Here is a 56,637-nt window from a genome sequence, read left to right as displayed (position 1 = left end):
ATCACCAGATCGGCCACCGGCAGTTCGATGGTGTGCTCCTTGAAGCGGTCGATGCGCGGAAAGTTCGTCGTGGGCAGGAACTCGCCGTCCACGCGCAGGTGGGTGTGGCCGCGCGGACGCGCCCAGTCGGCCAGCTCGGTGTAGACGCCCTTGCGGTTGACGACCAGCGGCGCGAGCAGGCCCACGTGCTGGCCGGCGTACTGGCGCAGCAGCGCCGCGGCGATGCTGTCGGCGCTCTGCGGCTTCACCGCCGCGCCGTCGTGCACGCAGTGCTGCAAGCCCAGCTTCACAAACAGCAGCCGCAGGAAATGCCAGACCTCGGTGGTGGTGCCGACCGTGCTCTTGCGGCCACCGCGCGACAGGCGCTGCTCGATGGCCACCGTGGGCGGGATGCCGTAGACCGCATCCACCTCGGGCCGGCCAGCGGGCTGCACGATGCTGCGCGCGTAGGCGTTCAGGCTTTCGAGGTAACGGCGCTGGCCTTCGTTGAACAGGATGTCGAAGGCCAGCGTGCTCTTGCCCGACCCGCTCACGCCCGAGATGACGTTGAACTTGCCGCGCGGGATGTCCACGCTGAGCTGCTTGAGGTTGTGCTCCCGGGCGTTGACGATGCGGATGGCGTCGCCCCCGGCACGCCGGCGCACGAGGCTGCCCAGGTACGGTGCGGGTGCGGTTTCGGCCACGGCCACCACGCGGTCCATGGCCTGCGCGTACTCGCGCAGCGCCAGCGCGGTGTGGCTGCTGGGGTGGTCGCGCACCACCTCGGGCGGCCCCTCGGCCACCACCAGGCCGCCGCCCGTGCCACCCTCGGGGCCGAGGTCGATCAGCCAGTCGGCGGCGCGGATCACGTCGAGGTTGTGCTCGATCACGATGAGCGAGTGGCCGGCGTCGATCAGCTTGCGCAGCGAGCGCATCAGCTTGGCGATGTCGTCGAAATGCAGGCCGGTGGTGGGCTCGTCGAACAGGAACAGCGTGCCCTTGCGCGACAGGGGCTGGCGGCTCGCGCTCGCGGCCTTGGCAGCCTCGGCCAGAAAGCCCGCGAGCTTCAGACGCTGCGCCTCGCCGCCCGAGAGCGTGGGCACAGGCTGGCCCAGCTTCACGTACTCCAGGCCGACGTCGACGATGGGTTGCAGGGCGCGGATCACCTCGCGGTCGTGGGCGAACAGCTGCGCCGCTTCGTTCACGGTGAGATCCAGCACGTCGGCCACGCTGAGCGGGCGGCCGCCGCGCTCGATGGTCACCTCCAGGATCTCGGGGCGGTAGCGCTTGCCGTCGCAATCGGGGCAGCGCAGGTACACGTCCGAGAGAAACTGCATCTCCACGTGCTCAAACCCCGAGCCGCCACAGGTGGGGCAGCGCCCGTCGCCGCTGTTGAAGCTGAACTTGGCCGGCGTGTAGCTGCGCTCGCGCGCCAGCGGCGCGTCGGCGAACAGCGCGCGGATCGCGTCCCAGGCGCCCACGTAGCTCACGGGGTTGGAGCGTGCGGTCTTGCCGATCGGCGACTGGTCGACGAACACCACATCGGCCAGCTGCTCGGCGCCGAGCAGGCGGTCGTGGGCGCCGGGTGCCTCGGTGCTCTGGCCGAAGTGGCGCATCAGCGCGGGCGCGAGCACGTCCTGGATCAGCGTGGACTTGCCCGAGCCGGACACGCCCGTGACCGCGACCAGGCGCTGCAGCGGGAACTCCACCGACACGTTCTGCAGGTTGTGCTCGCGCGCACCTTCGAGGATGAGCCGCGGCGTGCTGTCGGTCACCGCGCGCTTGAAGCCCATGCCGATGGTCTTGCGCGCGCCGAGGTAGGCGCCGGTGAGCGTGTCGGCGGCGCGGATTTGCTCGGGCGTGCCGTCGAACACGATCTGCCCACCGCGCTCGCCCGGGCCCGGACCCATGTCGATCAGGCGGTCGGCCGCGAGCATCACCGCCGGGTCGTGCTCCACCACCACCAGGGTGTTGCCGGCGTCGCGCAAGCGCTTCATCGCGTCCACGATGCGCGCCATGTCGCGCGGGTGCAGGCCGATGCTGGGCTCGTCAAGCACGAACAGGGTGTTGACCAGCGAGGTGCCGAGCGCGGTGGTGAGGTTGATGCGCTGCACCTCGCCGCCGCTGAGCGTGCGGCTCTGACGGTCCAGCGTGAGGTAGCCGATGCCGACCTCGCACAGGTAGCGGATGCGGGTGTTGATTTCTTCGAGCAGCAGCTTGAGCGCCTGCTGCTCACCGGCGCTACCGGCCTGTGCGGGTGCGATCGAATCGAAGAAGCGCCGCAGGCTGGTGAGCGGCATCAACATCAGGTCGTGCAGGCACAGGCCGGGCAGCGCTTCGAGCTGCGCGCGCGACCAGCGCACGCCCGCGGGCAGGTAGCGCTTGCCGGGTTCGAGCACCGCGTCGGCCTGCGCCTTCGACCCGAGGCGCCAGAGCAGGCTGTCGGTCTTCAGGCGCGCGCCGCGGCAGCTCGGGCATTCGGTGTAGCTGCGGTACTTGGACAAGAGCACGCGGATGTGCATCTTGTAGGCCTTGCTCTCCAGGTACTCGAAGAAGCGGTCCACGCCGTACCACTGCTGGTTCCACTTGCCGTTCCACTGCGGCGAGCCGTGCTTGACCCAGGCCTGCTGCTCGGGCGTGAGCTTGGCCCACGGGGTGTCGCGCGGGATGCCCGCGGCCTCGGCGTGGCGCATCAGGTCGTCCTGGCACTCCTTCCAGGCGGGCGTCTGGAACACCTTGATCGCGCCGCTGCGCAGCGTGAGCTTGTCGTTCGGGATCACCAGACCGTAATCGACACCGATCACGCGGCCAAACCCGCGGCACGCCTCGCAGGCGCCCACCGGCGAGTTGAACGAGAACATCGAGGGCGTGGGCTCGGTGTAGCGGATGTCGCTTTCCGGGCAGTGGAGACCTGTCGAGAACTTCCAGATGTCAGACGCCCCCACGCTCCCCGCTGCGCGTGGTTCGCTGCCCCCCGAGGGGGCTGACCCGCCTTGGGACGGCCCGGCGGCGGGTCGTCCGGCTTCGCCCTCGTCCTTCAACGCGTACACGGTGAGCCGACCACCGCCGCGCTTGAGTCCGACCTCGATCGCCTCCATCACGCGCGCCGTCTCCGCGGTGGACAGGCGGAAGCGGTCGGCCACCACGTCGAGCACCTTCACCGCCTCGATCACCGGCTTGGCTTTTTTGCCCTTCGCGGGCGCTTCGTCCTTCAACTCGCGCTGCACCGTGCGCTCGGCCTGCACCCGGGTGTAACCGCTGGCCGAAAGCCACTGCGCCACCTCGTCGGCGGTGGTGTTGGCCGGCAGCTCGACCGGGAAGGTGAGCACCAGGCGCGGATCGCCCTGCGCCTGGCTGCGCCGCTGCAATTCGCCAAAGATGGTCTCGGGCGAGTCGTGGCGCACCGCCAGCCCGGTTTCGCGGTCAAACAGCGCGGCGCCGCGGGCGAACAGCAGCTTGAGGTGGTCGTTGAGCTCGGTCATCGTGCCCACCGTGGACCGCGACGAACGCACCGGGTTGGTCTGGTCGATCGCAATCGCCGGCGGCACGCCATCCACCCGATCGACGGCGGGCTTGTCCATGCGGTCGAGGAACTGCCGGGCGTAGGCGCTGAAGGTCTCCACGTAGCGCCGCTGGCCTTCGGCAAACAGGGTGTCGAACACCAGGCTCGACTTGCCCGAGCCACTCGGGCCGGTGACCACCGTGAGCTCGCCGGTGCGGATGTCGAGATCCAGGCCCTTGAGGTTGTGCTGGCGGGCGCCGCGGATGCGGATCAGGCCCTCGTCGCTGCCCGGATCGCCCCGCTGTTCGTCGGGCTCGGCCTGGGCGGCGGCGGCGGGGCGGTGGTCATCTGACATGCGGGGCTCCGGAGGGACAAGCGGAAGATTCTAGGGAGCGCGATGCCAGGCCGCGATGGCCTACGTCATTTCCACACTGGTTCCCGGGGGGCATCTGCACAGAATCACCCCCGGAAGCCCTTGCTGCCGCCCCCGGAACCGGAGACCGACCGATGCCCAAACGATGGATTGCCCTGCTCACCCTCAGCCTGACAGCCACCTGGGCCCAGGCGCAGCTGCGCATCGGTCAGCCGTCGGGCTTCACCGGCTCGGTGGCCGCTGGCGTCAAAGAGAACACCGACGGCGCCCGTTTGTACTTCGACGCGGTGAATGCCCGCGGCGGCGTGAACGGCCAGCCGATCGAACTGATCTCCGTCGATGACAAGTTCGACCCCAAACTGACGGTGGACCTCGCCCGCGACCTGATTACCCAGAAAAAGGTGCTGGCCCTCTTCCTCAACCGTGGCACCCCGCATTCGCAGGCGCTGCTGCCGCTGTTGGCGGAGTTCAAGGTGCCGCTGGTGGCGCCCAGCACCGGCGCCATGGTGTTGCACGAGCCGGTCAACCCGTGGGTGTTCAACGTGCGCGCGACCTACCAGCGGGAAGCCGCACGCGCCATCGAACACCTTGCCGCCATCGGCCAGACCCGCATCGCCGTGCTGGAGACCGACGACAGCTTTGGCGCCGATGGCGCCGCCGGCGCCATGCAGGGGTTTGCGAAGGTGAAGCTCGAACCCGTGCTGCGTCAGAAGACGCCCCGCGACAAGCCCGATTTCGGCGCTGTGGCGGCGGAGATCACCAGGCTGCAGGCACACGCGGTGATGGTCATCGCTTCGGCCGGCAACACCGCCAGCGCGGTGAAGGCCTTGCGCGCCGCCGGCTCGCGGGCCCAGGTGGTCACGCTCTCCAACAACGCGTCCGATGGATTCATCAAGCTGCTCGGCGAACACGCGCGCGGCGTGATCGTGACCCAGGTGTTCCCCAACGAGCGCTCCGTCAGCTACGGACTGATCAAGGAAGCGCAGGACCTGGCCAAGGCCAAAGGCCTGGACGGCGTCTCGCCCGCGATGATGGAAGGCTTTGCCGGCGCCAAGGTGCTGACCGAAGGCCTGCGCCGCGCCGGACCCAATCCCACCCCGCAGAAGCTGCGCGATGCCCTCGAGGGCATGTCGCGCTACGACCTCGGGGGACTGACGGTGAGCTACAGCGCCACCAGCCACACGGGTCTGGATTTCGCCGACCTGTCGATCATCGACGCAGGCGGGCGCTTCCGTCGCTGAGCCTGCCCCGCGGCGGCGCGGTTCGGCCGCGCTGCCGACACCGCGGCCGGGACCGTCTCAGCCCACCCGGCTCACGCCCACCGGCAGCGCGGCGGCCTGCTCCCAGGCGCCGCCCTGGAACCAGGCGTCACCCGCCAGCCACGCCGCGAGCATCGGCAGCGCGTCAAAGCCCCAGAACACGCGGCCCTGCACCACCATCGCCGGCACGCCGAACAGCCCCAGCCGCAGCGCGGCCTCGCCGTTCTCGCGCAAGCCGGCTTTCACGGCGTCGGCCGCCGGCCAGTCGCGACCCGCCTCACGCACGTGATCGCGCAGCCGCGCCTCCAGCGCCGCCAGACGGCCCGGATCGGCCGCGTCGGCGCCGCCGTGCCACACGTGCTCAAACAGCTGGGCCGTGACCCAGCGGCTGGTGGCCAGGGGCTCGTCGGGGTGGGCCGTGGCCAGCCCCAGGCGCAACAGCGGCAGCGGATTGAACGGATGGGCGGCCGGCAGGTCGAGGCGGATGCCGTGGGCGTGGCCCAGCCACTGCACCTGCCGGTAGGTCCAGTCGCGCTTGGGCGCAATCTCGGCCGGCCCGAGCTGCCCGTGGGCCTTGAGCAGGCCGGCGAACAGCACCGGCCGGTACCGCACCGTCACCGCGTGACCGCGCAGCGCCTCGGGCAGCGCCTGGAACGCCAGGTGCGCGTAGGGAGAGATCGGGTCGTAGAAGAAATCGATGTCGATCACGGCGCGCTCCCGGCGGGCGTCAGGCCCTGGCGGGCCTCGATGTCGCGCCACACGGCCAGCTTGGTGGCGTCGTCCAGCCGCGCCCAGGCGCCGATCTCGGCCAGGGTGCGGTGGCAGCCCACGCAGCGCTGCTGACTCGTGTCGTCGAGGCGGCAGACCGAGATGCAGGGCGACGGCGCCACCACGCCGGGCTGGCGTGCGCGGGCGGCGGCGAGCGTGACGGGCGGCGATGCACTCACGACCGGACCTCCGCGGGCGCCTGCGTGACGTCGGCCACCGGCGCGCCGGTGTAGGCCTGCAACTGCGCCGGGGTGAGGGGAAAGACGGCGTGCGGGTGACCGGCGGCGGCCCACACGGTGTCAAAGCGGAACAGCTCGGCGTCGATCAAAGCCACCGGCCGCCTGGCGTGTGCCAGCGGCGATACGCCGCCGATGGAAAAGCCGGTCTGCGCCTTCACGAAGTCGGCGTCAGCCCGCCCCAGGCGACTGCCCTGATCGCACACCAGCGCCTCGACCTTGGCTTCGTCCACCCGGCGGTCGCCGGAGGTGACCACCAGCACCGCGCGCTCGCCATCGGGGTGGTTCTTGCGGCGGAACACCACGCTCTTGGCGATCTGGCCCAGCGACACACCCAGCGCGTCGGCGGCCTGCTGGGCGGTGCGCGCGGCGTCGTCGAGCCAGCGCGGCGGGTGCGGGTGGTTGAGGGCGAGCAGGCGGTCGGTGACGCGCTGCACAGCGTCGGTGGACGAGGTCGGGTCGGTGGCCATCGCGAGATGGTACCGGGGTGCCAGAAGCCTCGGGCGAGCGGGGCGAGCGGGGCGAGCGGGGCAACTGGCGACGCCATCGGGCGCCGGGCGGATGGCATGCAGGCGGCCATGTCCCCACAGTGGCCCCATTCCCAACGCCGCCGCCCGACCGATGTACGCCTACCTCACGTTTGTCACGTCGCCCAAGATTCAATGGTTGGTCGACTTCTACAGCGAGTTCCTGGATGTGGCGCCGGTGGCCAAGCTGCCGCAAGACCATGTGGAATATCGAACTCACCTGGTCGATGTCGTCATCAAGCAGACCACCGCGGGTCTGGACGCGTCGGCGCAGCGGGAACACCGGAGCTGCCTGCTGTCTTTCGCCCTGGCGATTGAACACATGCACAAGAACGAAAACCCCCTGACGCGGGAGGCGGGCCCCCGACCGGGGCGCCAGGACAGCATCCTTCCCTACCTGTACCTGGCCATGGCCCACCGGCTGGCCGACCCCGCCCACCGGAGCCAGCGCGAGGCCCGGATCAACCAGATCATCAGCAGCCACCACATCACCGAGGCCGCCCGGACGCCGACCGCAGCGCAGCTCAACCACCTGCGCGACCTCGCCACCATGGTCCCCGACGCGTCCCTGGACCTGTGCGTGCAAGGCTTGGTGTCTGGCCTGGAGATGTGGCTCGACAGCGAGCCGCCCGGCAAACCCGTGGTGGACGTCAGCAAGATAGCACCGGACTCCAAGCTCGGCCGCGTGATGCGCGACCTCGCCCGGGAACTGGACTCCACCGGAAATCGGTCCCGGGAGGGCAGCTTCCGGCTGTCGGTGGTCTTGTGGGAGCACTATTTCTTCGTTCCGGTGGCGGCCCGCGCCCAGTGGATGGCCATGCTGCGCGATCTGGTGGCCCGGCGTGCCGGCCAGGCCTTGACCCCCACGGTGGACCAGATCACGAAACTGGGCATGGAGGCCTGCGCACTGCAGGCGTCGATCGCCGCGGTGCTGGACCGCGCGCTGTCCACCCCCGCATCGGGCCCCGCGTTGATCGAACTCATCGAGGCCGAAACGGACGCCGAGTGTCACAGCGCGCGGGCGGCCTACGCCGCGCGACAGGACGCCATCTGGCGCGCCAGCCTCGACGCCACACGGCGCGGCGTGGCCTTTGGCCCGGTCGGTGATGACCTCAACGCCCTGGCGCTGAAGACCATGGACCAGCTGGTGGCTTCGCAGGACTACCGCATCCCGCCGCCCAAACCCACCCCGACCACCCCAGCCACCACCACCCAGCCCCTCGCCCTCGCGGCCAGCACCGACGACCCCATGCCCCACGCCTGGTCGGTGGCACGGCTGGTCCGGTGGATCGAAGGACCCGTGGTCGAGAAAGCGCCTCGGCGGCTGGACCGCGCCGCACTCGCCCGCGGCGTCACCGTGGGCAAGGCGACCAGGACGCCCCAAACGCCGCGAGCAGCCGGCCAGGAGGTCGCCGCCGCGGGTGAGGAAGCCATGTCAGACGGTGAAGTCACCTCGCTGGTGAGCGACGCCCTGGCCGACACCGCGCGCTTTTTTCTGGGCGACCTCGACGACATGGTCACGCGCATTCGCGTGCAAGGCTTGATCGTGCCGCCCGGCGCTGACATCCACACGATGCACGACCGGCTGGAAGCCGTGTGTCAAGGACGGCTCGCGGACGATGACGCCCGGCACGCGCTGTTCGAGGCGGAGGCCTTCACCCAAACACTGCGGCGGTCCGTGCAAACGGCACACGCCGAGCAGCAACTGCGCCAACGCTTCGATGCCGCCCTGCGACAGGCCCTGGCCACCGAGGCCATGGCGCTCGGCCGGCGCCAGGGTGGACGCATCGCCTGCCCGCTCCAGCAGCGCGACTGGTCCTGGGTCGCCGACGCCTACCACGGCGCCTGGTGGCCCACCACGCGACAACTGGACGCCGACGGCACACCGTATCCCCTGCGCCCCGACCAGGCCCTCGCGCTGTACGTCACCGGCTCCAGCCAAAGCGGCGCCCTGTTTGATGTGTCGGTGCATCTCTGGCAACGCCGCCCCGGCCGCCTCAGCGGCCCAGGGCAAGCGAGCGTCCCCTGGACCGCCATGAACACCGACGACTGGTTCGACACCTACATCACCTGCGCGGTGCTGCACGTGCAAAGCGCTGGTTGAAGCCGGATCGGTCACCCCGCTGGGCGGTCGAGCGGATCGACGGCGACCGCCAGGCCCCAGACACTGAAACACCCTGACGTCACGGAGCTTCACATGATTGGCTGGTTTGAATGGGACGAGGCATCGCAAAAGCTGGTGGTGGTGATTCCACCTTGGGACTGCGTGGATGCGCCAGCGATTGAGCCGTCGATCGTGAATCGTCGGACCGGCGCATGGAGCGCCAAAATCAAGGCCATGGATTTGCCCCGCGGTTTGGGTGCGTTGTTCGGCACGGCATTCACACCTGCAGCATCCTGGGTACCCGACGATCTGTTGGATCACGCTGCTGACGTGCTTTTGACCATGCATTCCCCGCCAGAGCTGGGATTAGTGCGAGCGGCCAAGGTCAGAGCGGACATTGAAGAGTATTTCGCTGAACTGACACAGGCCGGGGTAAACACCAAGGCGGCTGTAGACAAGCTGTTCAGCGCCGCGATGCTGATGTCCCCCAGCACGCGCCCGCTTTACAACGTCGATCTGATCGCGCGGATGCGCGAAGGGTTCCACGACAACGCCAAGACCGTCGAGCCCCACAAGACAATCAATGCCCAACTGAAGCGGTTGCAGCAGATCTTCTTTGGCGCACCGGCACCTAAAGCCCTGGCGCTGCCTCAAACCGAGACCATTGAGGCGCTGATGCTGAGCCTGATCCGCCGAACTGTCTTCTCGCTCAGTCCTGTCAACCGGCGGATGTTCGTCGACAGCGCGGAGAAAGTTAACCAGTCGGGCCATGCCGGATTTCTGCGTTTGCTGGCCATGCGACTGGTCAGTCAACCTCGGGGAGACATCCCTCTGTACGCGGTTTGCCAACCGATGAGCAAGGTCATCAAGACGATCGCCGAGCAAGGAAGCAGTCAACCGGTGCCAGACGCCAACGAGCTCGCCAACTGGATTCTCGACATGGTCGACAGCTTGATCCAGGCCAGCGTCGCCTCAACATACCGATTCACGCGAACCTACTTGGTCACCGTACAAGCGCAGCCCTGGTCAGCGCAACTGCGGCGATCCAGAGACATTTTGGAGCGCCACAACAAGCAAGGTGCCGATGAGCGTCTCGCCCTGCGGTCCCGCTGGTTGGCCGGCAAGGCGGCCGACACTGCGCCGTCCATTACTTTGAGCGCCAACCCTTCTGCGGCATCCGCCGACACCCCGGCACACACGTGGCCGGTGGATCGACTCGTCCGCTGGATCAACGGACCGGTGACCGACAAACAGATGGCCGGCAAGCTCCTGAAGGACACCAAACAAGCCCTGGTTTTGGACACAGAACTGCTCGCGCAGGACAGAAACCGGGCTGGCATCAAGGCGCCGAAGGGACGCGACAGTCTCCAGCTCACCCAACCCCAGGTCGACGCCATCATCTGGACTGGCATTGCTCAATCGGCCGAGTACCTGCGCGACGACCTAAACGCCCTCCTCGCGCTGGTCAAAACGCTGACCAGCGGTGGCGGTCACCCTCCGGCCGAACTCAACACCCCCACCCAGCAGGCCACCGAAGCGCTCTCCTCCGTCACCACCACACTGACTGCCATCAACGCCCCCAAGCGGACCATCAGTCTCAGCCTGGCGCAAGTCACACTCAGCGCCGTCAATGAAAAATTGGAAGGCCTGCGCACCGCCATCAAACCGGTCCAGGCCGCAGCCGAACGCCTTTCCCGGTTCGAACGCTGCCTGAGCGATCTCCTACTGCAAGAGGCGTTGACGCCCGGGCGAAAGCTGGGCGGCGTGATCGCCTGTCCGATGCCGATGTCCCAATGGGCGGCCGTCCGGGATCGATTCCACCAGCGCTATTGCACACCTGTGCAAGCCTTGACCACTAACGACCGACGCACCCTGCTGCGATCAGATCAGGCCTTGGCCCTACATGTCACCGGCTCCAGCCAGAGCGGCTACGCGTTTGATGTGTCGGTCCATTTGTGGCAACGCCGTAACGACTCGCGCGTGGACCCATTCGATCAGAACAATGGGGAGGCCTTTCCGGCGATGACAACACCGGACTGGTTCGACACCCTCATCACCTGCGCGGTGCTGCACGTTCCGGAAAAGCAGTGAGGCGCCGGTCAGGCCCCCTCACCCCGCCCGCTTGGCCAGCAGCGCCCGGCCCACGCGCGAGCCGGTCGGGCGGCCCAGGGCTTCGCTGATGAAGGCCCCGGCGTCCACCAGGGCGTCGAGGTCGATCCCGGTCTCGATGCCCAGGCCCTGCAGCAGGTACACCACGTCTTCGGTGGCCACGTTGCCGGTGGCGCCCCGGGCGTAGGGGCAGCCCCCCAGACCGGCCACCGAGGACTGGAAGTTCCACACCCCCAGCTGCAGCGCTGCCAGGGTGTTGGACAGGGCCTGGCCATAGGTGTCGTGGAAGTGGCCGCTGAGGTCGTCGAGCGCGTAGTGGGCCAGCGTGGCCTCGATGGCGCGCTGCACCTTCAGCGGCGTGCCCACGCCGATGGTGTCGGCCACGTCGACGCGCTGCACGCCGATGGACTTCATCAGCCCGGCCAGGCGCCCCACCCGCTCGGGCGCGATGTCACCCTCGTAGGGGCAACCCACCGTGCAGCTCATGGCGCCGCGCACGCGGATGCCGGCCGCAAGCGCGGCCTCGACCACCGGTGCGAAGCGCTCGATGCTCTCGGCGATGGAGCAGTTGATGTTCTTCTGGCTGAACGCTTCGCTGGCGGCCCCGAACACGACGATCTCGTCCGGCCGGTCGGCCAGCGCTGCCTCAAAGCCCTTGAGGTTGGGCGTGAGCACGGCGTAGCGCACGCCGGGCTGGCGCTGCAGGCCCGCCATCACCTCGTGGTTGTCGGCCATCTGCGGCACCCACTTCGGGCTGACGTAGCTGGTGACTTCAATCTCCCGCAGACCCGCGGCCTGCAGGCGGTGGACCAGCTCGATCTTCACCGCCGCGGGCACGGGCTGTTTCTCGTTCTGCAGGCCATCGCGGGGGCCGACGTCAACCAGCTGGACGTGGGAAGGCAGGGACATGAACAACTCCAGGGGCAAGGCGGGGTGATGGGGCGGGGAGGGGCAAGGTCGGTGGCCCGGTTCAGTAACCGCGCGCGGGATCGACCACGCCGGCGATGGGATCGCCGCGCTCCAGCGCCGCGATCTTGTGCGCGATCTGCGCGATGCTCTCGGCGCGCAGGGTGCGGGCAGCGGTGTGGGGCGTGACGGTGATGCGCGGGTGATGCCAGAACGGGTGGTCGGCGGGCAGGGGTTCGGTGCGAAAGACATCGAGCGTGGCGCCGGCGAGGTGACCGCTGTCCAGCAGAGCCAGCAGGTCCTCGTCCACCACATGCCCGCCGCGGGCCACGTTGATCAGCACCGCGCCGGGCTGCAGACGGCCGAGGGTGTGGCGGTCGAGCAGGTTCTCGGTCTCGGGCGTGAGCGGCAGCAGGTTCACCAGCACGCGGCACTGCGCCAGAAAGCCGTCCAGCCCATCGGCGCCGTGGTGGCAGACCACGCCCTCGATGCGTTTGGGCGTGCGGCTCCAGCCGTGCACCGGAAACTCGAACGCCCCCACCGCGCGCGCCACCCGCTCGCCCAGCACGCCCAGGCCCATGATCCCGACCGGCCAGTCGGCCCGCTCGCGGGGCTTGCGGTACGACCATCGCCCGGCGCGCGCGTCGGCCTCGTAGCCGTCGAACTCGCGGAAGTGGCGGATCAGGGCGTGGCACACGTATTCGGCCATCTGCACCGACATGCCGGCGTCGTCCAGCCGCACCACGCGCAGGGACGGCGGCAGGCGCAGCGGGAGCAGCGCGTCCACGCCGGCCCCGATGTTGAACAGGGCGCGCAGGCCCGGTTGCGCGTCGATGAAGGCCTGCGGCGGCGCCCAGACGACGGCATAGTCGGCGGGCGCGGCGGGCGCGCCGGGCTGCCAGATGTCGACGTCGGCCTGGGGCAGCGCGGCGCGCAGACCGGCCTGCCAGGGCTCGGGCTTGTTGGCGGTGAGGCAGAGGGTGATTCGCATGGGCGGCAGCCTAGCGCGGCGCGGCGGGCGTGTCAGTCGCCGCCGCGCGCGCTCGGACGCGGCGGGAATCAGGCGGTGGTCAGGCGCAGCAGTTCGGCGCCGTCGCCAACCTGATCGCCCGGCGCAAACAGCAGCTCGGCCACGGTCCCGTCGGCCGGCGCGGTGATGGTGTGCTCCATCTTCATGGCTTCCATCACGGCCAGGGCCTGGCCCTTTTTGACCGCGTCGCCCGCCTGGACGGCGAAGGACACCACCTTGCCCGGCATGGGCGCGGTGAGTCGGCCGCCCTCGGCCTCGGTCTCGCCGGCGTGGGCCAGCTCGTCTATCTCGACCAGCGTGACCGCGCCGGCGGGCGTGAAGACATGCAGGGTTTCGCCCTGCGCCCAGACCTCCGCCACCACGCGGTGACCCGCCCAGCGCAGATCGATGCGACCGCCCTCGAGCGGCTCGAAGGCCAGCGCGTGTTCATGGCTACCATCGCGCAGGGTGAGGCGGCCCTCGCGGCCGTAGGTCAGCAGCGCTTCGCGGCGCTCCTCCCCCCATGCGAACACGAAACGCCGCGTGGCCAGACCGTGGGAGCGGAAACCGTCGCGGCGCGACAGCGGGTCGGCGCCGGCCTGGGCTCGCTCGGCGAGCAGTGTGTGGGCCACGGCGGCGGCCATCGCGGTGCCGGCGTCCACGCGGGTCTGGTGGAACAGGCGGTCGGCCTCGCGCGGGATGAGCGCGGTGTCGAGCCGCGCCTGGGCAAACGACGGCGTGGCCAGGATGTGGCGCAGGAACTGCACGTTGGTGGCCAGGCCCACGATGCGGGTGTCGGCGAGCGCCGCGTCGAGCCGGGCGAGCGCCTGCTCGCGCGTGTCGCCGTGGACGATGAGCTTGGCGATCATCGAGTCGTAGTACGGGCTGATCGCGTCGCCCTCGCGCACACCGTCGTCGAAGCGAACACCGGCCGTAGGGCCGCCGCTGCCGTTGTCGCGCTGAAACGCGGCGTGGGCCGGCTTCCGGTAGACCTGCAGCGTGCCCGTGGCCGGCAGGAACTGGTTGTCGGGGTTTTCGGCGCACAGGCGCGCTTCGATGGCGTGGCCGTGCATGCGCAGTTCGTGCTGCTGCCGCGGCAGCGGCTCGCCGCTGGCCACGCGCAGCTGCCATTCCACGAGGTCCAGGCCGGTGATGGCTTCGGTCACCGGGTGTTCCACCTGCAGCCGCGTGTTCATCTCCATGAAATAGAAGCGCATGGCCTCGGGGTGGTCGTAGCCCTCGGGCTGCTCCACGATGAATTCCACCGTACCGGCGCCCACGTAGTTCACCGCCTTCGCGGCGGCCACCGCGGCCTCGCCCATGCGCTGGCGCAGCGCGGGCGTCATGCCGGGCGCGGGTGCCTCTTCCAGCACCTTCTGGTGGCGGCGCTGCACCGAACAGTCGCGCTCGAACAGGTAGACGCAGTTGCCGTGGGCGTCGCCAAACACCTGGATCTCGATGTGGCGCGGGCGCTGCACGTATTTCTCGATCAGCACGGCGTCGCTGCCAAAGCTGTTGCGGGCCTCGCGCTGGCAGCTCGCCAGCGCGGCGGCGAAGTCTTCGCTCTTCTCGACCACCCGCATGCCTTTGCCACCGCCGCCCGCGCTGGCCTTGATGAGCGCGGGGTAGCCGATGCGGTCAGCCTCGCGCTGCAGCAGGGCCGGGTCCTGGTCGGCCCCGTGGTAACCGGGCACGAGCGGTACCCCGGCCTTTTCCATCAGGCGCTTGGACTCGGCCTTCAGACCCATGGCCTCGATCGCCGACGAGGGCGGGCCGATGAAGACCAGACCGGCCTTCGCGCAGGCGTCGGCGAAGGCCTCGTTCTCGCTCAGGAAGCCGTAGCCCGGGTGGATGGCCTGCGCGCCGGTGGCCTGGGCGGCGGCGATGATGCGCTCCCACTGCAGGTAGCTGTCCTTCGGCGCCGACCCGCCGATGTGCACCGCCTCGTCGCACGCGGTCACGTGCTTGGCGCGGGCGTCGGCGTCGGAATACACCGCCACGGTCTTCACGCCGAGGCGGCGCGCGGTGGCGGCCACGCGGCAGGCGATTTCGCCCCGGTTGGCAATCAGGATCTTGTGGAACATGGGGTTCTCCGTCGTTCAGCGCCACGCGGGCGCGTGGTCCAGGGTCAGGTGGGCCGCCACCGCGGGCGGGGCGGGATCGGGCAGTCGCGGCACCACGCCCCAGCACGGCGCGGGGAGTGCGGCGCGCAGGGCGGCGAGGTTGTCGGCGAGGTGGGGCATGGCGGGGTCCACCGCGTTGGCGACCCAGCCGGCCAGCGGCATGCCGCGGGCGCGCACCGCCTCGGCGGTGAGCGCGGCGTGGTTGAGGCAGCCCAGGCGCAGGCCGACGACCAGCAGCACCGGCAGGCCCAGATCCACCGCGAGGTCGGCCGTGTCCCAGCCGGGCGCCAGCGGCACCCGGAAGCCGCCGACACCCTCAACCAGCACGAGGTCGGCCCGGGCCGCCGTGGCACGCACCGCACCGAGGATCGCCGCGCGGTCGATGGCCGCGCCTTCCAGCGCTGCCGCGATGTGGGGGGCGCAGGCCGTGCGCCACTGGAACGGACCGACCTCGGCCTCGCTCAGGCCGAGGGTCTGGGCGCGGTGCAGGTGGCGCACGTCGTCGTTGAACCAGCGTCCGTGCGCGTCGAGCGCCTGCCCGGCCGCCAGCGGCTTGACGGGGGCCACGCGGCGCCCGGCGGCCTGCAGCGCGTGGACCAGCCCGCCGGTGACGGTGGTCTTGCCGATCTCGGTGTCGGTGCCGGTGATGAACAGGCCGCGCATCACAGCAGGGTCTCCACCACGCGCCGGCTGCGCGCGGCGATGGGTTCGAGCGCGTCGAGCAGGCGCTGCACGTCGCCCTCGGTGTGGGTGGCGCAGAGCGTCACGCGCAGGCGCGCGGTGCCGGGCGGCACGGTCGGCGGGCGGATGCCCGGCACACGCAGGCCCTGCGCTTCGAGCGCGGCCGACACCGCCATCGCGGTGGCGTTGTCACCCACCACCAGCGCCTGCACCGCCGTGGCCGACGGCAGCAGCCGCCAGCCGCTGCGCGGGTGGCGGTCGATCAGCGCCTGCGCGCCGACACGCCATTGCACCACCCGCTCGCCCAGGGCCTGTCGGCGCGCGGCGCCCTCGTCCGACACGATCAGGCGCAGCGCCGCGAGAACCGCGTGTTCCACGGCCGGCGGCGCGGCGGTCGAGAAGATGTAGTTGCGGGCCGTCTGCAGCAGGAACTCGGCGATCGTGGCGTGGGCCACGACGAAGGCGCCGGCCACGCCGGCCGCCTTGCCCAGGGTACCCACGAGCACCAGCCGTTCGCTGCGCAGGCCGGCGTGTTGCAGCGCGCCGAGGCCGTCGTGGCCCAGCACGCCGAAGCCGTGGGCGTCGTCAACCAGCAGCAGCGCGTCGTGGGCCTCGGCGAGGGCCAGGAGCGCGCGCAGCGGGGCGATGTCGCCGTCCATGCTGAACACGCTGTCGGTGACGATGAGCTTGCGCGGCGCGTGGCTCCTCGACAGCCGGTCGGCCAGGGCCACCGCATCGCCGTGCGGGTAGCGGACCACGGTGGCGCGCGCGAGGCGCGCGCCGTCGATGAGGGAGGCGTGGTTCAGGTCGTCGCAGAACAGCTCGGCGTCGGCGTCGCCCAGCGCGGTGAGCACGCCGAGGTTGGCCATGTAGCCGGTGCAGAAACCCAGCGCCCGGGCCTGGGGGATGTGCGCCTCGAAGCGGTCGGCCAGCCACGCGCTGACGGCGGCGTGGGCGGCCGTGTGGCCGCTGACCAGCGGCGAGGCACCGGCCCCCGCGCCCCAGCGCAGCGCACCCTCGGCCAGCGCGGCGGTGAGCGCCGGGTGGGCGGCCAGCCCGAGGTAGTCGTTGCTGCAGAACATGAGCAGCTCGCGCGCGCCGCCCCCGTCGCGCCAGCGCTGGCGCGGCGCGGTGCCACTGTCGGCCACGCGCAGGCGGCGCGTGAGGCTCTGGGTGTCGAGGGCGCGCAGGCGCGTCTGGCAATGGTCAAACCACATCGTGAAGGGTGTCCCGGACGGCGGCGGCCAGCCAGTTGGCCCGCGCGGCGTCGATCAAATAAGGCGGCATGACGTACACGCTGCGGCCGATCGGGCGGATCAGCAGTTCGCGCGCGCGGCCCGCGAGGTGGAAGCGTTCGGCGAACCCGGCGGGCGCGGCGGGAACGTCGAAGGCGAGGATGGTGCCGCGCTGGCGCAGGTGGGCCACGCGGGGGTCGCGGCTCAGCGGCGCGAAGGCCTCGGCCAGCCACGCGGCCTGCCGCGCGTTGGCCGCCAGCTGGCCGGCGTCGAAGCGGTCAAGCACCGCGTTGGCCGCGGCGCAGGCCAGCGGATTGCCGGTGTAGGAGTGCGAATGCAGGAAGCCGCGGGCGGTGTCGTCGGACCAGAAGGCCTGGAACACCGCGTCGGTGGTCAGCACGAGCGACAGCGGCAGGGTGCCGCCGGTGATGCCTTTGGACAGCAGGACGAAGTCGGGCCAGTCGGCGGGCCCGGCGGGCTCGGTGTGCTCCCAGGCGAAGAAGCGGCCGGTGCGGCCGCAGCCGACGGCGATTTCGTCGGCAATCAGGTGGACGTCGTGCGCGCGGCACAGGGCGCGCGCGGCACGCAGGTAGTCCGGGGAATGCATCACCATGCCGGCGGCGCCCTGCACCAGGGGTTCCACGATGAGCGCGGCGAGCTCGTGGTGGTGGCGCTCCAGCGTCTCGCGCAGGGCCGCCAGCGCCGCGGTTTCGTCGCCGGTGCGGCTGTCGGGCGCGTCGATGATGAGCGCGTGGCGCAGGAGCGGGTCGTAGGCGTCGCGGAAGACGGCCACGTCGGTCACGGCCAGCGCGCCGATGGTTTCACCGTGGTAGCTGTGGCGCAGGCAGGCAAAGCGCTGCTTGGCGGTGCGGCCGCGGTTGCGCCAGCTGTGAAAGCTCTGCTTGAGCGCGATCTCCACGGCGCTGGCGCCGTCACTGGCGAACGACGCGTGGCCCAGCGCGCCGCCGGTGCGCGCGGCCAGCCGCTCGGCCAGTCGCACGGCCGGCTCGTGGGTGCAGCCGGCGAGCATGACGTGCGGCAGCGTGCGCAGTTGCGCCTCGATGGCGGCGATCAGGCCGGGATCGCTGTGGCCGAACAGGTTGACCCACCACGAACTGATGGCGTCGAAATAGCGTCGGCCGGCGGTGTCGATCAGCCAGGGGCCGTCGCCGCGGGCGACCGCCAGCGGCGGCACCTGCGCGGCGCGCGCCATCTGGGTGCAGGGATGCCACACGGCCGCGAGGCTGCGGCGCTGCAGGTCGTGGGGCAGGTCGCTGGCGTGCATGGGTGTCAGGCGCGAGCCCATCCGCCGGTCAGGCGCCGCCACGCGGCGCGCAGGAAACGCCACAGCCAGGCGGTCAGCAACCACATCAGCACGACCACCACCGCCAGCGCGACGCCAAAGGCCAGCGGATGCTGGATGGCCAGCCACAAGGCGCCCACCACCAGACCGTCTTCCAGCAAGCTGGCCAGCACGTTGCTGACCGGTTCGGGCGAGGCGTTGATGGCGGCGCGGCTGCTGGTCTTGGCGGCCTGGCTGGTGGCGGCCAGCGTGCCGCCCAGCAGCGCCGCGACCACGGCCATGGTCGGGCCATCGGCGCCCAGCGCCGCGGCCGCCAGCGCCGCCCCGGCCGGCACGCGGATCACGCTGTGCACCAGGTCCCACATGGAGTCGATCAAGGGCAGCTTGTCGGCCAAGAACTCGACCATGAGCATGAAGCCGCTGGCGACCAGCACCGCGGGGTGCTGCAGCACCGTCAGCCCTGGCGGCAGCGCGAACCAGTCCATCGCGCCGGCCACGCCGGTGAGGAACACGGCGGCATAGAGGCGCAGGCCGCTGGCCCAGCCGAGCGCGGCGGCCAGGGCCAGCAGCTCCGGGGTGCCCAGGGTGGCGAGCGCGTCGGTCATGGCGGTGCCGTGCGGCGGGGCGTCGGGGGCGGCGCGTCAGGCGGCGGGCAGCCAGCCGGGCGCGCGTTTGTTCAGGAAGGACGACAGGCCCTCGCGGCCCTCGTCGCTGGCGCGGATGTCGGCGATGCGGCGGGCGGTGTCCGCGCGCAGTTCGGCGGTGACCGGCGCGCCGGCCACGTCGCGCACCAGCGCCTTGCAGGCGCGCGCGGCGGCGGGACCATTGCCCACGATGGCGTTGACCACGCCCTGCACGGTGGCATCCAGCGCCTCGGCGCCGACCACCTCGTGCACCAGGCCCAGCGCCTGCGCGCGGGCGGCGTCAAAGCGCTCGGCGGTGACCATGTAGCGGCGCGCGGCCTGCGCGCCCATGGCACGCACCACATAGGGGCTGATCGTGGCCGGCAGCAGGCCGAGGCGGGCCTCGCTCAGGCAGAAGGTCACGCCCTCGACCGCCACCAGCACGTCGCACACGGCAGCCAGCCCCATGCCGCCGGCGTAGCAGTCACCCTGGATGCGACCCACGATCGGGACCGGGCATTGGTCCAGGGTCCAGAGCATGTCGGCCAGCCGCTGGGCGTCGGCGCGGTTGTCTTCCCACGAGTAGCCGGCCATGGCCTTCATCCAGTTCAGGTCGGCCCCGGCGCAGAAGGCCTTGCCGTGGGCGCCAAGGACGATGACCCGCAGGTCGGGCTCGCGCGAGAGGGTGGCGAAGGTGTCGGTGAGCGCGGCGATGACGGCGTCGTTGAACGCGTTGCGCACGTCGGGGCGGTTGAGCCAGACGTGGGCCACGTGGGGCCGCGGGCGGCTGACGTCGAGCACGGTGTCGGTCATGAAAGTCTCCGGGGCCCGCGCGTCACCGCGCCGGCATGCCTTGCAGGAAATACACGAGGTCCAGCTCCGGGCCGGGCTGCCCGAGCTGGGTGAGCGCGGCGGTGATCTGGCCGCGGTGGTGGGTGGCGTGGTTGAAGACGTGGGCGAGCGTGGCGCCGAAGGGCAGGCGCACCGCCTGGCCACGCATCGAGGTGTAGGCGAGGTGGCCGCCGAAATGACCCAGGGGCCAGTCGGCGATCAGGCGCTCCCAGGCGCGCGCGCCGCCGAGCAGCGCCTGCGCCAGCCGGGCGCGGTCGGGTTCGGCCTCCAGGTCCAGCGCCACCACCGGCGAGAGGCCGCGCGCAAAGCGCGGCTGCCACAGCAGCGCCTCGGTCACGAGCAGGTGGTTGAGGGTGCCGTGCAGGCTGCGGAAGAACAGGCCGAGGTCGCGGCGGTAGTCGGCCTCGTCGACGTGGGCCACCGCGGCCAGCAGGCGCTCGGTGGCCCACGCGTGGTAACGCGCGAGGCTGAGGAAATGGTCGCGGACGTCCATGGCGGGCGGTCCGGTCACATGCGGAACACGCCGAACTTCGGCTCGGGGATCGGGGCGTTCATCGCGGCCGACATGGCCAGCGCGAGGATGCGTCGCGTGTCGGCCGGGTCGATCACGCCGTCGTCCCACAGGCGGGCGGTGGCGTAGTACGGGTGGGACTGCTCGGCGAACTGGTCCAGCAGGGGCTTCTTGAACGCGGCTTCTTCCTCGGCGCTCCACTGGCCGCCGCGCGCCTCGATGCCGTCGCGCTTGACGGTGGCCAGCACGCCGGCGGCCTGCTCGCCGCCCATGACGCTGATGCGCGCGTTCGGCCACATCCACAGGAAGCGCGGGCTGTAGGCGCGGCCGCACATGCCGTAGTTGCCCGCGCCATAGCTGCCGCCGATGATCACGGTGAACTTGGGCACATTGACCGTGGCCACCGCGGTGACCATCTTGGCGCCATGGCGCGCGATGCCTTCGTTCTCGACTTTGCGCCCTACCATGAAGCCGGTGATGTTCTGCAGGAACAGCAGCGGCACCTTGCGCTGCCCGCACAGCTCGATGAAGTGCGCGCCCTTTTGCGCGCTCTCGGAAAACAGCACGCCGTTGTTGGCGACGATGCCGATCGGCATGCCTTCGATGTGCGCAAAGCCGCAGACCAGGGTGCTGCCGAAGCGGGCCTTGAACTCGTGGAACTCCGAGTCATCGACGAGCCGGGCGATGATCTCGCGCACGTCAAAGGGCTTGCGCGTGTCGGTCGGGATCACGCCATACAACTCCTCGGCCGCGAAGCGCGGCGCGCGCGGCTCGCGCAGGGCCGCGGTGACTTCCTTGCGGTGGTTGAGCGCGGCCACGGCCTGCCGCGCCAGGGCGATGGCGTGGGCGTCGTTCTGCGCCAGGTGATCGGCCACGCCGGACAGGCGCGTGTGCACGTCGCCACCGCCCAGGTCTTCAGCGCTCACCACCTCGCCGGTCGCCGCCTTCACCAAGGGCGGGCCGCCCAGGAAGATCGTGCCCTGGTTCTTCACGATGATGGTCTCGTCGCTCATCGCCGGCACGTAGGCACCACCGGCGGTGCAAGAACCCATGACCACCGCGATCTGCGCGATGCCCTGCGCGCTCATGTTGGCCTGGTTGTAGAAGATGCGGCCGAAGTGGTCGCGGTCGGGGAACACCTCGTCCTGGTTGGGCAGGTTGGCGCCGCCCGAGTCGACCAGGTAGATGCAGGGCAGGTGGTTCTGCATCGCCACCTCCTGCGCGCGCAGGTGTTTCTTCACCGTCATGGGGTAGTAGGTGCCGCCCTTGACGGTGGCGTCGTTGCAGACGATGAGGCAGTCGACACCGCTGACGCGGCCGATGCCGGCGATCACGCCGGCGCAGGGCGCGTCGCCCTGGTACATGCCGTGCGCGGCCAGCGGCGCCAGCTCCAGGAACGGCGTGCCGGGGTCAAGCAGCATCGCCACACGGTCGCGCGGCAGCAGCTTGCCGCGGGCCACGTGCTTGGCGCGGGCGGCCTCGCCACCGCCGGCGGCGGCTTTCTCGATCTGCACGCGCAGGTCATCGACCAGCGCGCGCATGGCCGCGGCGTTGGCCTGGAAATCGGCGGAGCGGGGGTTGAGCTGGGAAGTGAGGATCGGCATGGCGGCATCGGACGGGCTGGCGTGGGGCCCCGAGGATAGCCGCTGGCCGCCCGCCCCGGCGCGACAGGCAGGTTGCAAATCACGCCACGACAACGCACACTGCCATCCCATGCCTCCCCCGCCCCACGCCGCGCCCTCTGCCCCGGCGCCCAGCCCCGCTGCAGCCACGACCACCGCGGGCCTGCCCCATGACTTGCGCCAAGGGCCGGCGCTCACGCCGATCAGCCTCGTCCGCGGGATGGTGTGGGCGTATCAACGCCGCGGGCGTGATCCGTCGGACGCCCTCGCCGCGGCACAAATCACGCCACAGGATCTGGCCCAACCGACAGGGACGATCACGGCCGCGCAGATGGAGGCGGTTTCCTACGCCGCGATGCGCGAACTGGACGACGAAGGGCTGGGCTGCTTCGCCCGCGCCCTGCCCTGGGGCAGCTACGGCCTGCTGGCGCGCGCCTCCCTGAGCGCGCCCACGCTGGGCGTGGCGCTCAAGCGCTGGTGCCGCCATCACGGCCTGCTCACGCCCGACCCCGCGCTGGCGCTGGAGACCGACGGCGCCAGCGCCCGCATCCGCCTGCGCTGGACGGCCGACCCCGGACCGCTGGCCGAGCTCGGCGTGGTGTCGGTGCTGCGCAACGTGCATGGGCTGGCGGCCTGGTTCGTGGACTCGCGCCTGCCGCTGCGCGGCGTAACCCTGCCCTACCCGGCGCCGCCCCACGTGGCGGCGTACGCCCACCTGTTCGACGCGCCCCTCACCTTCGACGCGCCCGAGGCCTCGCTCACGATCGACGCCGCCTACCTCGCGCTGCCGCTGCGGCGCGACGAAGGCGCCATGCGCGCCCTGCTGCAGCGCGCGCTGCCGCTGACCGTGCGCAGCTACCGGCGCGACCGGCTGCTGGTTCAGCGGGTGCGGCAGGCGCTGCGGACCTCGCCGGACGCCATGCGCAACGCCGAGGCCCTGGCCGCCGCCCTGCACACCTCGGTGCGCACCCTGCACCGCCAGCTGCGCGACGAAGGCGCCACCCTGCAGAGCCTGAAAGACGAGGTGCGGCGACAGCTCGCGCAGGACCTGCTGCGCCGCACCGCGCGACCGATCAAGCAGATCGCCGCCGCAGTGGGCTTTCGGAGCGAAAAAAGCTTCATCCGCGCCTTCCGCGACTGGACCGGCCAATCGCCGGCGGCCTGGCGCGAGGGCTAGGAGGCTGCGCGGCGGAAGGCATCGACGCGAAACGCGCGAGAACCGAGGATCGTGGGGTGCCACCGACAAGCCCAGGGCGGATCCCTGGGCGCAGGAGGTGGTACCCCAGGAGACCGGTTGATCGCGTGTTGCAGCCGATGCTCCTTCTGCCGCGCCACCTCGTGGTCCAGGTCAGGCGTGCAGGTCGTCGAGGTGGTGGATCACGCGGGCCACCGGCAGCCCGTCGAATGCCCGGCCATGGCCCTGCGGGCAGTAGCCCCACACGGTGGCGCCCGCGGCCAGACCAGCCTGCGCGCCGGTGGCGGTGTCTTCGATCACCAGGCAGTCGCGCGGGTCCACGCCCAGGTGGGCCGCGGCGGCGAGGTACACATCGGGCGCCGGCTTGGACCGCGGCAGGTCGTGGCCGCTGAAGACCGCCGCGCCGAAGAACGGCGCGAGGCCGACCTGCTCCAGCTGCATCACCACCTTCGCCCGGTCCGCGCCCGACGCGCAGGCGATGCGCCCGCCCACCCGCGCGTGCACCCGCGCCACGGCGTCGAGCGCCCCGGGCATGGCGCGCAACTCCGCCCGCAGGCGCGCGTTGCGCCGTGCGTAGAAAGCCTGCATCCAGTCCTCCGTGAGCGGTCGGCCGGTCTCGGCTTCGATGCGCAGCCGCAGGTCACGCACCGCGCGACCGATGAACAGCGCCTCGCACTCGGCCGCGCCGATCGCCCACCCGGCCTCGTTGAGCATCTCGCGCAACACGCCGTTGGTGATTGGCTCGCTGTCCACCAGCACGCCGTCGCAGTCGAAGAGCACGGCCTGGACGAAGGAGCCGCCGCGCGCTGCAGACGGCTTCTCCACCCTTTCGGGGGCCACACCGGGGGATCGGCCATGGCGGATCCACGGTGTGTCCGGGCTGTCAGCACCGCGGCCGCTCACAGCGGGTCACCATCGACGTAGTACCAGGCGCCGTCTTCGCGCACGAAGCGGCTGCGTTCGTGCAGGCGCTGGCCGCGGCCCTGCCAGCGGGAGCGGGCGACGAATTCGACCTCGGCGTCGTCGGGCCCGAGCGCGCGGTGCTGGCGCACCGCCAGACCCAGCCATTTCACACCGGGCTCGAGGTCGAGCGAACGCGGGCGGGTGCTGGGGTGCCAGGTGGTCAACAGGTGATCGACATCGCCACGCACGAACGCGGTGTAGCGCGAGCGCATCAGGCGCTCGGCGTCGGGCGCGGGCACGCCGGTGCCGAGGTAGCGGCCGCAGCAGGCGGCCAGCGGCGCCCCGCTGCCGCACGGGCAGGCCTCGGGCGCGGGCGCTGGGGGGCGGGCGGTCTTCATGGGCGGCGCCGCGCCTGGCGCTCGGCCAGCGTTTCCACCGGCGCACCCTGCACCACCCAGGCGGCAAAGCCGCCCTCGATGTGGGCCACGTTGGTCATGCCCATGTCCTGCAAGGCTCGGGTGGCCAGCGCGCTGCGCCAGCCCGCGCCGCAGAACAGCACGAACTCCTTGGACTCGTCACCGAACAGGGGCTTGAAGTAAGGCGACGCCGGGTCGACCCAGAACTCGAGCATGCCGCGCGGCGCGTGAAAGGCGCCGGGCGCGGTGCCTTCGCGCTCGAGCTCACGGATGTCGCGGATGTCGACCAGCTGCAGGCGCGGGTCGCCGGCGGCCAGGCGCCGCGCGACTTCAGCCACGGTGTGGGTGGTGATGACGGCGGTGGCGGCGTCAACCAGGGCCTGCGAGGACGTGGTGATGGGCATGGGAATGTCTCCGGAGATCGGGCTCAGCGGCGCCAGAACGCGCCGGTGAACAGCACCAGCACGCTCAACAACTCCAGCCGACCCAGCAGCATGGCAAAGCTCAGGACCCAGATCTGGAAATCGGCCAGCACGCCGAAGTTGCTCGACGGCCCCACCAGCCCCAGCCCCGGGCCGATGTTGTTGACGGTGGCCACCACCGCGGAAAACGCGGTCACGATGTCCAGACCGCTGAACAACAGCAGCATGGTCAGCCCCATGGTGGCCGCGCCGTAGATCAGCATGAAGCCCAGCACCGCGGTCATCACCGACATGGGCATCACCTTGCCGCCCAGCGTGACCGGGTTGACGACCCGAGGGTGGATGATGCGGACCAGCTCGCGCCGCGCCTGCTTGACCAGCAGCACCATGCGGACCATCTTGATGCCGCCACCGGTGGAGCCGGCGCACGACGCGAAGCAGCCCAGAAACATCATCAGCACCGGCGCAAACACCGGCCACTGCGCGTAATCGGTGGAGGCGTAGCCGGTGGTGGTGGCCAGCGAGACCACGTGAAATGCGCTGGTCCGGATGGCGTCGGGCACATGGTCGACCACGCCTTGCGTGGTCAGCATCAGCGCCACCAGCGCGATCGCCGCCACCAGCACCACCAGGTAGGTGCGGATCTCGCGGTCGGCGGTCACCGGCCGCAGCGATCGCGTGCGGATGACCATGAAGTAACGCACGAAGCTGATGCCGGCCAGGGTCATGAACACCGTGGCCACCCACTCCAGGCGGGCCGAGTCGAAGTGGCCGAAGCTCGCGTCGTAGGACGAGAACCCGCCCAGGCCCATGGTGGTGCACATGTGCATGAACGCGTCGGCCCACGACATGCCGCCCCAGCGGTAGGCCAGCATGCAGGCCAGCGCAAACAACGCGTACACGCCCCACAGCCCGCGCGCCGTCTCGGCGATGCGCGGCGTGAACTTCGTGTCCTTCATCGGGCCCGGTGTCTCGGCGCGGTACAGCTGGAAGCCACCCAGTCCCAGCAAGGGCAGCACCGCCACCACCAGCAGCATGATGCCCAGCCCGCCGATGAGCTGCAGGAAACAGCGCCATACGTTGACCGACACCGGCAGCTGGTCGAGCCCCGACAGCGCGGTGGCGCCGGTGGCGGTGAGAGCGCTCATCGCCTCGAAGTAGGCCTTGGTGAAGGTGATGTCGGGCACCGTGGCCATCAGCGGCAGCGCCGCATACAAGGGCAGCACCACCCACACCAGGTTGACCAGCAGGAAGCCGTCGCGCGCCTGCAGTTCGCGGCGGTGGTGCCGCGTGAGGTGCCACAGCGCCGCACCGCTGGCCACGCTCACCGCGAAGCCATAAGCCCACACCAGCGCGTGGTGCTCGTGGTCCAGAAACCAGGCCCAGCCGAGCGGCACCAGGTAGGCCGGCGAGAACGCCAGCAGGATGCGGGCGAACACGGCCAGGACGGGCAGAAAGCTGTGGCGCATCGCGGGGGCGGGTCAGCCGAAGAAGGTGGCGCTGACCTGGAACAGCCGCTCCACCTCGCGCACCAGCCGCTTGTTGGGGATAAAAACGACCACGTGGTCGTCGCTCTGGATCACGGTGTCGTGGTGCGGCATCAGCACCTCCGAGCCGCGCCCCTCCCCCCGCACGATCACGCCGATGCGCGCGCCCGGCGGCAGACGGATGTCCTCCACCCGCCGACCGACCAGCCGGCTGGTGCGCGCGTCGCCGCGGGCGATGCCCTCGATCGCTTCGGCCGCGCCGCGCCGCAGGCTGTGCACCGCCGCCACGTCGCCACGCCGCAGGTGCGTCAGCAACTCGCCGATCACCGCCTGCGCGGGCGAGATCGCGATGTCGATGGTGCTGCCCTGCATCATGTCGGCGTAGGCGCGGCGGTTGATCAGCGCCATCACCCGCCCCGCCCCGAGGCGCTTGGCCAGCATGCTGGAGAGGATGTTGTCCTCGTCATCGCTGGTCAGCGCGAGGAACATGTCCATCTGGCCGACGTTTTCCTCCAGCAGCAAGTCCTCGTCGGCGCCGTCGCCCTGCAGGATCAGCATGCTCGACGGCAGCTGGCTGGCCAGGTACTCGCAGCGGCGCGGATCGTGCTCAATGATCTTGACCTCGCACTGCCCGACCAGGCTGCGCGCCAGCCGCAGGCCGACGCGGCCGCCCCCGGCGATCATCACCCGCTGCACCGGCTTGTCGAACCGGTGGATCGCGCCCAGCACGTCGCGGATCTTCTGCGTGTCGGCGAGCACGAACACCTCGTCGCCGGCCAGCACGCGCGTCTCCGGCTGCGCCTCGACCTCACGGTCCTGCCGGTACAGCGCCACCACGCGCATCTCGCACTGCGGAAAACGGTCGCGGAATTCGCCGATGGTGTGGCCCACCAGCGCGCCGCCCGCCACCGCGCGCACCGCGATCAGGCTGGCCCTGCCGTCGGCAAACTCCAGCACCTGCAGCGCCTCGGGATAGCTGATGAGCCGGTGGATGTGGCGCGTCACCGAGGCTTCGGGGCAGATCACGTGGTCCACCGCGAAGCCACTCTTGCCCAGCAGCTCATCGCCCTCGGCAAACTCGGGCGAGCGCAGGCGCGCGATGGTGGACGGACACTGGAACACGTCGTGGGCGATCTTGCACACGACCAGGTTGGTCTCGTCCTGCGCGGCGCAGGCAATCACCATGTCGGCGTCGGCCGCGCCGGCGTCGCGCAACACCGAGGGCTGCACCCCGTTGCCCACCACACCGCGCAAATCCAGCCGCTCCTCCAGCAGCCGCAGGCGCTGGGCGTCCATGTCGACCATGGTGATGTCGTTCTGCTCGGACACCAGGCTCTCGGCGACGCTCTCGCCCACCCGGCCAGCGCCCAGGATCAGGATCTTCATGGACAGCGATGGTACCCCCCGGCGCATCGCGCGCGCCGGGGCGGCGGCGTCACAGCGCGCGCTGGATCAGGATCTTCTGCACGTCGGACGTGCCTTCGTAGATCTGGCAGACGCGCACGTCGCGCCAGATGCGCTCGACCGGAAAGTCGTTGACCACGCCGTAGCCGCCGTGCACCTGGATCGCGTCGCTGCAGACGCGTTCGGCCATCTCGCTGGCGAACAGCTTGGCCATGGCGGCTTCTTTCAGACAAGGCCGGCCGGCGTCGCGCAGCGCGGCGGCGTGCAGGGTGAGGGCGCGCGCGGCCTCGATCTGGGTGGCCATCTCGGCCAGGCGAAAGCCCACCGCCTGGTGGTTGATGATGGGCTGGCCAAAGCTCTCGCGCTGGCGCGCGTAGGTGAGCGCGCACTCAAACGCGCTGCGCGCCATGCCGATGCTCTGGGCGGCGATGCCGATGCGCCCGCCCTCCAGCGCCGAGAGGGCGATCTTGTAGCCCTCGCCTTCCTGGCCGATGAGGTGGTCGGCCGGCACGCGGCAGTTCTCGAAGGTGATCTGGGCGGTGTCGCTGCTGTGCTGGCCGACCTTGTCTTCCAGGCGGGCGACGGTGTAGCCGGGCGTGTCGGTGGGCACGATGAAGGCGCTCATGCCGCGCTTGCCTGCGGCCTTGTCGGTCACCGCAATGACGATGGCCACGGTGCCGTTTTTGCCGCTGGTGATGAACTGCTTGACGCCGTTGATCACGTAGTGGTTGCCGTCGCGCACGGCGCTGGTGCGCAGGGCCGACGCGTCGCTGCCGACGTGGGGCTCGGTGAGGCAGAAGGCACCCAGGCCGCGGCCCTGCGCGAGGGGGCGCAGGAAGCGCTCCTGCTGCTCGGGGTTGCCGTAGCGCAGCAGGATGGCGTTGACCGGGCAGTTGGTCACCGAAATGACGGTGCTGGTGCCGCCGTCGCCCGCGGCGATCTCTTCAAGCACGAGCGCCAGCGTGACGTAGTCCAGCCCCGCGCCGCCGAGCGACTCGGGCACGCAGATGCCGTAGCAGCCGAGTTCGGCCAGCCCGCGGTGGGCGTCGTGGGGGAAATGGTGCTCCTTGTCCCAGCGGGCGGCGTGGGGCCAGAGCTGTTCCTGCGCGAACGTCCGCACGGCGTCGCGGATCATGGTTTGGTCTTGGGTGAGCAGCATGGGGAGGGTTGGGTGAGGATCTTCAGCGCCCTTGAAGGAGCGCGTACACGTCATCGCGGGTGCTGATGGCCATGATGGTGAGCACCCGGCGGGCGTCATCCACGTGGTAAGCGAGGCGGTACTGGGGCGTGGTGATCTTGATCTTGTAGAGATCGGGAGCGCCGTGGAGCGCATCCCGGGGAACCCGCGGGTTCAGCAGTCGTTCCTTGGCGAGCTTCAGCTTGAAGCGCTTTTTGACGCTGTCGTCGAGCCTGGCCCATTCGCGCTCGGCGGCCGGGTGGATGGCCAGCTGGTAGGCGGTGGTCACAGGTCGTCGAGCGAAACCGGTCGGGCGGAAGACAACGTATCGAGCCGCTCGACGGCCTTGGTGGTCACCACGCGATCCGCCAGCTGGTCGAGCACCCGGGCCATCCACGCGTTGGACACGATGTAGCCGGCGGGCTTGTTGTGGTTGAGCACCACCAGCGCCTCGTCACCGGCTTGGTCGAACACGCGCGCCGGCGCCTCCCTCAGCTCGGAAATGCCCACGCTGTTTCGGGCCAGCAATGCATCCATGGCGACTCCAATCAGAAATCCACAAAATTTCGACAAATTTTAGTCAAATCTGCGGAGCCCGCCAACCACCTCACACCAGTTCGATGGCCATCGCGGTGGCCTCGCCACCACCGATGCACAGCGTGGCCACCCCGCGTTTGCCGCCGCGCGCCTGGAGCGCGTGGATCAGCGTGACGAGGATGCGCGCGCCGCTGGCGCCGATCGGGTGACCCAGCGCGCAGGCACCGCCGTGGACGTTGACCTTCTCGTGCGGCACCTGAAGCTCGGCCATCAGCGCCATGGGCACCACGGCGAAGGCTTCGTTCACCTCCCACAGGTCCACGTCCGCCACGCTCCAGCCGGTGGCGGCCAGCAGCTTCTGCGTGGCGTAGACCGGGGCGGTGGTGAACCAGTTGGGTTCCTGCGCGTGGGTGGTGTGACCGACGATGCGCGCCACCGGCGTGGCGCCGAGGCGCTGCGCGGTGGAGGCCCGGGCGAGCACCAGCGCGGCCGCGCCGTCGTTGATGGAGGAGCTGGAGGCGGCGGTGATGGTGCCGTCCTTCTTGAAGGCGGGCTTGAGCGCCGGAATCTTGTCGAGCTTGATCTTGCCGGGGCCTTCGTCGATGGACACCACACGCTCGCCGCTGCGGTCCTTCACCGTCACCGGGGCGATCTCGGCGGCAAAGGCGCCGCTCTCGGTCGCGGCCTTGGCGCGGGTCACCGAGGCGGTGGCGAAAGCGTCCTGCTGCTCGCGGGTGAACGCGTATTTCGCGGCGCAGTCTTCGCCGAAGGTGCCCATGCTGCGGCCGGGCTCGTACGCGTCTTCCAGGCCGTCGAGCATCATGTGGTCAAAGATGCGGTCGTGGCCCATGCGGTAGCCGCCGCGGCCCTTGAGCATGAGGTACGGGGCGTTGGTCATGCTTTCCATGCCGCCGGCCACCATCACCTGGGCGCTGCCGGCCACCAGCATGTCGTGGGCCAGCATGGTGGCCTTCATGCCCGAGCCGCACATCTTGGACAGTGTGACCGCGCCGGTGGACAGCGGCAGCCCACCCTTGAGCAGCGCCTGCCGCGCCGGCGCCTGGCCCTGGCCGGCCATCAGGCAGTTGCCGAACAGCACCTCGTCGACGGCGGCGGGGGCGATGCCACTGCGGGCCACCGCCGCCTGGATCGCCACGCCACCGAGGTCGTGGGCCGCGAGGGGGGCGAAGTCGCCCTGGAAGGCGCCCATGGGCGTGCGGGCGGCACCGAGGATGACGATGGGGTCGGACATGGAGAACTCCTTGCGGGATGGGTCAATGAATCAGAGCGCCCGTAGACGCCGGTCGCGCTCGTAGGGAAACACGTCGTGGACGTGCCCGGCCTGGATACGTTCTTTGTGGCCTTGCCAGAAGGCCGGGTCGAGCAGGTCGGCGTGGTGGCGCATGAACACGTCGCGCACCAGCGGGTTGCCCAGCAGGAACGGGCCGAAGGTCTCGGGGAACACGTCGTTTTTGGCGACCGAGTACCAGACCTCGCCAGACATTTCGTCCTCCTCATCGCGCGGCGCCGGCACGCGACGGAAGTTGCAGTCGGTGAGGTACTCGATCTCGTCGTAGTCGTAGAACACGACCTTGCCGTGGCGGGTGATGCCGAAGTTCTTCCACAGCATGTCGCCCGGGAAGATGTTGGCGGCCACCAGGTCCTTGATCGCGTTGCCGTACTCCACCACCGCCCGTTCCAGCTGGGCGCGGGCGGCCGTGTCGTCGGCGTTGCTCTGCAGCGCGTCGAACGCCTCCTGCAGGTAGATGTTCAGCGGGATCATCCGGCGCTCGATGTAGACGTGCTTCAGGATGACTTCGATGGTGCCGTCGCCGTCGCGGTCGGTGATCTCGATCTGGCTCGGCGCGAACTTCTGGATTTCCTCGATCAGCTCGTCGGTGAATCGGTCGCGCGGGAAGCCCACCTCGGAAAATTCCAGCGTGTCGGCCATGCGGCCGACCCGGTCGTGCTGCTTGACCAGCAGGTACTTGTCGCGGATCTGTTCGCGCGAGGTGTCCTTCTGCGGCGGGTAGTAATCCTTGATGACCTTGAACACGAACGGAAAGCTCGGCAGATCGAACACCAGCATCACCATGCCCTTGATGCCGGGCGCGATGCGGAACTTGTCGGTGCTGTGCCGCATGTGGAAGAGGAAGTCGCGGTAGAACAGCGTCTTGCCCTGCTTGGCCAGTCCGAGCGCGTTGTAGAACTCCGCGCGCGGCTTGCGCGGCATCATGCTGCGCAGGAACTGCACGTAGGCGCTGGGAATCTCCATGTCGACCATGAAGTAGGCCCGCGCGAAGCTGAACAGGATCAGCAGGTCGTCTTCGCCAAACAAGGCCGCGTCCACCACCAGCTGGCCGTCCCGGTTGTGCAGCACCGGCAGTGCAAACGGCACTTCCTGGAAGCCGTTGATGATCTTGCCGACGATGTAGGCGCCCTTGTTGCGGAAGAACAGCCCCGAGAGCACCTGGAACTGGAAGTTGGCGCGCAGGCGGCTGTGGTCAAAGTGGCGCTTCATCGCCCCGAGCACCAGCGCCGCGTCGCGGTCAAGGTCGGCGAACGGCACCGTCAGGCCGAAGTCGGCGATGAGCCGCCGCACCTCGGCGAGCATGGTGTCGGCGGTGGGGTAGTAGCAGCGGTAGGTCGGCCGCGCGGTCGGCTCTTCGTTTTCGATGTACTCGGTCGACACCGCGGGCCGCACGAAGATGAAGTCGTTCTGGAAATAGGCGCGCTTGAGGATCTTGGTCGTGACCGAGTTGAAGAAGGTCTCGGCCAGCTCGGGCTGGTGGTGGTTGACCAGCAGGCCGATGTAATGCAGCTTGACCTGCTCCCACACCGCCATCGGCTGCTCGTCGGCCTTGAACTCCTTGACCAGCCGCTTCATGCATTCCATGACGCGCAGGTCATAGAACTCGATGCGCTCGCGCTGGGCGCGCTGCTGGCCGCGCCAGTCGCGCGTCTCGAAGCGGTGCTTCGCCCGCGCCGACTCGGTGCGGAAGAGCTGGTAGTGGCGGTTGAAGCCGTCCATCATCGCCTTGGCGATGTCGTAGGCCACGGTGGAGTCGAGTCGCTGGGGAAACATGGCGCGCCGCGGTGGGTGAAGGTGCACCGATGATACGGAGGGGGGGATGCCGCGGGACTTACGCGCGGGGGCGACCGGCCACCTCGGCCACCGCCGCGCGGTAGGTCTCGTCGAGCACGTCGGTGCCCCGCACCACCATGTGCAGGTCCTGCAGCAGGCCGTCCCGCAGGCCGTAGACCCAGCCGTGCAGCGTGAGCGGCTGGCCGCGCTGCCATGCGTCCTGCACCACCGTGGTTTCGGCCACGTGCATCACCTGCTCGATCACGTTGAGCTCGCACAAGGCGTCCAGCCGGTGGTGATCGGCCAGGCCACCGAGCAGCGCGCCATGGCGGTCGCGCACGTCCTTGATGTGGCGCAGCCAGTTGTCGGCCAGCCCGACACGCACGTCCTTGAGCGCCGCCTGCACGCCGCCGCAACCGTAGTGGCCCACCACCATCAGGTGCTCCACCTTGAGCATGTCGACCGCGTACTGGATGGTCGACAGGCAATTCAGGTCGGTCGGCACGACCACGTTGGCCACGTTGCGGTGCACGAACACCTCGCCCGGCTCCAGCCCGGTGATCTGGTTGGCCGGCACGCGGCTGTCGGAGCAGCCGATCCACATGTAGCGCGGCGTCTGCTGCTGCGACAGGGCGGTGAAGAAGCCCGGCCGTTCGGCCTCCATCTGGGCCGCCCAGGTGCGGTTGTGCGCGAGCAGGTGGCGCAGCGGCATTACATCGTCTCCGCGAACAGCTCGCGGCCGATCAGCATGCGGCGGATTTCACTCGTGCCGGCGCCGATCTCGTAAAGCTTGGCATCGCGCCACAGGCGGCCCAGCGGGTATTCGTTGATGTAACCGTTGCCGCCGAAGATCTGGATGCCGTTGCCGGCCATCTTGGTGGCTTCTTCCGCGCACCACAGGATCACGCTGGCGCAGTCCTTGCGCACCTGGCGCACGTGTTCGGCACCCAGCGCATCGAGGTTCTTGCCGATCGTGTAGCAGAAGGCGCGCGCCGCCTGCAGCACGGTGTACATGTCGGCCACCTTGCCCTGGATCAGCTGGAACTCGCCGATGCTCTGGCCGAACTGCTTGCGGTCGTGGATGTAGGGAATCACGTTGTCCATCACCGCCTGCATGATGCCAATCGGCCCGGCCGCCAGCACCGCACGCTCGTAGTCGAGGCCGCTCATCAGCACCTTGGCGCCCATATTCAGGCCGCCCAGGATGTTCTCGGCGGGCACTTCGACGTTCTGGAACACCAGCTCGCCGGTGTGGCTGCCGCGCATGCCCAGCTTGTCGAGCTTCTGCGCGATGGAGAAGCCCTTCATGCCTTTCTCGATCAGGAAGGCCGTGACGCCGCGCGCGCCCAGCTCGGGCTCGGTCTTGGCGTAGACCACCAGCGTGTCGGCGTCCGGGCCGTTGGTGATCCACATCTTGTTGCCGTTGAGCAGGTAATAGCCGCCCTTGTCCTCGGCCTTGAGCTTCATGGAGATCACGTCGCTGCCCGCGCCGGGCTCGCTCATCGCCAGCGCGCCCACATGCTCGCCGCTGATCAGCTTGGGCAGGTACTTTTGCTTCTGCGCTTCGGAGCCGTTGCGCTTGATCTGGTTGACGCACAGGTTGCTGTGCGCGCCGTACGACAGGCCCACGCTGGCCGACGCGCGGGAGATCTCCTCCATGGCGATCATGTGGGCCAGGTACCCCATGCCGGCGCCGCCGTACTCCTCGCCCACGGTGATGCCCAGCACGCCCAGCGCCCCCATCTTGGGCCACAGGTCCATGGGGAACTGGTCGCTGCGGTCGATCTCGGCGGCGCGCGGCGCGATCTCGGCCTGCGCAAAGTCGCGCACCGCATCGCGCAGGGCGTCGATGTCATCGCCGAGGTGGAAGTTCAGGCCGGGCATGGGGGTCATGGCAAGGTCTCCGTGAGCAAAGGGGATGGTGTGGGGTGAATCAGCCTTGCACGCCGTCGCGACCGGTGATGGTCATCAGCGTGGCGTTCATGGTGGCGATGAGTTTCTCGCGGCCGTCGTCGATGGCGAACGCCTGGCCTTCGGTGACGGTGATGGTGCGGCCGGGCTTGAGCACCCGGCCGACCAGGCGGAAGCGCTGTCCGCGCGCGGGCGCGAGCAGGTTGATCTTGAATTCGATGGTCAGCACGCCGGCGTCGGCCGGCATGAGGCTGAAGCCGGCATAGCCGCAGGCCGAGTCGAGCGCGGTCGAGACCACGCCGGCGTGCAGGAAGCCGTGCTGCTGCGTCAGGCCGGGCGCCCAGTCCAGGCCGATTTCCACCTCGCCGGGGGCCACGCGCACCAGCGCGGCGCCCAGCGTGGCCATCGCGCCCTGACGGGCGAAGCTGTCGCGCACCCGCTCGGCGAAATCGGGGGTGCGGGGCTCGAAGGCGGGCACAGACATGGACAATCCCGGGGTTGGCAACAGCGCCGGATTCTAGTTTGACGTTTACGTAAACGTCAATTTATCGACACCCAACGCTGCCCGCCCCGGCCCCCGGCCCCCACGCCAGCGCTGTACCCGCGATTTCCCTGAACCTCCGCCCATGCGTTTCACCCTCGCCGCGCCGGTGCACAGCGAGCAGCTGATCAGGAAAAGCCGCTTTCTCGGCCGCGTCGAGCCGGTGGCCGACCGGCCGGCGGCGCTGGCGCGGGTGGCGGCGCTGCGCGCCGAACACCCGGCGGCCACGCACGTCTGCTGGGCCCTGATGGCCGGCGGCCACTCGGCGGCGCAGGACGACGGCGAACCCGCCGGCACCGCGGGCCGCCCGATGCTCGACGTGTTGCGCCACCAGGCGCTCGAGGGCGTGCTGGCCACCGCGGTGCGTTATTACGGCGGCGTGATGCTGGGCGCGGGCGGGCTGGTGCGGGCGTACACCGATGCGGTGGCGCTGGCGCTGCGCGGGGCGGCGCGCGTGCCGCTGGTGCTGCAGGCCCGGCGGACCTGCACCCTGCCCTACGCGCTGGAAGGTTGGCTGCGTCGCGAGCTGGCGCAGCACGGCGCGACGCTGGAAGCCGCCGACCACGGCCACGCCGGTGTCCGTCTCGCATTCAGCGCGCCCGAGAGCGTCGTGGCGTCGCTGGTGGCCCGGATCAACGACGCCAGCCAGGGCCAGGCGGTGTGGCACGGCCCGGCCGTCTGACGCCGCCGCGCGCCGACGCCCGCGCTCAGGCGGTCTTCTTCTCCACCTTGGCCAGCAGCGCGCGGGCCTCTTTTTCGTGCACCTTCACCTCGTCGAGATTGGCCATCAGGTCGGCCAGCTGCTCTTCGAGCTGCCGGCGGTGGTCGGCCAGCACCGTCAGGAACTTGCGCAGCTGCGGACCGGTGTCGCGCGGGCTGTCGTACATGTCGATGATGTCCTTGGCCTCGGTGAGGGAGAGGCCCAGGCGCTTGGCGCGCAGGGTGAGCTTCAGGCGCGTGCGGTCGCGCGCGCTGTAGACCCGGTTGCGCCCGCCCGGGCCGGCGCGCTGCGGCTGCAGCAGGCCCATGTCCTCGTAGAAGCGGATGGCCCGCGTGGTGAGGTCGAACTCGCGCGCCAGGTCGCTGATGGTGTAGGTGGGTGCGGTGGCCATGGTGTCGGGTGGCGGACAGGGCGCGGCGCGCGGGCTCCGTAGAATGCCTCGGGATTGACGTTTACGTCAACGTCAGCCGGCCGCATCTTAATCGAGTTCCCCGCCATGAACGACCCCCGCCACGCCCTGGAAGCCCGGCTGCACTACCCGCTTGGCGAGCGCCTTCCCGAACCTGGCGCTGCGCTGGACGTGGCACCGGGCGTGCGCTGGGTTCGCATGGCGCTGCCGTTCGCGCTGGACCACATCAACCTGTGGTTGCTGCGGGACACGCTCGACGGCCGCGAGGGCTGGACGGTGGTGGACTGCTGCATCGCGCGCGACGAAGCCCGCGCGCAGTGGGAGCGGGTGTTCGACACGGCGCTCGACGGCCTGCCGGTGCTGCGGGTGATCGTCACCCACATGCACCCCGACCACATCGGCCTGGCCCACTGGCTCTGCGAGCGCTGGACCACGCCCGAGCACGACTGCCGGCTGTGGATCAGCGCCACCGACTACGCGATGGCGCGCATCGGCTCGCACAGCACCACCGGTTTCGGCGGCGAAGCGGCCGCGGCCTTCTTCGCCAGCCACGGGCTCAACGACCCGGAGAGCGTGGCCAAGATCAAGGCGCGGGCGGGCTACTACCCCGGTCTGGTGCCGGCGGTGCCGGCGCAATACCGGCGCCTGACCGACGGCCTGCGGGTGCGCATCGGCGCCCACGACTGGCAGTGCATCAGCGGCCAGGGTCACGCGCCCGAGCACATGGCGCTGTGGTGCGAGGCGCTGGGCGTGCTGATCAGCGGCGACATGGTGTTGCCCCGCATCTCGACGAACGTGAGCGTGTACGACCAGGAGCCCGAGGCCGATTCCCTGCGCCTGTTCCTGGCGTCGATCGACCGCTTCCGCCCGCTGCCGGCCGGCGCGCTGGTGCTGCCCTCGCACGGCCGGCCCTTCACCGGCCTGCACGAACGCCTCGACCAGCTCCACGCCCACCACGACGCGCGGCTGGCCGAGTTGCTGGCGGCCTGCGCCGAGCGCCCGATCAGCGCCGCCCAGGCGCTGGCCGTGCTGTTCCCGCGGGCGCTCGACCTGCACCAGACCACCTTCGCCATGGGCGAGGCGGTGGCCCACCTCAACCGCCTGTGGCACGCCGGTCAGGCCACGCGCACGCGGGGCGCCGACGGCGTCTGGCGCTTCGCCGCCGTGCACTGAGGGGCTGACGGGCTGACGGGTCGGCGGGCGCCCTCAGGCGTCGTCGGCCAGCGGCACGGCGGCCGCCCGCAACGCCCGCCGGCGCTCCGCGTGGTCGGGCATCACGCTGGCCACCACCGCCCAGAACGACGCGCTGTGGTCCATGTGGCGCAGGTGGCTCAGCTCGTGCACCACCACGTAATCGATCATGTCCATCGACAGGTGGATGAGCCGCCAGTTCAGCCGGATGCGGCCGTCGGCGCTGGCGCTGCCCCAGCGGGTGGCGGCGTTGGACAGCGACAGCTTCGTCCAGCGCACGCCCAGCGCCGGCGCAAAACGCTCCAGTCGTTCGGTGAACACCGCCCGCGCCCGGCGCATCAGCCAGGCCTGCGCGGCATCGCGGATCTGGGCTTCGCTGGCGTGGTGCGGCAGACCGATGCGCAGCACGCGCGCGGCCTCGTCAAACGCCGCGCCGCGGCCGGAAAACCCGTGTGCCGGATCGAGCATCACCCGCGCCGGGGCGCCCAGCAGCGTGAAGTCCGCGCCGTCGGCCCAGACCACGCGCGAGCGGTCCACCTGCGCGGCGCGCTCGCGGGCGGCCGCCAGCTTCTCCAGCACCCACGGCGCCTTCGCCTGCAGCAGGGCCTCCACCTCGCCCAGCGGCGTCCAGCGCGGGGCGCGCACGCTCAGGCCCTCCGGACCCACGCTCAGGCCGATCGTGCGGCGGCGGCCGCGCTGAAACTCATAGCCCACCTCGCAGCCGCGCAGGCGCACCACGCGGTTGGCGCGCGGGTGGTGCCAGGCGGTGGGCTGAAACACCTCGGGCAGGGGCAGGGCCGGTGGGGCGTCCGGGGCAGCCGCCGCCCCGGGCAGCGGGTCAGGCAACGGGTCAGGGCGGGAAGCCGGCGCGGGCAGGGGCGCGCCGAACAGGTCGAGCGCCAGCTGCACAAAAGCCTTCACACCCACCTCAGCGGCAGCGGGGCACGACCCATCCAGCCCACACCGCGGGACCGGCTCGGCCGGGCCGCGGGTGTCGCCCGCTGGAGGGGGTCGCGCGAGGCGCGGCGGGGGTGATCACGTTCGATACGCCTCGGGGTCGAGGCGGCGCATCTCGGCCTCGATCCAGGCCTCGACCTCTCGCATCAGTTCGTCGGGGTCGCGACCGGCGCTGGGGATCGGGCGGCCGATGGAAAAATCCACCACGCCCGGGCGCTTGATCAGCGCCTTGCGCGGCCAGCATTTCGCCGACGTGACGGCGATCGGAATCACCGGCGCGCCGGTGGCCACGGCCAGGCGCGTGCCGCCGGTCTTGTAGGTGCCCTGCTGACCGCGGGGGATGCGCGTGCCCTCGGGAAACATGATCACCCAGGTGCCCTGGTCGAGCAGGCGCTGGCCCTGTTCGACGACCTTGTTGAAGGCCTGGGCGCGCTTGCTGCGGTCGATGTGGATCATGTCCATCTTGGCCATCGCCCAGCCGAAGAAAGGCACGTAGAGCAGTTCCTTCTTGAAAACGTAGGCCAGCGGGTGCGGCATCAGCGTGGGCATGCAGAAGGTTTCCCAGGTGGACTGGTGCTTGAGCAGCAGGATGGCAGGCGCGGTGCTGCCCACCGGCAGGTGCTCAAAACCGCTGACCCGGTTGCGGATGCCCAGCAGCAGCTCGCCGCTGCGCACGGCCACGCGCAGCCAACCCACGCACATCCAGTAAATCTGCGTGCTGTTGAGGAAAGGCGCCGCAGCCAGCACGGCCAGCGCCCACGGAATCACCGTGACTGCCATGAACAGCAGGTGCAGGAAGGAGCGCAGGGTGTGGAGCAGGATCATGGGGCGGAGGGGCGCGGGGCGACCGGCTGCGCCAGCAGCCAGTCGGCGAACGCGCCGAGGTCGGTGTGCAGGCGGGTGCCGGCGGGCAAGTCGGGGCGGGGCAGCAAGGGGTCGCGCAACGCGGCCGACTGGCCGGTGAGCAGCAGGTGGGTCGGGCAGCCAGCGGCGGCCGCTGCCTGCACATGGCGCAGCGCATTGCCGGCCGCCGGCACGTCCGCCAGCGGCACGCCAAAGCGGGCACCGATCTGACGGAACAAGCCCGGCGCCGGCTTGCGGCAGTCGCAGGCGTCTTCCGGCGCGTGGGGGCAGAAGAACACGGCCTCGACACGACCGCCCACCGCCGCGAGCTGACGCTGCATCTTGGCGTGCACCGCGTTCATCGACGCCATGTCGAACAACCCGCGTCCGATGCCGGACTGGTTGGTGGCGACCACCACGCGCCAACCGCCGTGATTGAGGCGGGCCACCGCCTCCAGCGCGCCGGGCAGCGGCTCCCACTCGTTCGGCGACGCCACCTTGTCGTCGCGCCCCTGGTTGAGGGTGCCGTCGCGGTCGAGGATGAGCAGCTTCATGGCGGGCTCCGGCGGAGGGGTAACCGCGCCGTGGCGCGCGGCGCGGTCGGGGTCATTGCGCCAGCCGGGACAAGTCGGCCACGCGGTTCATCGCGCGGTGCAGCTGCTGCAGCAGCGCCAGGCGGTTGGCCTTGAGGGCGGGATCGTCGGCGTTGACCATCACGCCGTCGAAGAACGCGTCGACCGGGGTGCGCAGCGCGGCCAGGGCCTGCAGGCTGGCGGTGAAGTCACCGGCCTCGAACTTCGCGTCGGCGGCGGGCACGGTGGCCTGCATGGCGGCGTACAGGGCCTGCTCAGCCGGCTCCTTCAGCAGCGCAGCGTGCACCGATTCGCCCACGCCCTCGGACTTCTTGAGGATGTTGCCGATGCGCTTGTTGGCGGCGGCCAGCGCGGGCGCTTCGGGCAGCGCGGCGAAGGCGCGGACGGCGGCCAGGCGCGCGGCCACGTCGCTCAGGCGCGCCGGGCGCAACGCCAGCACGGCGTCGATCTCCTGCGCGCTGAATCCCTGTTCGCGCAGGCTGCCGGCGAGACGGTCGTAGATGAAGTCGGCAAGGGGCCGGCTCGGGTCCTGGATGAGCGCGCCAAACGCGGGCGTGGCGGCCGCGAGCAGTGCGGGCAGCTCCAAGGGCAGCGCTAGCTCGATCAACATGCGCACCACCCCCAGCGCGTGGCGCCGCAACGCGAACGGGTCCTTGTCGCCGGTGGGCAGGTTGCCGATGCCGAACATGCCGACCAGCGTTTCGAGCTTGTCGGCCAGCGCCACCACCGTGCCCACGGCGTTGCGCGGCAGCGCGTCGCCGGCGAAGCGCGGCTTGTAGTGGTCTTCGCAGGCGAAGGCGATGGCTTCGCTCAGGCCGTCGTGGCGGGCGTAGTAGCCGCCCATGATGCCCTGCAGCTCGGGGAACTCGCCCACCATGTCGGTGAGCAGGTCGGTCTTGGCGAGGCGCGCGGCGGTATCGGCTTGCTGGGCGAGCACATCGCCGCCGAGCTGCTGACCGATCGCACGGGCGATGGCGCGCACGCGCTCCACCCGCTCGCCCTGCGTGCCGAGCTGGTTGTGATATACCACCTTGCCCAGGCCCGCGACGCGGGACTCGAGCGTCTTCTTGCGGTCCTGGTCGAAGAAGAACTTGGCGTCGGCCAGGCGCGGGCGCACGACGCGCTCGTTGCCGCCGATCACGGCGCTGGCGTCGGCGGGGCGGATGTTGCTGACGACCAGGAACTGGTTCGTGAGCCGGCCCTGCGCGTCGAGCAGCGGAAAGTATTTCTGGTTGGCCTTCATCGTGAGGATGAGGCACTCGGGCGGCACGTCGAGAAACTGCTTTTCGAACGCGCAGACCAGCACATTGGGGCGCTCGACCAGCGCGGTCACCTCGTCGAGCAGGGCATCGTCCTCGATGGGCCGGCAGCCGCCGCCCACCTCTGCCGCCCGGGCCGCGAGCTGGCGCGCGATCTCGGCGCGGCGCTCGGCGAACGAAGCGATCACCGCGCCGTCGCGCGCCAGGGTGTCGGCGTAGGCGTCGGCGTGCGGGATGACCACCGGGTCGACCACGGCTTCGAAGCGGTGGCCGTGGGTGGTCTGGCCGGCCACGAGGCCAAGCGCGCTCACCGGCACCACGCGGTCGCCGTGCAGCGCGACCAGGCCGTGCGCCGGCCGCACGAACTGCACGCTGTCCCAGCCGGGCAGCGCGCAGCCCGATTCGAGCTGGTAGGTCATGACCTTGGGAATCGGCAGTTGCGCGATGGCGTCATCGAGCGCTTTCTGCAGGCCGGCCGCGAGCTCGGCGCCGGGCGCCACGCTGTCGAAAAACAGCGCCTCGGCCTTGCCGTCCATGGCGCGGCGCAGGCCGGCCACGGCGGACGCGTCGGCCCCCAGCGCACCCAGGCGCTTGAGCAGCGCAGGCGTGGGCTGGCCACTGGCGTCCAGCCCCACGGCCACGGGCATGAGTTTTTGCGAGACGGGCTTGTCGGCCGCGCGGCCGAGCACGCCGGCCACGTGGGCGCCCAGGCGGCGCGGCGACGCGAAGGCGGTGACGGCGGCATCGGCCGGGGCGAGGCCCTGGGCCTTGAGGCTGTTGGCCAGGACGGTGGCGAACGCGTCGCCCAGCTTCTTGAGCGCCTTGGGCGGCAGTTCCTCGACGAACAGTTCAACGAGCAGGTTCTGTGCGGTCATTGTTGTGGTGCCCTTTTCACGCGGCCTTCTTGTCGATCTGGGCCACCCACTCGCGCGGCGCCATGGGGAAGCCCAGGCGCTCGCGGCTCTCGTAGTAGCTCTGGGCCACGCTGCGCGCGAGGTTGCGGATGCGCCCGATGTAGGCGGCGCGCTCGGTGACGCTGATGGCGCCGCGCGCGTCCAGCAGGTTGAAGCTGTGCGCGCACTTGAGCACCTGCTCGTAGGCCGGCAGCGCGAGCTGCTCGCCCATCAGGTGCTTGGCCTGCTTTTCGTGCGCGGCGAAGGCGGTGAACAGGAAGTCGGCGTCGCTGTGCTCGAAGTTGTAGGTGGACTGCTCGACCTCGTTCTGTTTGTAGACATCGCCGTAGGTGAGGCCGTCGGTCCAGGTCAGGTTGTAGACGTTGTCCACACCCTGCAGGTACATGGCCAGACGCTCCAGGCCGTAGGTGATCTCGCCGGTGGCGGGCTTGCAGTCGATGCCGCCGACCTGCTGGAAGTAGGTGAACTGGGTGACTTCCATGCCGTTGAGCCAGACCTCCCAGCCCAGGCCCCAGGCGCCCAGCGTGGGGTTCTCCCAGTCGTCTTCGACGAAGCGGATGTCGTTCTTCTTGAGGTCGAAGCCCAGCGCCTCCAGCGAGCCGAGGTAGAGCTCCAGGATGTTCGCCGGCGCGGGCTTGAGCACCACCTGGTACTGGTAGTAGTGCTGCAGGCGGTTGGGGTTCTCGCCATAGCGGCCGTCCTTGGGGCGACGGCTGGGCTGCACGTAAGCAGCCTTCCACGGCTCGGGGCCGATGGCGCGCAGGAAGGTGGCGGTGTGGCTGGTGCCGGCGCCGACCTCCATGTCGTAGGGCTGCAGGAGGGCACAACCCTGCCGGTCCCAGTAGGACTGCAGGGTGAGGATGATTTGCTGGAAGGTCAACATGGCGCGGGCCGCCGCGCCCGGGGGGCGGGCGGCAGAGGGCGGAATCGGGGTACCGGGGCACCACGCCGCGCGGCGCCCGAGCGGCGGATTTTACGGCGCGCCCCCGCGAATGCGCCCGCGCCGGGCCACTCGCCGCGGCTCAGCGGGCCGGGGACGGCGTGGTTGGGGTGGCTGGTTTGGGGGCCGCGCGGCCGTCGATCCACAGCCGCGCCACCTCGGCCGCGCCGATGCGGTGCAGCAGGAAGCCGGTGGGCATGCCGCCCGTGGTCTTCTCTTCGCGGATCTGCTGCAGATAGCTGTCAAACGCCACCATGAGGGTGTGCAGGTCCACCGTCTTGTTCGCGGCCTGATCGATCTTGCCGAGGCCCTCGATGGCGTCCTTGAGCATCTGCCCGTGCATCCCCGCCTGCGCCCGCAGCCGCGTTCCGTCCTGCGCCACGGAACCCATCGTGCTCTTCCCGCCGGGATCGGAGGGCAGGTAGGACCGGTTGTGCGCGCTCAGGGCCTGCGACACGCTCTTCTGCGCCTGGGCGCTGGTGAGTTCCGGCAACACGCCCAGCGCGATCAGGTTGGCGTGGGTGGAGACGGTGCGGCGGCTGATGAGGTCACGCACCTGGTCCAGCACCCGGTCGTCCACGCCCATGCCGCCGGCCGCGGCGTTGAGCCAGCTGCCCAGCCGCAGCTGCTCCTGCAGCGCCTTTTCTTCGTCGGGGTCGAGCCCGAGCTGGGCCGATTCGCTGTTGATGATGTGCACCATGCCGATGAAGCTCGACCCCAGGGTCACGCCGGTGATGAGGTCCAGCGTGGGGTCGCCGGCCGCCGGGGTCTGCTGGGCGCGCTGGGACAGCGCGTCGAGATCGTCGGGCGCGATGCGGTGCCCGGCCTCGCCGTGGGCGCGGTTCCAGAGATCCAGCAGGCGCTGGGCGTCGAAGGCCCGGTTCTTGAGCATGGCCACCTTGCGGTGCGTGGCCGAGGCCACGATCACCAGCGTGCCGGCGAGGTTGTGGCGGGCGCGCTGGCGCGACACCTGCTCGCCGGCCGTCTTCACCGCCTCGGTGCCGGCCTTGCCCAGGTCCTTCACGTTGTCGCGAATCGTGTCCTGCAGGGCGGTGATGGCCTCCATGCCGCTCGACTCGTTGCTGCCGTAGGAGAAGTACTGCAGGTCCATGCGCAGGGAGTCGGCCGACAGCGGGTGGTAGTCCACCGCGCAGCCGCCGAGGTCCAGCGGCGTCTGGGCAAAGCCGATGTCGGGCAGGGCCGCGATCTGCTCGCGAAGGGCCTGCACCTGCTGCTCGGAATCCAGCCTCGCCTGCACGTAAGCCGCAGCGGCCTCGCCCACGGCTTTGCCGCTGTCGTCCAAGCGCTGGCGCAGGGCGTCCATCGGCACCTGCAGGCCTTCCATCTCGGTCAGCGTCATGCCCAGGCTGCGGCGCAACTCCAGCAGCGAATTCATGCGGGTCAAGGCCGCGTCGCAGCGACCCTGGTGGCTGCGGATCTGCTCCAGCAAGGCCAGCAGGCGCGGATCGACCAGGTGGCCAAGAACGAGGGAGGGGTGGTCAAAAGGCAGGGCTTGCATGGCGGGTTCTCGCGATGGAACCCCGCTTGTAGGCGGCACCGGGCCGCGGATCTTCACCGAGCGATGACGAACGCCCCGGCTGGGGCGTCAGCCGCAGGGCGTGGGCCTCAGATACGGGCCTCAGAAGTGGGCCGGCACGCGCCGCCCCACCACACGCTGGCCGATCACCAGCCCCACCACCAGCGCCAGACACACCCCCGCCACCGGCCACAAGCCGCCCGCCGCGGCCCAGCGGGCGAAGGGGGTCAGGCCGCTGCGCCCCGCCACCGTGGCTTCCAGCCGGCCGCGCTGCTGGCTGGGCAGCCGGTGGGTGACCACGCCACGGTGATCGATCACGGCGGTGGCGCCGGTGTTGGTGGCGCGCAGCATGGGCCGGCCCAGCTCCAGGGCACGCAGGCGCGAGATGTGCAGGTGCTGGTCGATGGCGACCGAATCGCCGAACCAGGCGATGTTGCTGAGGTTGAGCAACACGGTCGGGGCCGACCGCGGATCGGCGAACGCCGCGGCCAGCTCCTCGCCGAACAGGTCTTCGTAGCAGATGTTGGGCGCGATCCGCTGACCGGCCCACGACCACGGCGCCTGGCCCAGCGCGCCGCGGTTGAAGTCGCCCAGCGGGATGTTCATCATCGCCACGAACCAGCGAAACAGCGGCGGGATGAATTCCCCAAACGGGACGAGGTGGTGCTTGTCGTAGCGGTGGAAGGCCGCGCCGGCGATCCCGCTGCCCTGCAGCGCGGCGGCCGCCGCCTCGGGCGTGATGCCCCAGGCGGCATTCGTGTAGCCCTCGCGCGCATTCCCCAGGGGCACGCCCGTCATCCAGGCCACCGGCGCGGCGCCGGTCTGGCCGGCGATGGGCTGCAGCAGCGGCGTCCAGAAACGCGCGTCGAGCTGCTGCGGCAGCACCGGAATGGCGGTCTCCGGCGCCACCACCAGACGCGGTCCGCTGCCGCCCTGCGCCGCCACCACCGCCTCACGCACCTGCGCGGGATACCAGTCCAGCGCCTGCGCCACGCCCGTGCCCGGGACGAATTTCTGGTCCTGCGGGATCGCGCCCTGCAGCAGCCACACGCGCAGCTCGCCGGCCGGCGCGGTCGCAGCGCTGCCGGCCGCGCGCCAGCCCTCGGCCGGCCCCAGCGTGAGCAGCAGGGCCGCGAGCGCCGCGGCCGACACCGCCGCACGGGCGAGCGACCACGGGGTCCACGCTGCCCACGGCGCACGCCGGGCGGCGGCCACCGGCGCCGGGATCCGCGAGCCCGCCCGCGGCGGCCGGCTCACCGGCGACAGCAGCCAGCGGGCCACGGCGTCCACGCCGCCGTGCAAGGCAGCAGCCACGGCATAGGCCAGCACCGCGGCCACGAAACCCATGCCATAGACCCCCACCCAAGGCGCCCAGGCCGGCATCAGGTCCACCTGCGCGTAGCCACCGGCGCCCCAGGGGAAGCCGGTGAACAACACGCCGCGCGCCAGCTCGGCCAGCGTCCAGAGCGCGGCGAACATCAGGGCCTGGCCGGCTCGCGAGGCGGGCGCCAGCGCCGCCAGCAGGCCCGCGGCCAGGGCGTAGTACAGCGCCAGCGCGCCCGCCAGCGCACCGACCGCGACCACCGCCAGCCATGGCGCGAGGCCGCCGTAGGTGTGCATGGAGATGAACAGCCACCAGAAGGTGCCGGCCAGCCAGGCGGTGGCGAACACCCAGCCGCGCAGCGCGGCCGCCCCCACGCGCGGCGCGGTCATCAGGGCCAACAGGAAAGCGGCGAGCGAGGCGATTTGCAGCGCACCGCTGGGCTCGCCCGGCACGAGCCCGGCCACCGGCCACGGCAGCGGCCACGCCAGCGAAGCGGCCTGGGCCAGCCCGGCCAGCGCGCACCACAGCAGCCAGCCCAGCCCCAGACCGCGCCCGCGGCGCCCGGGCGGGCGCCGGCTCATCGGGTTGAAGCTCGAGGGTGTGTGCAGCGAATCGAAGAGGCTGCGCATGGGGTCGCGTCCGGGCGGGGTCAGGGATCGAACGGCGGATGCGGCGTCAGGCCTCTTCCGGCACCGGCATCACCTTGAACCACTTCACCGCGCCGCCCTTGGTGTGCAGCACCAGGAAACGCAGGCCCTCGGCGTCGAGGTGTTCACCGCGGCGCGGCACGCGGCCCAGCGTGTGGGCGATCCAGCCGCCGATGGTGTCGAAGTCGTCCTCGGGGAGGTGCAGGCCGAACGACTCGTTGATGCGCTCGATCGGCGTGTCGCCGCTCACCCGCCAGGTTTTGTCGGCCAGGGCAAAGATGTCGCCGTCGTCTTCGGCAACGTCGAACTCGTCTTCGATTTCGCCGACGATCTCTTCCAGCACGTCTTCGATGGTGATCAGCCCGGCCACGCGGCCAAACTCATCGATGACGATGGCCAGGTGGTTGCGGTTGCCACGGAACTCGCGCAACAGGTCGTTCAGGCCTTTGCTCTCGGGCACGAAGGTGGCCGGACGCAGCAGCGCGCGGATGTTGAGCTCCGGGGCGCGCTGCAGCTTGAGCAGGTCTTTGGCCAGCAAGATGCCGATGATGTTTTCCCGCTCGCCCTCGTACACCGGGAAACGCGAGTGGCCGGTGTCGATCACCAGATGCAGCAGCTCGTCGAAAGGCGCGTCGATGTTGAGCACATCCATGCGGGGCGCGGCCACCATCACATCGCCGGCCGTCATGTCGGCGATGCGGATCACCCCCTCGAGCATCACCCGCGATTCGGCGTTGATGATGTCGTTGTCCTCGGCCTCGGCCAGGGTTTCGATCAGTTCGTCTTTTGAGTCCGGCCCGGGGTGGAGGAACTCGGCGAGTTTCTGGAGAAAACCGCGCTTGTCGACGTGCCGCAGGCTGCGCTGCGGCCCGCTACTGGGGGGTTGATCGGCCACGAAGGGTACGGGGGTTGTTAAGACAGCGGGGAAGGATACCCCAACCCCGTGTCGGCGCCGCGCCGCCCCGCCCGATGGCCGGGCGGGCCGGTGGCTTCAGCCGCGGGCGCGCTGCCGGGCTTCGCGCACGCCGCGGCGGATGTCCTGCAGCAGCGCGAGCGCCTGCCAGAACTGCTTGGCCTGGGCTTTGAGGTGGTAGTCGGTGATGGCCACCTGCTCGTTGAGCAGCTCGGTCACGCGCGAGTCGAAATCGGCCGGCGGCAGGCGCAGGTGGGCTTCGGTCTCGCTGCCGGCGCGCTCCAGCGTGGCGCCGGCGCGGCGGGCGATCTTCAGCATGGCCGTGTTTTCCGACAGCGCGTGGATGAACAGCTGGCTCACGCCTTCGTTGCGCGCCTTGATCACGGCGCGCTCAAACAGCAGCGAGCCGTAACCGCGGCCCCGCACGCTGGCGGCCACCGACACGCCGAACTCCGCGCAGGTGTTGAGCGCGCGGTCGGCAGCGAAGGCGAGGTGGGCCAGCGCGATGAGTTCGAGCCGGCGGTTGAAGATGCCCAACAGCTCGTCGCGGTCGAAATCCAGCTGCTCCACATAGCGCCTCACCTGCTCGTCGCTGGCGGCGTAGCCGAAGCGCAGGTAACGGTCGTGGGCCGGCAGCGCCAGCAGGTGGCGCGTGATGGCGCGCCGGTGGCCGGCGTGCAGCGGACGCACCGGCACCACCGGCGTGTCTGGCGACACGGGAGGAACGGGTACGGGGGTATCGGTCATGGATGCACTCTACGGGTTTTCCCGGATATTCGGGCGGGGAGTGCTCCCTAAAACCCCCGCCGTCCGTCGGTCAGAGGGGCAGCGCCGTGGTGTTTTTCACCCGGTCCATCACGAAACTGGTCTGGCAGTCCTGCACGCTGGGGTGCTTGAGCAGCGTGTCCATCATGAAGCGGGAATAAGCCGCCATGTCGGCCACCACCAGCCGCAGCTGGAAATCCATCTCGCCGGTGAGCGCGGCGCACTCCACCACCTCCGGCCAGGCCATCACGCTGGCCCGAAACTCGTCCATCGGGTGGCGCTTGGCGCTGCCGGCGTGTTTCTCCAGCCGCACGCTGACGTGCGCCGTGAGGCCGAGCCCCACGGCTTCGGGCCGCACCAGCGCCACGTAGCGCGCGATCACGCCCGCGTCTTCCAGACGTCGCACCCGGCGCAGCACCGCGCTGGGCGACAGGCCGACCCGGTCGGCAATCTGGTCGTAGGTGGCGCGGCCGTCGTCCTGCAGCGTGCGCAGAATGGCCCGATCGAGCTTGTCCAAGGCGTCCATGCCCGCTAGTTTGCAGGATTTCTGCGTTTCGGTGGCGTACAAAGCCTTGAAACGCCGGAATCATGACGGCGCGCGCCGATACAGTGGCGCGATCCCCCCGCTGGAGACCCGCCATGAACGCTGCGCTGCCCGCTTCCGCCACCACCGCCGGCTTTACCGGCTGGGACAACCCGATGGGGACCGACGGCTTCGAATTCATCGAATACGCCGCGCCGGACCCGGTGGCCATGGGCGCGCTGTTCGAGCGCATGGGCTTCAAGGCCATCGCCCGCCACCGCCGCAAGGCCGTGACGCTGTACCGGCAGGGCGAGATCAACTTCATCATCAACGCCGAGCCGGACAGCTTCGCGCAGCGTTTCGCCCGCCTGCACGGGCCGAGCGTGTGCGCCATCGCGTTTCGGGTGAAAGACGCCAAGGCGGCCTACGAACGCGCGATCTCGCTGGGCGCCTGGGGCTACGCCGGGCAGGCCGGCCCGGGCGAGCTGAACATCCCCGCCATCAAGGGCATCGGCGACTCGATCATTTATTTCATCGACCGCTGGCGCGGGAAGAACGGGGCCAAGGACGGCGAGATCGGCAACATCGGTTTCTACGACGTCGACTTCGAGCCCCTGCCCGGCGCCGAACTCAACCCGGTCGGCCACGGCCTGACCTACATCGACCACCTGACACACAACGTGCACCGCGGCCGCATGGCCGAGTGGGCCGACTTTTACGAGCGCCTGTTCAACTTCCGCGAGGTGCGCTACTTCGACATCGAGGGCCAGGCCACCGGCGTGAAGAGCAAGGCCATGACGAGCCCCTGCGGCAAGATCCGCATCCCGATCAACGAAGAGGGCAACGAGAAGGCCGGTCAGATCCAGGAGTACCTGGACCGCTACCACGGCGAGGGCATTCAGCACATCGCCATGGGCTCCACCAACCTATATGACACGGTGGACGCGCTGCAGCTTGCCGGCGTGAAGCTGCTCACCACGAGCGACACCTACTACGAGCTGCTGCCGCGGCGCATTCCGGACCTGGCCGAAGACATCGAGGGTCTCAGGCAGCGCCACATCCTCGTCGATGGCCAGCCCGGCGAACTGCTGCTGCAGATCTTCAGCGAGAACCAGCTCGGGCCGATCTTCTTCGAGTTCATCCAGCGCAAAGGCAATCAGGGTTTTGGCGAGGGCAACTTCAAGGCCCTGTTTGAAACCATGGAGCTTGATCAGGTGCGCCGCGGCGTGCTGAAGGCCTGAGGTGCCCGGCCATGGCCGTTGAACCTGTGGTGTACGGCGCCAGCGAGCGCCCGCCGCGCGGCGACTACGCGCGCGCCCGCGATGACTACACCTGCGAACAGCGCTGGACAGCCTACACCGAGACCGACCACGACACCTACCGGCGGTTGTTCGAGCGTCAGCGCGCGCTGCTGCCCGACCTCGCGTCCCAGGCCTTCATCGACGCCTTGCCGGCGCTCGGTGTGCACGACCGCATCCCGCGCTTTGACGACATCAACGCGCGCCTGAAGCCGGCCACCGGCTGGGAGATCGTCGCCGTGCCCGGCCTGATCCCCGAGCTGCCGTTTTTCGAACTGCTGGCGCAGCGTCGCTTTCCGGTGACCGACTGGATCCGCACGCCGGCCGAGTTCGACTACGTGGTCGAGCCCGATGTGTTTCACGACCTGTTCGGGCATGTGCCGCTGTTGTTCAACCCGGTGTTTGCCGACTATGTGCAGCGCTACGGCCAGGGCGGCATCAAGGCCCACCACCTGGGTGCGGGTGAGCTGCTGTCGCGCCTGTACTGGTACACGATCGAGTTCGGCCTGATTCGCGAGCCGCAAGGCCTGCGGGCGTACGGGGCCGGGATCCTGAGCAGCAGCGGCGAGCTGCGCCACAGCGTGACCAGCCCGCGCGCGCGTCGCCTGCGCCTGGACCTGCTGCGCTGCATGCGCACGCGCTACAAGATCGACGACTACCAGGCCACCTACTTCGTCATCGACAGCTTCCAGCAGCTGTTCGACCTCACCGCGCCCGATTTCGCGCCGCTCTACGCCGCGGTGCGCGCTCAGGGCGAGTTGTCCGCCGACGCGATCACGGCCAGCGACGCGGCCATCACGCTGGGCTGAAACGCCAGATCGACGTGCCCCGCGGCCGCCACGTGGCGGTTGTCGGCGCCGGGGAGCGTGGCGGTGGACGGAGGGAACACCACGTTGTCGGTGGACGAGTACCAGCACACCCAGCCGTCAAACGCCCGGGGCGGCTCGCGCTGCGCGAGCGCTTGCAGCCAGTCGCTGCCGGGGCGCATCTGCCGGGCGTTGGGCTGGTTGCCCAGCCTGGCCAGCCAGGTGCCGCGGTGCGGACTGCCCAGGGTGATGACCCGCGCCACCCGCGCGCGCCCGCCCGGCGTGGCGTCCATCCAGGCCCGGACGGCGAGGCCGCCCATGCTGTGCGCGACGACCACGGGCCGGCGGCCGGTGAGGGCCTCCAGCTGCGCCACGCCCCGTTCAATCACGGGCGCGTAGTCGTCGATCGACGTGAACACAGGCTCCAGGTTCAGGGCCACGACGGGCCGACCTTGGGCGCGCAGGGCACGCAGCCAGGGCCGCCAGAAGCCGCGGTTGCAGAGGTAGCCGTGGACCAGCAACACCGGCGCGCGGCTTCCGTCGCCCGTCGGGACGACGTCGGGCTCGGCGCGCCATCGAAAGGGCTGGTCCCAACCAAACACCCGCGTGGCAGCCACGGCCTCCCGCCACCAGGCCCGACACCGCTGCGCCGCGCTGGGGCGAGGCGCCGGGTCGTCGCCGTGCACCCGCGCGGCCAGCGCCTGCTCGAGGGCGAGCGCGGCAGGCTGCAAGCCCATCAGGATCGCCACCACGGCGATTCCCGGGGCGCCCGGCCAGGCCACGAGGACCGCCGTGGTCAGCACGAGGCTGCCGACGACCGCGGCCGCCTGCAAGCGGGCCACGGCCGAGGCGGACGGCAGAGGAAGGGCCCGCGGATCGGGGCTGGCCGGATAGGGCGCGGGGGGCGCGGGAGGCGCGGTGTGGTGCCGTGGGGCGTGACGGGGGTCCGGGTGCATCGTCCGATCGTCGCACGCCCCGCGGGCTCGGCGCTAGACTGGGCATATGCCGACGGACCTGTCCCCCGCTGCCCGCATTCGCGGCCATCTGGCCCGGGTCACGGCCTTGCGCGCGCAGGCCGACGCCGCGGGAGTCGCCACGACGGTGCAGCATCTCAAGCGGCGACAGGCGGAACGCTTCCGCGTCACCTATGCCGATCTGCTGCGGGCGCCGCGCACCGCCCCCGCCGTCCGATTTTTTCTCGATGAGCTGTACGGCGCGCGCGATTTCGCCGATCGCGACGCCCAGTTCGGGCGCATCGCTGGGGCCATCGAGACCATGTTCCCCGCCGCTGTGTCGCAGGTGGCCGTCGATCTGGCGGAACTTCACGCCCTCACCGAGACCCTCGACGCGTCTCTCGCACGCGCGTGGCTGGCGGTCGAACCCTCATCGGGCGAGGGCGAGCGGTATGTGCGGGCATGGCGGCGGTTGTGCGCCGAAGACGATCGGCGTCGGCAACTGGCCGTGGTGCAGGCGCTCGGCCGGGAACTTGAGCGCCTGACCCGCAGCAAGTCGCTGCGCCTGGCGCTGCGCATGATGCGCCAGCCGGCCCGCGCCGCGGGGCTTGACGCGTTGCAGCAATTTCTCGAAGTGGGCTTCGACGCCTTCGCCGCGCTCGGCGATGCCGGCCCCTTCCTGCGGGCGATCCAAGAACGCGAGAGCCAGTGGCTCGCTTGGCTCGATCGCGCGCCGGAGGCCGACGTGGCGGAGCGGCTGGATCGGGCGTGGCACGAAGCCCTGCACGCGCCCAGGTGACCGTGTCCCAGGCTCGCCCCGGCTAGCATCTCATCATGGCTTCTCTTTCAACCGCTGGCGCAGCGGCGGATTTTCTCCCGGTGGCTCAGGCGCTCGGGCTGCACGTGCTGGAACGCGGTTGGTTGTCGTCGAACAACGTGGTGCTGGTCGGCGCCGAAGTGGCCGACGTGGTCGACACCGGCTACGCGACGCACGCGCCACAGACCGTGGCCCTGGTGGCCCAGGCCATCGACGAGCGCCGATTGCGCCACATCGTCAACACCCACCTCCACAGCGACCATTGCGGCGGCAATGCGGCTTTGCAGGCCCATTTCGCCGATGCCTCCATCGTCATCCCGCCCGGCCAGGCCGACGCCGTCGCCCGTTGGGACGCGGTCGCCCTGACCCACGAGACCACCGGTCAGCAATGCCCGCGTTTTTCGGCGCAGCGGGTGCTTCATCCCGGCGAATGCATCGTTCTGGGAGACTGGCGCTGGGAAGCGCTCGCCGCGCGAGGCCACGATCCGCACAGCCTGATCCTGTTACAGCCGGACCATGGGGTGCTTCTGTCGGCCGATGCCCTGTGGGAAAACGGTTTCGGCATCGTCTTTCCCGAGCTCGAAGGCATCGACGCGTTCTCGGAAGTGGCCGAAACCCTCGATCTGATTGAACGGCTCTCACCCCGTTGGGTGATCCCAGGGCACGGTCGCACCTTCGCCGACCTCCCCGATGCCCTCGCGCGTGCGCGTCGGCGCCTGGCTCAATTTCAACAACACCCAGAGCGCCACCGCTGGCACGCCCTGAAGGTGCTCATCAAATTCAAGCTGCTGGAATGGCAACGCGCTCCAGAGGAGCAACTGGTCGCGTGGTTCCTCAAGACACCCTACTTTGGCCTCGTGGCGGGCCCGAGCGAGGACAGAACTGAACTGCTCACCCGCGTCGTCAATGACCTGGTCCAAAGCGGCGCTCTTGCCCGACACGGCGGCGACATCGTGAACGCCTAACAGCCCCATCGGTTGACCGAGCGTTGGGTTCTACCGGTCCACAGGGGATAAACCCCGCCCGGCACAGCATGGCGTGCCACCACACGACAGGACACGACAGATCGGGCGTGACCTGGTTGCACAAAAGCATGGCCAGCTGCACCGGCGATGGCTTCCCAATGGCGCGTCGCACCCGGACTTCTCGCCGCTGCCGCGTCGATGAGACCGACGCCGTGCCAGCCACTCCCACACTTTGCAAAACGGTCGCCCCAAAAACCAAACCCCTCGCCAGTTGCCTGACGAGGGGTGTTGGGGGCTGTAAGAGCCTGACGATGACCTACTTTCACACGGGAGACCGCACTATCATCGGCGCAAAGGCGTTTCACTGTCCTGTTCGGGATGGGAAGGAGTGGGACCACCTCGCTATGGTCGTCAGGCATAAGGGGTTGCTATCCAGCACACGCTGGACAGCGAATTCACAGAGTCGAGACCTTTTCGGGTCAATCAGCGCTCAATTTTGATGTGCTGCCAACGCATTGGCATGGATCACAGACATTTGTCTTGTTCTTTGACGGTTGGTCAAAGTTATAGGGTCAAGCCGCACGGGCAATTAGTACTGGTTAGCTTAACGCATTGCTGCGCTTCCACACCCAGCCTATCAACGTCGTGGTCTACGACGACCCTTCAGGGGGCTCAAGGCCCCGGCAGATCTCATCTTGGAACGAGTTTCCCGCTTAGATGCTTTCAGCGGTTATCTCTTCCGCACTTAGCTACCCGGCAATGCCACTGGCGTGACAACCGGTACACCAGAGGTGCGTCCACTCCGGTCCTCTCGTACTAGGAGCAGGCTTCCTCAAATCTGCAGCGCCCACGGAAGATAGGGACCAAACTGTCTCACGACGTTTTAAACCCAGCTCACGTACCTCTTTAAATGGCGAACAGCCATACCCTTGGGACCGGCTACAGCCCCAGGATGAGATGAGCCGACATCGAGGTGCCAAACACCGCCGTCGATATGAACTCTTGGGCGGTATCAGCCTGTTATCCCCAGAGTACCTTTTATCCGTTGAGCGATGGCCCTTCCATACAGAACCACCGGATCACTATGTCCTGCTTTCGCATCTGCTCGACTTGTCAGTCTCGCAGTTAAGCACGCTTATGCCATTGCACTATTAGCACGATGTCCGACCGTACCTAGCGTACCTTCGAACTCCTCCGTTACGCTTTGGGAGGAGACCGCCCCAGTCAAACTGCCTACCATGCACTGTCCCCGATCCAGATGATGGACCTAGGTTAGAACCTCAAACACACCAGGGTGGTATTTCAACGTCGGCTCCACCCGATCTAGCGACCGGGCTTCAAAGCCTCCCACCTATCCTACACAGATCTGTTCAAAGTCCAATACAAAGCTACAGTAAAGGTTCATGGGGTCTTTCCGTCTTTCCGCGGGGAGATTGCATCATCACAAACATTTCAACTTCGCTGAGTCTCGGGAGGAGACAGTGTGGCCATCGTTACGCCATTCGTGCAGGTCGGAACTTACCCGACAAGGAATTTCGCTACCTTAGGACCGTTATAGTTACGGCCGCCGTTTACTGGGACTTCGATCAAGAGCTTGCACCCCATCAATTAATCTTCCAGCACCGGGCAGGCGTCACACCCTATACGTCCACTTTCGTGTTTGCAGAGTGCTGTGTTTTTAATAAACAGTCGCAGCCACCTATTTTTTGCAACCCATTCGTGCTTCGTTGTTCACTACACACTACTAGGGCACACCTTCTTCCGAAGTTACGGTGTCAATTTGCCGAGTTCCTTCTCCCGAGTTCTCTCAAGCGCCTTAGAATACTCATCTCGCGCACCAGTGTCGGTTTGCGGTACGGTCAATTGCAAGCTGAAGCTTAGTGGCTTTTCCTGGGACCTCGTTCAGTGACTTCGCGAGCAAGCTCGCTCGATCGGCAGCCTCGGTATATGAGCGCCGGATTTGCCTGACGCTCGCCTACTTCTGCCTAAACCGGGACATCCAACACCCGGATCACCTATTAAGATCCGTCCCCACATCGCACTTGCAATCGGTACAGGAATATTGACCTGTTTCCCATCAGCTACGCATCTCTGCCTCGCCTTAGGGGCCGACTCACCCTACGCCGATGAACGTTGCGTAGGAAACCTTGCGCTTACGGCGAGCGGGCTTTTCACCCGCTTTAACGCTACTCATGTCAGCATTCGCACTTCTGATACCTCCAGCAGCCTTTACAAGCCACCTTCACAGGCTTACAGAACGCTCTCCTACCACTCGCCATTGCTGGCGAATCCGCAGCTTCGGTAACTGGCTTAGCCCCGTTACATCTTCCGCGCAGGACGACTCGATCAGTGAGCTATTACGCTTTCTTTAAATGATGGCTGCTTCTAAGCCAACATCCTGACTGTTTTAGCCTTCCCACTTCGTTTCCCACTTAGCCAATTTTAGGGACCTTAGCTGGCGGTCTGGGTTGTTTCCCTCTTGAGTCCGGACGTTAGCACCCGGTGCTCTGTCTCCCGCGCTGTACTCTTCGGTATTCGGAGTTTGCCTTGGTTTGGTAAGTCGCCATGACCCCCTAGCCAAAACAGTGCTCTACCCCCGAAGGTAATACGCGAGGCACTACCTAAATAGTTTTCGGAGAGAACCAGCTATTTCCAGGTTTGTTTAGCCTTTCACCCCTATCCACAGCTCATCCGCTAGTTTTGCAACACTAGTCGGTTCGGACCTCCAGTACCTGTTACGGCACCTTCATCCTGGCCATGGATAGATCACCTGGTTTCGGGTCTACACCCAGCGACTGAATCGCCCTATTCGGACTCGGTTTCCCTGCGCCTTCCCTACTCGGTTAAGCTTGCCACTGAATGTAAGTCGCTGACCCATTATACAAAAGGTACGCCGTCACCCTTGCGGGCTCCGACTTTTTGTAAGCATGCGGTTTCAGGATCTATTTCACTCCCCTCCCGGGGTTCTTTTCGCCTTTCCCTCACGGTACTTGTTCACTATCGGTCGATGATGAGTATTTAGCCTTGGAGGATGGTCCCCCCATCTTCAGACAGGATTTCACGTGTCCCGCCCTACTTTTCGCAAGCTCAGTACCACACAGGTCTTTTCACGTACGGGGCTATCACCCACTATGGCCGCCCTTTCCAGAACGTTCCGTTAAGTCTTGTGCTATCACTTGCAGGCTTCTCCGATTTCGCTCGCCACTACTTTCGGAATCTCGGTTGATGTCTTTTCCTCGAGCTACTGAGATGTTTCAGTTCACCCGGTTCGCCTCGTTATCCTATGTATTCAGATAACGATACCTTTCGGTGGGTTTCCCCATTCGGAAATCTCCGGATCAAAGCTCATTTGCCAGCTCCCCGAAGCTTATCGCAGGCTATCACGTCCTTCGTCGCCTATCATCGCCAAGGCATCCACCACATGCTCTTATTCACTTGACCCTATAACTTTGACGTCTCATC

At 69.3% G+C, this 56,637-nt stretch carries 49 protein-coding genes and 2 rRNA genes (1 of these 51 cut by a window edge); 10 read left to right on the top strand and 41 right to left on the bottom strand.

Annotated features, from left to right (window positions below):
- On the bottom strand, positions 1 to 3,836 hold the 5' portion of the coding sequence (uvrA, locus tag AC2D80_RS00670) for an excinuclease ABC subunit UvrA (protein WP_484631045.1). It extends 2,164 nt beyond the left edge of the window; the window shows 3,836 of its 6,000 coding nt (coding positions 1-3,836); its start codon is at positions 3,834 to 3,836; its stop codon lies beyond the left edge, outside the window.
- Between the two features lie 152 nt (positions 3,837 to 3,988).
- On the opposite strand from uvrA, the gene AC2D80_RS00665 reads away from it, so the two are divergent.
- Positions 3,989 to 5,095, top strand: coding sequence for an ABC transporter substrate-binding protein (locus tag AC2D80_RS00665; RefSeq protein WP_484631044.1), 1,107 nt, complete (start codon positions 3,989 to 3,991; stop codon positions 5,093 to 5,095).
- 57 nt (positions 5,096 to 5,152) lie between these two features.
- Here AC2D80_RS00665 and AC2D80_RS00660 read toward each other — a convergent pair whose 3' ends face one another.
- From AC2D80_RS00660 to AC2D80_RS00650, 3 genes are read right to left on the bottom strand one after another with little or no spacing between them, the layout of a single operon-like run.
- On the bottom strand, positions 5,153 to 5,821 hold the full coding sequence (locus tag AC2D80_RS00660; protein WP_484631043.1) for a DsbA family protein: 669 nt from the start codon (positions 5,819 to 5,821) through the stop codon (positions 5,153 to 5,155).
- Positions 5,818 to 6,060, bottom strand: coding sequence for a DUF1289 domain-containing protein (locus tag AC2D80_RS00655; protein WP_484631042.1), 243 nt, complete (start codon positions 6,058 to 6,060; stop codon positions 5,818 to 5,820). Before AC2D80_RS00655 ends, AC2D80_RS00660 begins: the two co-directional genes overlap by 4 nt.
- A complete protein-coding gene (locus AC2D80_RS00650; protein WP_484631041.1) occupies positions 6,057 to 6,587 on the bottom strand; it encodes a YbaK/EbsC family protein in 531 nt (176 codons plus the stop codon). The genes AC2D80_RS00655 and AC2D80_RS00650 overlap by 4 nt, the downstream gene beginning before the upstream one ends.
- 151 nt (positions 6,588 to 6,738) lie before the next feature.
- Between AC2D80_RS00650 and AC2D80_RS00645 the strand changes: the two genes are divergently transcribed.
- Positions 6,739 to 8,748 carry a hypothetical protein gene (locus AC2D80_RS00645; protein WP_484631040.1) on the top strand — a complete coding sequence of 670 codons (2,010 nt, stop codon included), beginning with the start codon at positions 6,739 to 6,741 and terminating at the stop codon, positions 8,746 to 8,748.
- Between the two features lie 93 nt (positions 8,749 to 8,841).
- Entirely contained in the window at positions 8,842 to 10,839 is a 1,998-nt protein-coding gene (locus tag AC2D80_RS00640; RefSeq protein WP_484631039.1) for a hypothetical protein, read from the top strand.
- Between the two features lie 18 nt (positions 10,840 to 10,857).
- Here AC2D80_RS00640 and AC2D80_RS00635 read toward each other — a convergent pair whose 3' ends face one another.
- The 10 genes from AC2D80_RS00635 to AC2D80_RS00590 all read right to left on the bottom strand — a co-directional run bounded on the left by AC2D80_RS00635 (position 10,858) and on the right by AC2D80_RS00590 (position 21,704).
- Complete coding sequence (locus tag AC2D80_RS00635) at positions 10,858 to 11,766, bottom strand: hydroxymethylglutaryl-CoA lyase (protein ID WP_484631038.1); 909 nt, start codon at positions 11,764 to 11,766, stop codon at positions 10,858 to 10,860.
- A gap of 61 nt (positions 11,767 to 11,827) precedes the next feature.
- Positions 11,828 to 12,754: a 2-hydroxyacid dehydrogenase gene (locus AC2D80_RS00630; RefSeq protein WP_484631037.1), complete on the bottom strand. Its 927-nt coding sequence runs from the start codon at positions 12,752 to 12,754 to the stop codon at positions 11,828 to 11,830.
- A gap of 68 nt (positions 12,755 to 12,822) precedes the next feature.
- On the bottom strand, positions 12,823 to 14,856 hold the full coding sequence (locus AC2D80_RS00625) for an acetyl/propionyl/methylcrotonyl-CoA carboxylase subunit alpha (protein ID WP_484631036.1): 2,034 nt from the start codon (positions 14,854 to 14,856) through the stop codon (positions 12,823 to 12,825).
- A gap of 15 nt (positions 14,857 to 14,871) precedes the next feature.
- Complete coding sequence (gene bioD / locus AC2D80_RS00620) at positions 14,872 to 15,558, bottom strand: dethiobiotin synthase (protein WP_484631035.1); 687 nt, start codon at positions 15,556 to 15,558, stop codon at positions 14,872 to 14,874.
- Positions 15,558 to 16,793 (bottom strand): 8-amino-7-oxononanoate synthase, encoded by a 1,236-nt coding sequence (locus AC2D80_RS00615; protein WP_484631034.1) that lies wholly within the window; start codon positions 16,791 to 16,793, stop codon positions 15,558 to 15,560. The genes bioD and AC2D80_RS00615 overlap by 1 nt, the downstream gene beginning before the upstream one ends.
- Positions 16,783 to 18,096, bottom strand: coding sequence for an adenosylmethionine--8-amino-7-oxononanoate transaminase (bioA, locus tag AC2D80_RS00610; protein ID WP_484631033.1), 1,314 nt, complete (start codon positions 18,094 to 18,096; stop codon positions 16,783 to 16,785). Before bioA ends, AC2D80_RS00615 begins: the two co-directional genes overlap by 11 nt.
- Before the next feature lie 5 nt (positions 18,097 to 18,101).
- Positions 18,102 to 18,719, bottom strand: a complete 618-nt coding sequence (locus AC2D80_RS00605; protein WP_484631032.1) for a DUF4126 domain-containing protein — start codon at positions 18,717 to 18,719, stop codon at positions 18,102 to 18,104.
- A gap of 36 nt (positions 18,720 to 18,755) precedes the next feature.
- The gene (locus AC2D80_RS00600; RefSeq protein WP_484631031.1) at positions 18,756 to 19,550 is read right to left on the bottom strand and encodes an enoyl-CoA hydratase/isomerase family protein; all 795 of its coding nucleotides are present in this window, start codon (positions 19,548 to 19,550) and stop codon (positions 18,756 to 18,758) included.
- Between the two features lie 22 nt (positions 19,551 to 19,572).
- Positions 19,573 to 20,082, bottom strand: a complete 510-nt coding sequence (locus tag AC2D80_RS00595) for a DinB family protein (RefSeq protein WP_484631030.1) — start codon at positions 20,080 to 20,082, stop codon at positions 19,573 to 19,575.
- Between the two features lie 14 nt (positions 20,083 to 20,096).
- Positions 20,097 to 21,704 carry a carboxyl transferase domain-containing protein gene (locus tag AC2D80_RS00590; RefSeq protein WP_484631029.1) on the bottom strand — a complete coding sequence of 536 codons (1,608 nt, stop codon included), beginning with the start codon at positions 21,702 to 21,704 and terminating at the stop codon, positions 20,097 to 20,099.
- Positions 21,705 to 21,813: 109 nt separating this feature from the next.
- Here AC2D80_RS00590 and AC2D80_RS00585 point away from each other — a divergent pair, with 109 nt between their 5' ends.
- Entirely contained in the window at positions 21,814 to 22,899 is a 1,086-nt protein-coding gene (locus AC2D80_RS00585) for an AraC family transcriptional regulator (RefSeq protein ID WP_484631028.1), read from the top strand.
- A 171-nt stretch (positions 22,900 to 23,070) separates the two neighbouring features.
- On the opposite strand, the gene AC2D80_RS00580 is transcribed toward AC2D80_RS00585, so the two are convergent.
- The 13 genes from AC2D80_RS00580 to AC2D80_RS00520 all read right to left on the bottom strand — a co-directional run bounded on the left by AC2D80_RS00580 (position 23,071) and on the right by AC2D80_RS00520 (position 34,743).
- Positions 23,071 to 23,757: an HAD family hydrolase gene (locus AC2D80_RS00580; protein WP_484631027.1), complete on the bottom strand. Its 687-nt coding sequence runs from the start codon at positions 23,755 to 23,757 to the stop codon at positions 23,071 to 23,073.
- 59 nt (positions 23,758 to 23,816) lie between these two features.
- Positions 23,817 to 24,218 (bottom strand): YchJ family protein, encoded by a 402-nt coding sequence (locus tag AC2D80_RS00575; protein WP_484631026.1) that lies wholly within the window; start codon positions 24,216 to 24,218, stop codon positions 23,817 to 23,819.
- Complete coding sequence (locus AC2D80_RS00570; protein WP_484631025.1) at positions 24,215 to 24,640, bottom strand: rhodanese-like domain-containing protein; 426 nt, start codon at positions 24,638 to 24,640, stop codon at positions 24,215 to 24,217. The genes AC2D80_RS00575 and AC2D80_RS00570 overlap by 4 nt, the downstream gene beginning before the upstream one ends.
- A 23-nt stretch (positions 24,641 to 24,663) precedes the next feature.
- Entirely contained in the window at positions 24,664 to 26,127 is a 1,464-nt protein-coding gene (locus AC2D80_RS00565) for a TrkH family potassium uptake protein (protein WP_484631024.1), read from the bottom strand.
- Positions 26,128 to 26,139: 12 nt separating this feature from the next.
- Positions 26,140 to 27,531: a Trk system potassium transporter TrkA gene (gene trkA / locus AC2D80_RS00560; protein ID WP_484631023.1), complete on the bottom strand. Its 1,392-nt coding sequence runs from the start codon at positions 27,529 to 27,531 to the stop codon at positions 26,140 to 26,142.
- Positions 27,532 to 27,580: 49 nt separating this feature from the next.
- Positions 27,581 to 28,708 (bottom strand): acyl-CoA dehydrogenase family protein, encoded by a 1,128-nt coding sequence (locus AC2D80_RS00555; protein ID WP_484631022.1) that lies wholly within the window; start codon positions 28,706 to 28,708, stop codon positions 27,581 to 27,583.
- 22 nt (positions 28,709 to 28,730) lie between these two features.
- A complete protein-coding gene (locus tag AC2D80_RS00550) occupies positions 28,731 to 29,015 on the bottom strand; it encodes a type II toxin-antitoxin system RelE family toxin (RefSeq protein ID WP_484631021.1) in 285 nt (94 codons plus the stop codon).
- Entirely contained in the window at positions 29,012 to 29,263 is a 252-nt protein-coding gene (locus tag AC2D80_RS00545) for a type II toxin-antitoxin system Phd/YefM family antitoxin (protein WP_484631020.1), read from the bottom strand. The genes AC2D80_RS00550 and AC2D80_RS00545 overlap by 4 nt, the downstream gene beginning before the upstream one ends.
- Positions 29,264 to 29,333: 70 nt before the next feature.
- Positions 29,334 to 30,515, bottom strand: coding sequence for an acetyl-CoA C-acyltransferase (locus AC2D80_RS00540; protein ID WP_484631019.1), 1,182 nt, complete (start codon positions 30,513 to 30,515; stop codon positions 29,334 to 29,336).
- A 30-nt stretch (positions 30,516 to 30,545) separates the two neighbouring features.
- Positions 30,546 to 32,348, bottom strand: coding sequence for a bifunctional isocitrate dehydrogenase kinase/phosphatase (gene aceK / locus AC2D80_RS00535; RefSeq protein ID WP_484631018.1), 1,803 nt, complete (start codon positions 32,346 to 32,348; stop codon positions 30,546 to 30,548).
- 58 nt (positions 32,349 to 32,406) lie between these two features.
- Positions 32,407 to 33,060 (bottom strand): carbonate dehydratase, encoded by a 654-nt coding sequence (gene can, locus AC2D80_RS00530; protein WP_484631017.1) that lies wholly within the window; start codon positions 33,058 to 33,060, stop codon positions 32,407 to 32,409.
- Positions 33,060 to 34,241, bottom strand: coding sequence for an isovaleryl-CoA dehydrogenase (locus AC2D80_RS00525; protein WP_484631016.1), 1,182 nt, complete (start codon positions 34,239 to 34,241; stop codon positions 33,060 to 33,062). Before AC2D80_RS00525 ends, can begins: the two co-directional genes overlap by 1 nt.
- A gap of 40 nt (positions 34,242 to 34,281) precedes the next feature.
- Positions 34,282 to 34,743, bottom strand: a complete 462-nt coding sequence (locus tag AC2D80_RS00520; protein ID WP_484631015.1) for a PaaI family thioesterase — start codon at positions 34,741 to 34,743, stop codon at positions 34,282 to 34,284.
- A 142-nt stretch (positions 34,744 to 34,885) separates the two neighbouring features.
- On the opposite strand from AC2D80_RS00520, the gene AC2D80_RS00515 reads away from it, so the two are divergent.
- Complete coding sequence (locus AC2D80_RS00515; protein WP_484631014.1) at positions 34,886 to 35,482, top strand: IMPACT family protein; 597 nt, start codon at positions 34,886 to 34,888, stop codon at positions 35,480 to 35,482.
- 25 nt (positions 35,483 to 35,507) lie between these two features.
- Here AC2D80_RS00515 and AC2D80_RS00510 read toward each other — a convergent pair whose 3' ends face one another.
- Positions 35,508 to 35,912, bottom strand: a complete 405-nt coding sequence (locus AC2D80_RS00510; protein WP_484631013.1) for a MerR family transcriptional regulator — start codon at positions 35,910 to 35,912, stop codon at positions 35,508 to 35,510.
- 105 nt (positions 35,913 to 36,017) lie between these two features.
- Between AC2D80_RS00510 and AC2D80_RS00505 the strand changes: the two genes are divergently transcribed.
- A complete protein-coding gene (locus AC2D80_RS00505; RefSeq protein ID WP_484631012.1) occupies positions 36,018 to 37,103 on the top strand; it encodes an MBL fold metallo-hydrolase in 1,086 nt (361 codons plus the stop codon).
- Positions 37,104 to 37,136: 33 nt separating this feature from the next.
- Here AC2D80_RS00505 and AC2D80_RS00500 read toward each other — a convergent pair whose 3' ends face one another.
- From AC2D80_RS00500 to AC2D80_RS00455, 10 genes are all read right to left on the bottom strand, one after another.
- Positions 37,137 to 38,042 carry a M48 family metallopeptidase gene (locus AC2D80_RS00500; protein WP_484631011.1) on the bottom strand — a complete coding sequence of 302 codons (906 nt, stop codon included), beginning with the start codon at positions 38,040 to 38,042 and terminating at the stop codon, positions 37,137 to 37,139.
- 114 nt (positions 38,043 to 38,156) lie between these two features.
- Entirely contained in the window at positions 38,157 to 38,903 is a 747-nt protein-coding gene (locus AC2D80_RS00495; protein ID WP_484631010.1) for a lysophospholipid acyltransferase family protein, read from the bottom strand.
- Entirely contained in the window at positions 38,900 to 39,475 is a 576-nt protein-coding gene (gene gmhB / locus AC2D80_RS00490) for a D-glycero-beta-D-manno-heptose 1,7-bisphosphate 7-phosphatase (RefSeq protein WP_484631009.1), read from the bottom strand. Before gmhB ends, AC2D80_RS00495 begins: the two co-directional genes overlap by 4 nt.
- Before the next feature lie 52 nt (positions 39,476 to 39,527).
- A complete protein-coding gene (gene glyS, locus AC2D80_RS00485; RefSeq protein ID WP_484631008.1) occupies positions 39,528 to 41,648 on the bottom strand; it encodes a glycine--tRNA ligase subunit beta in 2,121 nt (706 codons plus the stop codon).
- Positions 41,649 to 41,664: 16 nt separating this feature from the next.
- A complete protein-coding gene (gene glyQ / locus AC2D80_RS00480) occupies positions 41,665 to 42,570 on the bottom strand; it encodes a glycine--tRNA ligase subunit alpha (RefSeq protein WP_484631007.1) in 906 nt (301 codons plus the stop codon).
- A gap of 139 nt (positions 42,571 to 42,709) precedes the next feature.
- On the bottom strand, positions 42,710 to 44,146 hold the full coding sequence (locus tag AC2D80_RS00475; RefSeq protein WP_484631006.1) for a hypothetical protein: 1,437 nt from the start codon (positions 44,144 to 44,146) through the stop codon (positions 42,710 to 42,712).
- A 120-nt stretch (positions 44,147 to 44,266) separates the two neighbouring features.
- Entirely contained in the window at positions 44,267 to 46,069 is a 1,803-nt protein-coding gene (lnt, locus tag AC2D80_RS00470; protein ID WP_484632623.1) for an apolipoprotein N-acyltransferase, read from the bottom strand.
- Between the two features lie 94 nt (positions 46,070 to 46,163).
- Positions 46,164 to 47,030: an HlyC/CorC family transporter gene (locus tag AC2D80_RS00465; protein ID WP_484631005.1), complete on the bottom strand. Its 867-nt coding sequence runs from the start codon at positions 47,028 to 47,030 to the stop codon at positions 46,164 to 46,166.
- Between the two features lie 96 nt (positions 47,031 to 47,126).
- Positions 47,127 to 47,795, bottom strand: a complete 669-nt coding sequence (locus tag AC2D80_RS00460) for a GNAT family N-acetyltransferase (RefSeq protein WP_484631004.1) — start codon at positions 47,793 to 47,795, stop codon at positions 47,127 to 47,129.
- A gap of 70 nt (positions 47,796 to 47,865) precedes the next feature.
- The gene (locus AC2D80_RS00455; RefSeq protein ID WP_484631003.1) at positions 47,866 to 48,339 is read right to left on the bottom strand and encodes an Lrp/AsnC family transcriptional regulator; all 474 of its coding nucleotides are present in this window, start codon (positions 48,337 to 48,339) and stop codon (positions 47,866 to 47,868) included.
- Positions 48,340 to 48,452: 113 nt separating this feature from the next.
- Here AC2D80_RS00455 and hppD point away from each other — a divergent pair, with 113 nt between their 5' ends.
- Both hppD and phhA read left to right on the top strand, forming a co-directional pair.
- Complete coding sequence (gene hppD / locus AC2D80_RS00450; RefSeq protein WP_484631002.1) at positions 48,453 to 49,577, top strand: 4-hydroxyphenylpyruvate dioxygenase; 1,125 nt, start codon at positions 48,453 to 48,455, stop codon at positions 49,575 to 49,577.
- A gap of 11 nt (positions 49,578 to 49,588) precedes the next feature.
- Positions 49,589 to 50,443, top strand: a complete 855-nt coding sequence (gene phhA, locus AC2D80_RS00445) for a phenylalanine 4-monooxygenase (RefSeq protein ID WP_484631001.1) — start codon at positions 49,589 to 49,591, stop codon at positions 50,441 to 50,443.
- On the opposite strand, the gene AC2D80_RS00440 is transcribed toward phhA, so the two are convergent.
- The gene (locus AC2D80_RS00440; protein WP_484631000.1) at positions 50,383 to 51,282 is read right to left on the bottom strand and encodes an esterase/lipase family protein; all 900 of its coding nucleotides are present in this window, start codon (positions 51,280 to 51,282) and stop codon (positions 50,383 to 50,385) included. The genes phhA and AC2D80_RS00440 overlap by 61 nt on opposite strands.
- Positions 51,283 to 51,442: 160 nt before the next feature.
- Here AC2D80_RS00440 and AC2D80_RS00435 point away from each other — a divergent pair, with 160 nt between their 5' ends.
- Positions 51,443 to 52,192 carry an FFLEELY motif protein gene (locus tag AC2D80_RS00435; RefSeq protein ID WP_484630999.1) on the top strand — a complete coding sequence of 250 codons (750 nt, stop codon included), beginning with the start codon at positions 51,443 to 51,445 and terminating at the stop codon, positions 52,190 to 52,192.
- Positions 52,193 to 52,227: 35 nt separating this feature from the next.
- Complete coding sequence (locus AC2D80_RS00430; protein WP_484630998.1) at positions 52,228 to 53,175, top strand: MBL fold metallo-hydrolase; 948 nt, start codon at positions 52,228 to 52,230, stop codon at positions 53,173 to 53,175.
- A 303-nt stretch (positions 53,176 to 53,478) separates the two neighbouring features.
- Here AC2D80_RS00430 and rrf read toward each other — a convergent pair.
- Both rrf and AC2D80_RS00420 read right to left on the bottom strand, forming a co-directional pair.
- Positions 53,479 to 53,591: ribosomal RNA gene (gene rrf / locus AC2D80_RS00425) — 5S ribosomal RNA — on the bottom strand.
- A gap of 152 nt (positions 53,592 to 53,743) precedes the next feature.
- Positions 53,744 to 56,616, bottom strand: a 23S ribosomal RNA gene (locus AC2D80_RS00420).
- Between the last annotated feature and the right edge of the window lie 21 nt (positions 56,617 to 56,637).

Source organism: Hydrogenophaga sp. T66 (assembly GCF_057219855.1).
The sequence above is the reverse complement of the archived record's forward strand: the minus strand, read 5'-3'. Positions and strand labels throughout refer to the sequence as shown.

Excerpts from the sequence above, each read along its gene's own strand:
- AC2D80_RS00665 (WP_484631044.1), top strand. The coding sequence starts at position 3,989 with ATGCCCAAACGATGGATTGCCCTGCTCACCCTCAGCCTGACAGCCACC.
- AC2D80_RS00650 (WP_484631041.1), bottom strand. The coding sequence starts at position 6,587 with ATGGCCACCGACCCGACCTCGTCCACCGACGCTGTGCAGCGCGTCACC.
- AC2D80_RS00645 (WP_484631040.1), top strand. The coding sequence starts at position 6,739 with ATGTACGCCTACCTCACGTTTGTCACGTCGCCCAAGATTCAATGGTTG.
- AC2D80_RS00640 (WP_484631039.1), top strand. The coding sequence starts at position 8,842 with ATGATTGGCTGGTTTGAATGGGACGAGGCATCGCAAAAGCTGGTGGTG.
- AC2D80_RS00635 (WP_484631038.1), bottom strand. The coding sequence starts at position 11,766 with ATGTCCCTGCCTTCCCACGTCCAGCTGGTTGACGTCGGCCCCCGCGAT.
- AC2D80_RS00630 (WP_484631037.1), bottom strand. The coding sequence starts at position 12,754 with ATGCGAATCACCCTCTGCCTCACCGCCAACAAGCCCGAGCCCTGGCAG.
- AC2D80_RS00625 (WP_484631036.1), bottom strand. The coding sequence starts at position 14,856 with ATGTTCCACAAGATCCTGATTGCCAACCGGGGCGAAATCGCCTGCCGC.
- bioD (WP_484631035.1), bottom strand. The coding sequence starts at position 15,558 with ATGCGCGGCCTGTTCATCACCGGCACCGACACCGAGATCGGCAAGACC.
- AC2D80_RS00615 (WP_484631034.1), bottom strand. The coding sequence starts at position 16,793 with ATGTGGTTTGACCATTGCCAGACGCGCCTGCGCGCCCTCGACACCCAG.
- bioA (WP_484631033.1), bottom strand. The coding sequence starts at position 18,096 with ATGCACGCCAGCGACCTGCCCCACGACCTGCAGCGCCGCAGCCTCGCG.
- AC2D80_RS00605 (WP_484631032.1), bottom strand. The coding sequence starts at position 18,719 with ATGACCGACGCGCTCGCCACCCTGGGCACCCCGGAGCTGCTGGCCCTG.
- AC2D80_RS00600 (WP_484631031.1), bottom strand. The coding sequence starts at position 19,550 with ATGACCGACACCGTGCTCGACGTCAGCCGCCCGCGGCCCCACGTGGCC.
- AC2D80_RS00595 (WP_484631030.1), bottom strand. The coding sequence starts at position 20,082 with ATGGACGTCCGCGACCATTTCCTCAGCCTCGCGCGTTACCACGCGTGG.
- AC2D80_RS00590 (WP_484631029.1), bottom strand. The coding sequence starts at position 21,704 with ATGCCGATCCTCACTTCCCAGCTCAACCCCCGCTCCGCCGATTTCCAG.
- AC2D80_RS00585 (WP_484631028.1), top strand. The coding sequence starts at position 21,814 with ATGCCTCCCCCGCCCCACGCCGCGCCCTCTGCCCCGGCGCCCAGCCCC.
- AC2D80_RS00575 (WP_484631026.1), bottom strand. The coding sequence starts at position 24,218 with ATGAAGACCGCCCGCCCCCCAGCGCCCGCGCCCGAGGCCTGCCCGTGC.
- AC2D80_RS00570 (WP_484631025.1), bottom strand. The coding sequence starts at position 24,640 with ATGCCCATCACCACGTCCTCGCAGGCCCTGGTTGACGCCGCCACCGCC.
- AC2D80_RS00565 (WP_484631024.1), bottom strand. The coding sequence starts at position 26,127 with ATGCGCCACAGCTTTCTGCCCGTCCTGGCCGTGTTCGCCCGCATCCTG.
- trkA (WP_484631023.1), bottom strand. The coding sequence starts at position 27,531 with ATGAAGATCCTGATCCTGGGCGCTGGCCGGGTGGGCGAGAGCGTCGCC.
- AC2D80_RS00555 (WP_484631022.1), bottom strand. The coding sequence starts at position 28,708 with ATGCTGCTCACCCAAGACCAAACCATGATCCGCGACGCCGTGCGGACG.
- AC2D80_RS00545 (WP_484631020.1), bottom strand. The coding sequence starts at position 29,263 with ATGGATGCATTGCTGGCCCGAAACAGCGTGGGCATTTCCGAGCTGAGG.
- AC2D80_RS00540 (WP_484631019.1), bottom strand. The coding sequence starts at position 30,515 with ATGTCCGACCCCATCGTCATCCTCGGTGCCGCCCGCACGCCCATGGGC.
- aceK (WP_484631018.1), bottom strand. The coding sequence starts at position 32,348 with ATGTTTCCCCAGCGACTCGACTCCACCGTGGCCTACGACATCGCCAAG.
- can (WP_484631017.1), bottom strand. The coding sequence starts at position 33,060 with ATGCCGCTGCGCCACCTGCTCGCGCACAACCGCACCTGGGCGGCCCAG.
- AC2D80_RS00525 (WP_484631016.1), bottom strand. The coding sequence starts at position 34,241 with ATGACCCCCATGCCCGGCCTGAACTTCCACCTCGGCGATGACATCGAC.
- AC2D80_RS00520 (WP_484631015.1), bottom strand. The coding sequence starts at position 34,743 with ATGTCTGTGCCCGCCTTCGAGCCCCGCACCCCCGATTTCGCCGAGCGG.
- AC2D80_RS00515 (WP_484631014.1), top strand. The coding sequence starts at position 34,886 with ATGCGTTTCACCCTCGCCGCGCCGGTGCACAGCGAGCAGCTGATCAGG.
- AC2D80_RS00510 (WP_484631013.1), bottom strand. The coding sequence starts at position 35,912 with ATGGCCACCGCACCCACCTACACCATCAGCGACCTGGCGCGCGAGTTC.
- AC2D80_RS00505 (WP_484631012.1), top strand. The coding sequence starts at position 36,018 with ATGAACGACCCCCGCCACGCCCTGGAAGCCCGGCTGCACTACCCGCTT.
- AC2D80_RS00495 (WP_484631010.1), bottom strand. The coding sequence starts at position 38,903 with ATGATCCTGCTCCACACCCTGCGCTCCTTCCTGCACCTGCTGTTCATG.
- gmhB (WP_484631009.1), bottom strand. The coding sequence starts at position 39,475 with ATGAAGCTGCTCATCCTCGACCGCGACGGCACCCTCAACCAGGGGCGC.
- glyS (WP_484631008.1), bottom strand. The coding sequence starts at position 41,648 with ATGACCGCACAGAACCTGCTCGTTGAACTGTTCGTCGAGGAACTGCCG.
- glyQ (WP_484631007.1), bottom strand. The coding sequence starts at position 42,570 with ATGTTGACCTTCCAGCAAATCATCCTCACCCTGCAGTCCTACTGGGAC.
- AC2D80_RS00475 (WP_484631006.1), bottom strand. The coding sequence starts at position 44,146 with ATGCAAGCCCTGCCTTTTGACCACCCCTCCCTCGTTCTTGGCCACCTG.
- lnt (WP_484632623.1), bottom strand. The coding sequence starts at position 46,069 with ATGAGCCGGCGCCCGCCCGGGCGCCGCGGGCGCGGTCTGGGGCTGGGC.
- AC2D80_RS00460 (WP_484631004.1), bottom strand. The coding sequence starts at position 47,795 with ATGACCGATACCCCCGTACCCGTTCCTCCCGTGTCGCCAGACACGCCG.
- AC2D80_RS00455 (WP_484631003.1), bottom strand. The coding sequence starts at position 48,339 with ATGGACGCCTTGGACAAGCTCGATCGGGCCATTCTGCGCACGCTGCAG.
- hppD (WP_484631002.1), top strand. The coding sequence starts at position 48,453 with ATGAACGCTGCGCTGCCCGCTTCCGCCACCACCGCCGGCTTTACCGGC.
- phhA (WP_484631001.1), top strand. The coding sequence starts at position 49,589 with ATGGCCGTTGAACCTGTGGTGTACGGCGCCAGCGAGCGCCCGCCGCGC.
- AC2D80_RS00435 (WP_484630999.1), top strand. The coding sequence starts at position 51,443 with ATGCCGACGGACCTGTCCCCCGCTGCCCGCATTCGCGGCCATCTGGCC.
- AC2D80_RS00430 (WP_484630998.1), top strand. The coding sequence starts at position 52,228 with ATGGCTTCTCTTTCAACCGCTGGCGCAGCGGCGGATTTTCTCCCGGTG.